The sequence below is a fragment of the Sphingomonas sp. genome, assembly GCF_035944535.1.
GTDB lineage: Bacteria > Pseudomonadota > Alphaproteobacteria > Sphingomonadales > Sphingomonadaceae > Sphingomonas_B.
Genome location: NZ_DASZBC010000003.1, coordinates 281,412 through 334,098 on the forward strand (window position 1 = coordinate 281,412; position 52,687 = coordinate 334,098).

Sequence of the window (52,687 nt, forward strand, 5' to 3'; positions counted from 1 at the left end):
TCGCCGTGTTCGCAAACCAGAGGTGATTGGCGTTGAGCGTGAATCGCGTTGTCGGCGTGATGTCGAAGTCCGCGCCCGCGCCCAGCAGCACGGTGCCGGGATTGTTGAAGTTGGACTGGCCCTGCTCCTTGGACGAGCGGAGCGTGTTCAATATGCCGTTGCGACCGTTGATCGAGACGGCGCGGCCGCCGCCTGCGAACGGAATGGTCTGACGAATCCAGTAGCTGGTGTCGGCGCCGGCGAAGATCGGGTTCTCGAAGATGGCGTCGAAGCCCGCTTCGGTATTGTTGTACGGGTCCTTGTCGCCGCTGGCGTAGAGCGCTGCGCCGCGGAGGCGGACCCAGTCGAAGTCGATTGAGGGTTCGGCGGCGAAGAAATAGCTCGCGATCTTGGCCGACCGCGACGTGAAGAAGCTGTTCCGGTCCTCGCCGAACGCGCCATAGGCGGAGACGGTCAGATTGACCCGGCCGAAATGCCCGTCGCCATTATAGCCAACATAAACAACGTCATACTCGCGTCCTCGGAGGTCGCCGAGCAGGGCCGGGCGGACCGGAAAGCCGTTATCGTCGACCTCGATCCGGTTCTGCTCCCGGTTCATATTGTAGACGACCGTGCCCTGGCTGGTGAAGCTCGGCACCGGGAAGTCCTGCACATAGACGTTGGCCGCGAAGACCCAATCGTCGCGCGGGCGCTGGACGACCGAGTTCAGGCCCGAGTTGGTGTCTTTCTCCAGCCGCCAGAAGGCCGCCAGATTATACTGAATGCGGTTATTGTCGCGGCTGCCGAACAGCCGCACGCCCAGTTGCAGGTCGTTGAACAGAAAGCCGCGAAAATCGGTCTGGAACGGCTGGATGCCGATCCGGATCGAGTCGAAATCGAACCGGTCCGAGGTGTTGCGCAGGTGCTTGTCGAAGAACAGCTCCTGCACGCCCAGGAAATGATCAAGGCGCCGCTTGCCCTTGGACGGCTCGACGAACAGCACGCGCCGTTCGGGCACCGTCACATAGTTGATGTTGTAAGCGAGGCTGACCCGATATTCGACATCGGGCGGCTTGAAGGCGGTATAGCCCTTGGTCAGCGACGCGCCGAAGATGAAGGTCTGCGACAGCACGTTCGAATAAGGCTTGCCGAACACGTCGTTGCTGTCCGGCCGCGTCGTCGTCTGGTTGCCGACCGGGATGGGGAAGCTGCGCGGCTCGACCACGGTGTCTGAGGCCGCGTTGATCGAGAAGAACCAGTCCTTGCCCTTAAGTCCCAGGAATTTGGGGGTGCGGCACTTGGGCAGCCCCTCGCGTGCGCGCCGCTCCTGCTCCTCCTCGGTCGGGATGCAGAGCGGGCGGTCGCCCTTATACGTGTTCTGGTTATAGGGATCGAGAAACCGCTCCTTGACCAGCCCGAGCGACTGGATCAGCCGCCAACGGTCGGGGATGGGGAACTCGCTCGTCGGAAAGGCTTCCGGCGGCGGCGCGCGCACGGCGCCCGGATTGTCCTGCTCAACCTTGTCCGGCAAGTCGCGCTGAGTGACGCCGGGACGCCGGCGGCCGTCGATCAGGCCGGAATCCGGTTCTTCCAACTGCTCTTCACCGTTCGGCTCCGGACTGGATCCGGAGCTGTCGAAGCCCTGCTTTTCTTCCTCGGTCATCGCCCCGGGCGGCGGCGGAGAAGAGGAAGGGAGGGCTTCGACAGGCTCAGCCCGAACGGCACTCTGTGTATCCTGCCCGGCAAGCGCCAGGGCGAAAAGAGAGGCGGACCAGAACATCATATTCCCTGGCACACATTCTGGTCGGGGGTGTCGAGGAACGGCGCGAACGGGCAGTTCACGTAACGCAGCCGCACTTCGCGGCCGCCGAGCTGCACCACGACACGGTCCGACCGGCGCTCCTGCGGCGCATGGCCGATGCCGCCAACACGCTTGCTGGCATTAGCGAGGCCCAGGAAGCTGATCATATCGTCCTGGTCGATCCCATCACCGGAGATTCCGATGGCACCAACCAACTGCGTACCGCGGTAGATCGGCACCGCGCCCGGGAAGATCTGCAGGCCATTCGCCAGCCGGTTCAGGTTCGGCAGGCTGTCGAGCAGCTTGGTGCAACGCGGCGGCGTGTCGATCGGTGCGTTGAGCGTCAGATAGGCGAGATGTTCGCGCACATTGTCGATGATCAGAGCGGACTGAAGACCGGTCGAGAATGGGTTGAACTGCTGAACCGGGCGGCCGAGCGGGCCATTAGGTCGTCCGACCTCGCCGTCGGGGAAATAGGGTCGTGCGAGCAGGCCCAGGCCGCGGTTCGAATAGGCGACATTGCCGGTCAGCGCCGCTGGATCGCCAAGGAAGTCGCGGGTGCGCTGGACAAAGGCGGGCACTTCGGCGCTGAGCGTTGTCGAGAGCTGCTGGGCCGCAACGGCGTTGGACAGGAAGGCGACGCTGCGCGCTTTCTGTAGCGACACATCGATGCCGAAGATGGGAGCGTCAGGCGAGCGGACGATGCCGAGCACCGAGCCGAACGTATCGGTGACGCTGATCGAAACCTGGATGCGGCTGTCGAGCGGGCGGCGAATCTGCGCGCGGCCGCGGCTCATGATCGTGAACGCCTCTTCCAGCACAGCGCGCACTTCGGTGGCAGTGAGCGGCTGGGCGATGGCGCTGCCGTCGGTGCCGCCGCGGATCGGATAGCGGTTCGTGCCGGAGCCGTCGGTCAGGATGAAAGCGTCGGGGTTATTGAACTCGGCTGCCGTCGCGCGCCGGATCCCCGATGCTTCACTGCCGTAAGCGACGCCGGCGCGAAGCGACAGGTCGACATAGTCGCGCACAGGCGCAAGCGAGCCCGCCGATCCGAGCAGCGTGGAGAAAGCGGGCGCGTTCGCGGGATTGCTCCGAAGCTGCGATGGGACCGCGTCGCTATAGCGAAGCGAGGTGCCGTCCACATTGATGCGGTTGGCTCGAATATCCTCGGGCGCCTCAAAGCCGAAGGTGGCGGCGAGTGCGATATATTCCTCGTCCAGTCCTTCGAAATCGGTGATGTCCGGATCGAAGTCATAGACGCCGTCGGCCATCACGCCGACGCCGCCGACCAGAACACCATTCTTGTAGAGCGGGAAGCCGCCGGCATCCGCGGCAAGCCCGAGCGGCGAGCGCTTCGGCCCGATCAGCGCACGCGGGCCGCCATTGGCAATGAAGCGAGTGTTCAGGTCCGAACAGGGCAGCTGGCTGAACTGCACGCCGAACAAGGGGCCGCTTTCCAGGCCGGCAGTGTTGGGTCCGGGCGGGAAATGCTCCTGGACGATCTGGCTCGCCGTGCGGCTGGAAAAGGCATTTCCGCCGGAGGAGAGATAGGCGCCGGTGATCGCCTTGGCGATTGCGCCGCCTTCTGCCGGAACGACCAGCCCTTGGACGTCGATCTTCTCGCCGTTGGGCGCCGAGGCGACCGTCAGATTCTGCGGCGATCCGTTCATCCGGAAAATACCGAGCACATTGCCGACCCGGTCCACGACCGCGATCACCGCCGGACGGTTGCTCGCCTGCGCCTCCGCGATGCCTTGCGCCATGATCCGCTGCACATCGGCAATAGTGAGCGATTCCTGGGCAGGCGCCGTGAAGACCGATGTGGGCGTCGGGCTCGGCGTGGGTGTGGCGGCCGGGGAAGGGCTGTTGCCTCCGCCCCCGCAAGAGGCGAGCAGCAGAGACGCGGCTGCCAGAGCCGCAACCGTTCGATGCGCGGCCATGCCGCAGGTCGAAAACAATACGCTTTTACGCATTACCTGAGGGTCCGGATCGTACGGGCCGCGCCGCCAAGGGCGCGGCGGAATTCAAGGGGCTTGTAGCTGTTCGGTTCGCGCACGGCGGCATAGGCGCGGTTGATCTCTGCCCGGATGGCACCCGCGGCATTGCCGTTCACGCCGCCGCCATTGACCAGCGCGTTCAGCAGCGTGTCCATCGCCATCACCGCCTGCACGCTGCCTTCATAATCGGTAAAGCGCGGGCTGATCGCTTCGCTTGCGATCGAGTCGATAATCGCGAACGTCTCGGTCCGGCCGAAACTGCGGCGGGAGAAGGCTTCGGCGAGCGCGCCCGCCGTCTCGCGGAGCCGGGCGGCAGCGGCCACGGCGCTGCCACGATCGCGGGCGAGCGCCGCATGGAAGGCGCGGGCGTCCGCTTCGAACCGTCGGCCGAGCTCCGGTGCCACGACGCGCGCCGCCGCCGAGAGCATGATCATATTCTCGTCGTTGAAGGCCGGCATGCCGTCCGGGATCGGCCGCCCGGGGTTGGGCACGCCCGTCGGACGTGCGCTCGGCTCGTCAGAAATGCGGCGGTGGCACGTATGGCAATCGAAGAAGTAGAATTCTGGGAAAATGCCTTCCTGACCGATGCGCGGCGTCGAAAAGAGCGACAGCGCTCGCTCCAGCGCCATGGCCTGGCCGGTCGCCCACATCCGCACATTGTCGGTGCGGCCCTTGCGCGCGGCATAGTCGGCATCTTCATTGTGATGCTGCTGCAGCGTCGAGAACAGGTCCATCTCGAACACGATGCGCGGGTGGCCCGCGGCCATGATGCGATGATTAACGAACTGTCCCGGATCGGCGCTGCCGAAATGGCAGTCGAGGCAGACGCTTGCCCGCACCTTCGGGTTTTCCAGCGGCACCATGCCTTGCGCAACGTTGCGCGCATGGCTCGCGCCGACCGTATAGTGTGACTGCAGCCAGTTCTGTGCGCCGCCATGGCAGGCCTCGCAGCCAATTGCGTCGCTCTTCTGGAAGCGGGGGCCGCGGTTCGGCGCCGGATCGGCGTGGCAGCCGAGACACATCGGCGCCTGGGTCGCGTCGCCGATGCCCAGCCTGGCGGCGATCGCCTGGCCCCGAGCAGTGCCGATCAAGCGAAGTGCGCGGCTATGCGTACCGCCAGCGGTCGATTCTTCCTGCCACAGCTTGATCTCGTCCTGGCGCACGACCTTGCCGTCGCCTTCCTGCCGGCCATGACAGGTCGAGCCGGAGCAGCTGGCCACGCCCAGATGCGCGGCGGCATCGGTCCGCGCCGACTGTGCTGTGGACGGCGAAGCACCGAATGCGATCATCAGCGCGATCGCGGCAAGCCCCAGGCACAGGCATAAGGCCAGACCGGCAGCGGCACGGGCGCGCAGGCTCGCAAAAACCCCACTCATATTCGCGCTGGCCCCCCATCGACCTGATCCGGCGTACGCGACCCGCCTTGTCTTGTTTCGGGCCGTTATGCTGGCATGCGGGGCGGCTGGCAAGCGGAAGAGCGCGGAAATACGTGGATATTGCGCGCAAATCGGTCATGGTCGAAGAAGAGACGGAGAGGGGGAGTCTACATGGAAGGCGACACCGGTTCGGGCCTCGCCTGGGCGATGGGGCATCTGCAATATCTGCTGCTGGTCGCGGCGATGCTGCCCGCGCGGCTGGTGCGAGTGCGGATCGGCGTGATCGCCTCGGCCATCGCCGGCATCCTGGCGACCGGGCTTTTCAGCTTCGAACCGGCGTTGCTGTTCTGGAACGTGGCGCTGCTGCTGGTTAACCTGGTGCTGCTCCTCCAGTTCATGCGCAGCAACGCCGCCGTGCGCTTCACGCCGGACGAAGAGCCGATGCTGAAGGCGCTGCTGAACGAACTGCCGCGCGCTCGAGCGCGGCACTTCCTCGATCAGGGACTGTGGCTCACCGGCAAGGCGGGCGAGACGCTGATCAGGCAGGGCGAGCCCGTCACCCATCTCTTCTACATCGCCGAAGGCGAGGCGGAAGTGACGAGTGGCGGCAAGGCAGTAGGCCGGGTTGGGCCGGGCGATCTGGTTGGTGAAGTAACGGTGCTCTCAGGCGACACGGCGAGTGCCACCGTCACGCTGCAGACTGCCGCCCGCATGTGGTGCGCGCCGGCACAGACGCTCCGCCTCTATCTCGATGCGCACCACGACGTGCGCCACGCGGTGGAAATGAGCTTCGCCACCGCGCTGCGCCACAAGCTTCAGGAGATGAACAAGGCCGTGGCGGAGGCGGGCGGGCTTCGCTAACGCGCGCGCCGCTGGTTCAGCACCTCATAGGCCATCACCGCCGTCGCCACCGCGGCGTTGAGGCTGTCGGCCTTGCCGCGCATCGGCATCTTCACCAGCAGATCGCATTCCCGCTCATAGGCTTGCGGCAGGCCCTGCGCTTCGTTGCCGACCAGGATGAAGGTCGGAGGCTGGTAGCGCGGCGCCTGATAGTCGGTGTCGGTGCGCAGGCTGGTTCCAACCAGCTGCCCCGGGCCGCTGCGCAGCCAGGCGACGAACTCCTCCCAGCGGGTCGCGGCGATCGCCTGGGTAAAGAGCGCGCCCATGCTGGCCCGTACCGCCTCGACCGAGAAAGGGTCGACGCAATCATCGACCAGGATCAGCCCGCCGCCGCCGATCGCGTCCGATGTGCGCAGTATCGTGCCCAGATTGCCCGGGTCCCGTAGCGCCTGGGCGACGATCCAGATGTCGGCACTCGTGCGGTCGATACCGCCCAACGGCGTCAACCGGTCCCGATAGGCTGCGACCAGCGTTTGGGCGTTCTCCTTGCCCGAAAGCTTGGACAGAATGTCCGGCGTCGTCTCGATCACCTCGCCGCCGGCCGCCTCGGTGTCGGCGATCAGCGCCTGCGCGAGCGGGTGACCGCCCCCTTCCGGCGCGAAGAACAGAAACTCCGGCAGCGCACCGGCCTCGCGCGCTTCGGTCAGGATGCGCAGTCCCTCCGCCAGGAACAGGCCCTCGCGCTTGCGGTGCTTCTTCTCCCGCAAGCTGCGCATCCGCTTGACGAGCTCGTTCGAAAAACCGGTAATCTGGCGCAGGGCCTTATTCCTCGCCGAACTTGTTCTCGACCAGCACCGCCAGCTGCTTGACCGCTTCCTCGGCACCGTCGCCCGAGGCGGTGATCTCGATCTCATCGCCCATCGCGGCACCCAGCATCATCAGACCCATGATCGACGTGCCGGTGACGCTCGCCCCGTCTTTGCGCACCTCGACCTTGGCGGGAAGGCCGCTTGCCAGCGTGACGAATTTGGCGCTGGCACGCGCGTGCAGGCCGCGCTTGTTGGTGATCTGGACGGTGCGGGAGACCTGGCTCATGCGGCCTCGCCAAGCACTTCCGATGCGACCGAGATATACTTTCGGCCAGCTTCCCGAGCAGCAGCGACGGCGTCCTTCACGTTCATCGTGCGGCGCGCGCCTTCAAGGCGGATCAGCATTGGCAGGTTGATGCCCGCGATCACCTCGACCTTGCCCGGCTGCATCAGCGAGATGGCGAGGTTGGAGGGGGTGCCGCCGAACAGGTCGGTCAGCACGATGACTCCGCGGCCGCCCTCGACGGAGCGGATCGCCTTGGAGATGTCCGCGCGGCGCATTTCCATATCGTCGTCGGGACCGATGCAGATCGCTTCCACCGCCGATTGCGGTCCCACGACATGCTCCATCGCCACGACGAATTCGGCGGCGAGCCGTCCATGGGTCACCAGCACAAGTCCGATCATTTCGTCATATTGTCCTTCAGCGAGCCCTTGGGCTCTTCCACCGCATCCCGGGGCAGGGAGGCGAGGTCGCGATGCGCGACCGTGGGCGAAAATCCCGCGCCGCGCAACCGGCCAGCGACACGTTCGGCGACATGCACGGACCGGTGTCTCCCTCCGGTACAGCCGAAGGCCACGGTCACATAGGCCTTACCCTCGGCTTCGTAGCGAGGAAGCAGGGTCAAGAGCAGCTGCTCCATCTGTCCGATTGCCGGCTCATAGGCGGGGTCTTCAGCGATATAGTCACCGACCGGCTGGTCGAGGCCGGTCATCGGCTTCAGTACTCGGTCCCAGTGCGGATTGCGTAGGAAGCGAAGATCGAACACCAGATCGGCATTGCGCGGAAGCCCACGCGAGAAACCGAAAGAGATGACCGACAGCACCATCTCGCGGCCATGTTCCTGCGGGAAACGCGCCCGAATTTCGTGCTGCAGTCCGGCGCGGCTGAGATCGGTGGTGTCGACCAGATGATCGGCCGCCTGACGCAGTGATGCGAGCAACTCGCGCTCCTCTGCGATGCCGTCGCTGGCCGGGCGATCGAGCGCCAGCGGATGCGGGCGGCGGGTCTCGTCATAGCGACGCTCCAGCTCGGCGCCGGCGCAGTCGAGAAACAGGACGGACACGTCGAACATGGCTCGCTGCCGCAGCTTCGCCAGCCGCTTGACCAGAGCATCGGCATCGAAACCCCGAGTGCGGGAGTCGATGCCGATTGCGAGCGGCCGGTGATCGCGTGAGCCGGCCTGCGGCGGCGTGTCGAGTAGCCGGTCGAGCAATGTCAGCGGCAGATTATCGACGACCTCCCAGCCTATATCCTCGAGCGTGTCGAGGGCGGTCGACTTACCGGCCCCAGACATGCCGGTGACGAGCAGCAGCCGCTCGGGATCGGTGCGGTCGCTCATCGGTGCAATCCCCAGCGTTCGAGCGCGAGTTCGACCTTGATCGGCGCCGAAGGCTCGCGCGGGTCGACGATGGCGCACGGCAGGGTCTGCCCGCAAAGCTCCCGATTGCCGGCCTCGGGCATGCGGGGCGGGGCTCCCAGCGCGATCAGGAGCGCGAGCGGCACGTCCGACTGGTGAGCCATGGACACGATGCCGATCCCGCGCACTTCGATCTTGCCGGCGATCCGCTCGGGCGCCGCCGCGCGCAAGACGCTTCCGCTGACGGATAGTGCGACTTGATCGTCGCTGACCAGCACCGCGCCGCGGTCGATCAAGCGCAGGGCGAGGTCGGACTTGCCAGCCCCCGATTCACCGGTGATCAACACCGCCCGACCGCCGATCGCAACGCAGGTCGCGTGAACCAGCATGCTCATTGCTCGTCCAGTCCCGGCAAGCGGAGAATGAAGGCGGCGCCCGTCGGCCGTTCGTCGCGGGTCTCGACCTCCAGCTTTCCGTCGTGGCCGTCAGCGATTGCTCGGGCGATGGCGAGGCCAAGCCCCGAATGCCCGCCGGAGCGATCGCCTTCCGGACGCACGCTCGTAAAGCGGCGGAAAATCGAGTCGCGCAGTTCGGCCGGGACGCCGGGACCCTGATCCTCGACCTTGACGATCACTTCGTCGCCGGTGCGGGTCGCCGTCAGCTGCACCAGCCCCTGATCAGGCGAAAAGGAGATGGCGTTGTCGAGCAGGTTCTCGATGATGCGCATCAGCCGGAACTCGTCGCCGCGAACGACGGCGGTACCGATGCGGGGGCGGGCGAATGCGACCTGCACGCCGCGCGGATTGGGGCCGCGCAGCTCCCGCGCCTTCAGCATCGACTCGATCACCTGACCCAGATCGATCCGTTGCAACCGCGCCCGTGAGAGTTCGGCATCGAGGCGGGAGGCCTCGGCGATGTCGGTGATGAGCCGGTCCAGCCGCCGGACATCGTCCTGTATGATCTCCAGCAATTGAGCGCGCTGCTGTTCATCCTGAACCTTGGGCATCGCGTCGATCGCCGAGCGCAGCGAGGCGAGGGGGTTCTTCAGCTCGTGCGTCACGTCGGCGGCGAAAGCGTCCGTGGCGTCGATGCGCTGGCGCAGCGCCTGACTCATATCGGCGAGCGCCTGGGCAAGCGAGCCGATCTCATCCCTGCGGCCATGCAGGCGCGGTACGGTCACTTCGCGCGCGCGGCCAAGCCGCACCCGCACAGCCGCGCGGGCGAGTTTGCGCAGCGGCTTCACGATGGTGCGGGCGAGGAACATCGACAGCCACACCGACAGAATGGTCACCCCCAGCAGCATCAGTGCGAGCCGCAGCCGTTCCGCGCGCACGATCCGAGTGACGTCCCGCGCATTGGTCGTCATCAGCAGCGCGCCGCCCCCCATCGGCGCCGCCGCAGTGATCATGAAGGTGCGGTCCGGCGCGAAGCTGTCATCCGCAATTCCCTTGCGCTCGGCGAGGGCTGTCCGAATCTCGGGCCAGGCCGTGGCGTGGTCCGGCACCGGCTCTATGTAGTTCCGCGGCCGCTTGGCGCGGGTGACGAAGTCGACCACGCGATCGAGGAAGCGGGCGACCTGACGCTGCCAGGCCTCCTCGTCAGGGTCGCGCAGCGTGTAATTGGGTGCAGCGATCCGCCAGGTGTCGAGCTGCAGCCGGCCATCGGGCCCATAGACGCGCAGCCGGCTCCTGGTGCGCTCGGCCATCCGCGCCAGCAGCGACGGCACCTGTGCCGGCGGCGCGGACTCCAGCGCGTCATGGATCAGGCCGAGCTCTCTGACGGCACGGTCCGCGCGAAAGTCGATCAGCCGCGCGCGATAGCTCTGCAGATAGAAGAAGGCGCCCGCCAACAGCGCCAGCGCGAAGACGTTGACCGCCAGTATGCGGGTCGTGAGCGAGACCCGCCCCGACCAGCGCAAAGGCGGATCGATCGCCTCAGGACTCGGCGAGTCGATATCCGGCGCCATACAGGGTCTCGATGCCGTCGAACTGCGGGTCGGTTTGGCGGAACTTGCGCCGCAGACGCTTGATATGGCTGTCGATGGTGCGGTCATCGACATAGACGTCGTCCTGATAGGCGGCGTCCATCAGCTGGTTACGCGATTTGACCACTCCCGGCCGCTGGGCAAGCGACTCCAGGATCAGGAACTCGGTGACGGTCAGCGTCACGTCCTTGCCCTTCCAGGTCACTTTGTGCCGGGCCGGGTCCATCCGCAGCTCGCCGCGCACCAGCGGTTCTGCGGCGGGCTCGGCATTGGCGGATAGCGGTTTGCTGAGAAGTTCGACCCGCCGCAGGATCGCTTTGATGCGGGCGATCAGCAACCGCTGAGAGAAGGGCTTGGCGATATAATCGTCGGCTCCGAGCGCGAGTCCCAATGCCTCGTCCAGCTCGTCATTCTTGGAGGTCAGGAAGATGACGGGCAGAGCGCTTTTCTCGCGCAGCCGGCGCAGCAGTTCGAGCCCGTCCATCCGCGGCATCTTGATGTCGCACACGGCAATATCGGGCGGATTGTCGAGCAGAGCCTTCAGCGCCGCCTCGCCGTCCGAATAGAGGCGCGTGACGAACCCCTCCGACTGAAGGGCGATGGACAGCGATGTCAGGATGTTCCGGTCGTCGTCGACCAGGGCGATCGTGGCGGCCATCAGGGCTGGCTAGTCGAACCCGCCTGGTCGGGCAATGACGTGGGTTGCCGGACGACGAGCGCGCCGTCCTCGATACCGATGACGCGGAGGCAGGTGCCGGCGGGCGCATCGGGGCCGCGGACATTCCATTCGCTGTCGCCGACCCGCGCCCGGCCGCGGCCGTTCACGATCGGGCTGGTCAGCTCGACCGTCTCGCCGACCAGCCGCGCAGCGCGGTCGTTGAGCAGGGGATCAGCCGAGGGCACCGGCCGCGAAACATACCACTTCCGCCCGGCCCAGGTCGCAATCAGCGCCAGCCCTGCGAAGATCGTGAACTGCAAGGCGACCGGCGGTCCCGCGACGAGGGTCACCAGCGCCGTGATTGCCGCCGCCGCCGCGATCCAGATCAGGAACACGCCCGGCACCAGAATTTCTGCCGCGCCGAGTACGACTGCAACGATCATCCAATACCAGTAAGCGTCGACATCGAGGCTCATTTGGGCTGCTCGCCGCGGTTCAGTGCATCGCGCGCCAGTTCGCCGATGCCGCCGAGCGTGCCGATCAACTGAGTGGCCTCGACCGGGAAGAGGATGGTCTTGGCATTGGGTGAGGTCGCGAAGTTGCTGATCGCCTCTACATATTTCTGCGCAACGAAGTAGTTGATCGCCTGAGTGCTGCCGGTCTCGATTGCCTGGCTGACAGCGCGGGTCGCGTTCGCTTCCGCCTCGGCTGAGCGCTCGCGGGCCTCTGCGTCGCGGAAAGCGGCTTCCTTGCGGCCCTCCGCCTCTAGAATCTGGGCCTGCTTGGCACCCTCCGCGCGCAGAATTTCAGACGCGCGCATGCCTTCGGACTCCAGGATGGCGGCGCGCTTCTCGCGCTCCGCCTTCATCTGCCGCGCCATCGCGTTTGAGATATCCGCAGGGGGGCGGATGTCCTTGATCTCGACTCGGGTGATCTTGACGCCCCAGGGGCTGGTCGCGTGATCGACGACCGCAAGCAGCCGCGCGTTAATCTCGTCGCGCTTGGACAGCAGCTCGTCCAGATCCATCGAGCCCATCACGGTGCGCAGGTTGGTCGTGGTGAGCTGCATGATGGCGATGTAGAGGTCCGACACTTCGTATGCGGCCTTGGCCGGGTCCAGCACCTGGAAGAACACGACGCCGTCGACCGCGACCATCGCATTGTCCTTGGTGATGATCTCCTGGCCCGGAATGTCGAGCACCTGCTCCATCATGTTCACCTTGCGGCCGACGCGGTAGAAGAAGGCCGGATAGAAGTTGAAGCCGGGCTTCGCGACCGTCACGAACCTGCCGAAATATTCGATCGTATATTCATAACCTTGTCGGACGACCTTCACGCTCGCTGCAAGGTAGATGATGACGAGGACAAGGATGAAGAAAGTGGCTGTCTCGGCCATGCGGCGCTCCCCCCAGAGATGATCCGGTTATGCGGCTAGCGCGGCGTGCAAGCAATGATTACATGGCCCGCCAATCTTCGACTCAAGGGCATTGGCGCGCATGGACATCGAACTCGGTCTCACTTTCGACGATGTCCTGCTGAAACCTGCCGAATCCGAAGTCCTGCCGAGCCAGGCCGACACCCGCACCCGCCTAACCCGCGACATCTCATTAAACATCCCGATCCTGTCCTCGGCGATGGATACGGTCACCGAGGCCGAGATGGCGATCGTGATGGCGCAGCTGGGCGGCATCGGCGTGCTCCACCGCAACTTGTCTGTCGAGGAACAGGCGGCGGCGGTGCGGCAGGTGAAAAGGTTTGAAAGCGGGATGGTCGTCAATCCGATCACCATCGCCCCGACCGCGACGCTCGCCGAAGCACAGGCGCTGATGGCCGAGAACCGGATCTCCGGAATTCCCGTCGTCGAGAGTTCGGGCCGATTGGTCGGCATCCTGACCAATCGCGACGTTCGGTTTGCAGGTAACCCGAACCAGCCCGTCTCTGAGCTGATGACCAGCGAGGATCTGGCAACGGTCCCCTCGGACGTGAGCCAGGCCGAGGCCCGCCGGATCCTCCACCAGCGGCGTATCGAGAAGCTGCTGGTCGTCGACAAGGATTATCGCTGCGTCGGCCTGATCACCGTCAAGGATATCGAAAAGGCGGTGCTCCACCCGAACGCGACCAAGGACGCATCGGGGCGGCTGCGCGTCGCGGGCGCGACTACGGTGGGCGACAAGGGCTTCGAACGCACCGAGGCGCTGCTCGATGCAGAGTGCGACCTGATCGTGATCGACACCGCGCACGGCCATTCGAAGATGGTGGCGGAGTCCGTGGCTCGCGTGCGCAAGATCTCCAACTCGGTGCAGATCGTGGCCGGCAATGTGGCAACGGGCGAGGCCACGCGCGCCTTGATCGACGCCGGTGCCGATGCTGTGAAGGTCGGCATCGGCCCTGGTTCCATCTGCACCACCCGCGTCGTCGCAGGGGTTGGTGTGCCGCAGCTGACCGCGATCATGGACTCGGCGCGAGAAGCGTCCAAGTCGGGCGTGCCGGTGATCGCCGATGGCGGGCTGCGCACCTCGGGCGACATCGCCAAGGCGATCGCCGCGGGCGCTTCGTGCGTAATGGTCGGCTCTCTGCTCGCCGGCACCGAGGAAGCACCCGGTGAGACCTTCCTCTATCAGGGGCGGGCGTACAAATCCTACCGCGGCATGGGCTCGGTCGGCGCGATGGCGCGCGGGTCGGCCGACCGCTATTTTCAACAGGATATCAAGGACCAGCTGAAGCTTGTTCCTGAAGGCATTGAAGGCCAGGTGCCCTATAAGGGTCCGGCCAAGGACGTGATCCACCAGCTGGTCGGCGGCGTGAAGGCGGCGATGGGCTATACCGGCGCGCGCAGCATCGAAGAGCTGCAGCAGCGCGCCCGCTTCGTCCGCATCACCAATGCGGGCCTGCGCGAAAGCCATGTCCACGACGTGACCATCACCCGGGAAGCGCCAAACTATCCGACGCGTTAAGCTTGCCGCATATGGTTGTTCCTGATATGTTCCGACGATCAGCGGAGGATGCGATGATCGGCTATGTGACCTTGGGAACAAACGACCTGGAGCGTGGCGCCCCCTTCTACGACGCCATAGCGGCGGAGCTTGGTACGAAGCGCATGATGGAGTGGCCGAACGCGATCGCCTGGGGCACGCCCGGTGGATTGGCCGGCCTCGGCCTGACCAAGCCTTTCGACGGCAATGTGGCGACCGTCGGCAATGGCGTGATGGTGGCGCTGGAGGCCAAGTCGCGCGAGCAGGTGGGCCGCATCCACGCGTTGGCGCTCGAGCAGGGAGGGACGTGCGCGGGACCTCCGGGCGAACGTGGATCCGGCTTTTACGCTGCCTATTTCCGCGATCTGGACGGCAACAAGCTGAACGCGTTTGTGATGGAAACGCCGTCCGCTTAGCCTTAGGCGGGCTCATGACTCCCCCGGCCCGCGTTCAGTCTGCGATCGAGCTGCTCGACTTGATCATCGCCGCCGCGCGCGATGCCGGGCCGGCGGCGGACAGGGTCATTGCGAGCTACTTCAAAACGCGGCGCTATGCCGGCTCGAAGGACCGGCGCGCTGTGCGCGAGCTTGTCTATGGTGCGATCCGGCGTACGGGCGAGCGGCCGGAGAGCGGCCGAGCGGCGATTCTGGGATTGGCCGAGGAGCAGCCGGAGCTTCAAGCTCTGTTCGATGGCTCTTCGCATGGGCCTGAACCGCGGTCCGCCGACGAACCCGTCGCCCCGGCCTCAATCGTCCCAGGATGGCTCGCGCCGAAGCTTGCGCATGTCGATGCGACAGCCCTGCTGGGTAGAGCGCCGCTCGACTTGCGAGTGAACCTGCTCAAGGCGACACGCGAGGAAGTTTTGCCGCAACTTCCTGGCGCCGAGCCTGGCCGCGTTACGCCATATGGCTTGCGGCTAGCGAACCACATCGCCGTCGAGCAGCATCCGCTGTGGCAAGAAGGCAAAATCGAGGTTCAGGACGAAGGGAGCCAGTTGATCGCGCTTGCTTGCCGCGCATTGCCTGGCGAAGTCGTTATTGACCTCTGCGCCGGCGCAGGTGGGAAGACGCTCGCTCTTGCCGCGGACATGCACGGCGAGGGCCGGCTGATCGCATGCGACGCCGACCGCTCTCGCCTGTCGCGGCTCCCCGACCGGGCCGCAAGAGCCGGTGCCTTCAATATTGAAACGCGGCTGCTCAATCCCAATCGGGAACTGGAAGCGCTGGATGATTTGGCCGAGGCCACCGATGCGGTGCTGATCGACGCGCCCTGTTCGGGCACAGGCACCTGGCGGCGCAACCCGGAGGCGCGTTGGCGGCTGACGCCGGAGCGGCTGGGGCGCCTGACGGTGCTGCAGGCGCGATTGATCGAGGTCGGCGCCCGGCTTGTGCGCCCTGGCGGCAGGCTTATCTACGCCGTGTGCTCGCTTCTGGACGAAGAAGGCGCGGAGCAGGCGGCCAGCTTCCTTGGCGCTCATCCAGGCTGGCGTTCGCAACGCCCCTTCGAGAGCGCGGGAACCGGACGCGGTGCCGGGGTCTTGCTCTCTCCGGGCCAGGACGGCACCGATGGGTTTTTCGTCGCGCGTTTCGAGCGGCCATGTTAGGACGCCGCCCGACGAAGTTGGAGAGGTCTATGCGTTTGGTTCCCGTTGCCCTTGCCGCCGCGCTTGGTGTGGCCGCGCTTTCCACCGCCGTGCAGGGGCAGAAGCCGGATGCACAGATCGATGCGCGCTCCGTGGCTTTGGCAGACCAGGCACGCACCGCGCGAGCGGCGGGCAATCTCGACCAGGCAACCGATTTGCTGGAAAGCGCGCTGGTCGTCGATCCGAAGAACCGCAAGGCGTTTCTCGAGTTGGCCGAGATCGCCAAAGCACAGGGGCTGCCAGGCAAGGCGATCCGCTTTTATCGCGAAGCCCTGGAGCTGGAGCCGAACGATGTCGCGGCGCTCGCCGGCCAAGGCGATGCTTTGGTTCAGAAGGGCGCGATCGTGAAGGCGCGGGAGAATTTGGCCAAGGTCCAGCGCCTCTGCGCGAACAACTGCCCCGAACAGGCCCGGCTTGCGGCGCTGATCGCGAAGGGGCCGCCGCCGGCCGTGCTCTCCGCCCAGGCCACGACCAAGGTTCCGGCACCGGGCGCCGAAGACCAGACCCGCAAGCCGCAATAAGAACCGCGCACCCATGGCGACCCGTGCCGGCCCGGCCTTGCTGAGCAACGGCCGTTCGGAGACTGGCGGCAGCATGACCGTGTTGGTCGCCGTCGGTGCGGCTGCACTGGCCACGGGACTGCTCGTTTTTCTGCTGCTGGGTCACTGGCTGGTCGCCGCAGGCTTCGTGGCAGGGGCGGTTGCTGTCGGCGTTGCGCTCAGCGTCATGCTCCGCCGCCAGGCGCCGGCGGCCGCTTTTGCCCGCAGCGCCCATGACTGGTCGCTGATCCGTGCCGCCATCGACGATGACTCGATGGCCATGGCGGTGACAAACCGGCGTGGTGGATTGGTCTGTGCCAATGATTGTTACGCTCGTTGGTTCGACGGCTATGCCGCGCCGGCCGAACTGCCGCTGGGCGATGCCTCTGCCGGCCGGCTGCGTGAGGCCGAACAGAATGCTTGGCGGGATGGCGCGGCGCGGATCGACGGGTTGCGGCGGGATGCCGGCACGCTCGCCGCCGAACTGACCCGGGTCGGGGCCGAGGAAGACCATCTGCTCTGGCGCTTCCGCCCGGTCGCGAGCATGAACCTGCTCAGCGAAGCACGGCGCATGATCGGCTCGGAGGCAGGCGAGCGGCTGGGCGAAGCGGGCATCATGGGCGTGCTGATCGCCGCTGACGGCCGGATCGGCGGCGCCAACCGCGCCTTCGCTCTCCGCGCGACCGGTTCTGCGGATGCGGCGATCGGCGGCCGCGACCTCGGCACGCTCCTCACCATCGACAAGCGCGGACTGATCCGCTTCGAGCGCGAAGGGCCGACCGGCGGGCCGGTGAGGCTCTTGCAGGTGCCGCTGGATCCGAATGACCGCAATGGCGCGACGCTCATCTTCCTGATCGACGATGACGGCGCGCCGCGGCTGGGCGAGGGGAGCGCCTCCAGCCACATCCAGACCCTGCTTTCGATGCTGCCGCTGGGCTTTGCGCTTGCGGACCGCGACGGGCGCTTCCTGTTCCTGAACGACGCCTTCGCGCGCGTCGCCGGCATCGATCCGGGATCGAAGCCTGTCTACCCCAGCGACCTGGTCGTGCGCGAAGACAAGGCGGCAGTGGCGGATACGGTGCGCCGTTTCGCCTCTGGTCCGCCCATGTCGGGCGACATCGCCATCCGGCTGCAGTCTCGCCCAGACGATCCGGTGGCGCTGTCGATCGCCGGCGCGCGAGGGCTCGGCGAGGCGGCCGTGCTGCTCTCCTTGAAAGACAATGCCGAGGAGTCGCGGCTGAAGCGGCAGGTGGCGCAGGCGACCAAGATGCAGGCAGTCGGCCAGCTCGCCGGCGGCGTCGCGCACGACTTCAACAACATATTGACCGCGATCATCGGCCATTGCGACCTGATGCTGATGCGCCACACGCCAGGCGACAGCGACTATGACGATATCCAGCAGATCCGCGCCAACTCGAATCGCGCGGCGAGCCTGACGCGGCAGCTGCTCGCTTTCTCACGCCAGCAGACTTTACGGCCACAGGTGCTGCAGCTGCCCGATGTCGTCTCGGACGTGTTCAATTTGCTCAAACGACTGCTCGGCGAAACGGTGACGCTGAACGTCAAGCATGGCCGCAATCTTGGTTCGGTGCGCGCCGACCCCGGCCAGCTGGAGCAGGTGATCGTCAATCTGGCCGTGAATGCGCGCGATGCGATGCCGGAAGGCGGCGTGCTGACGCTGCAGACTTACGCCGTCTCCGCCGCCGATGTGCGCCGGATGAAGAGCGAGATCATGCCGATCGTCGACTATACGGCGATCAGCATAACCGACACGGGCACCGGCATCCCGCCCGACGTGCTGCCCAAGATCTTCGAGCCCTTCTTCACCACCAAGGAAGTCGGCAAGGGAACGGGCCTCGGCCTCTCCACCGTCTACGGTATCGTCAAACAGTCGAACGGCTTCATCTTCGCCGATTCGGTGCTGGGGCAGGGGACGAGCTTCGTCATCTACCTGCCCGTACACAAGGCAGAGCCGGTGGCCGAACCTGCCACGCCCCAGCCCAAGGAGCGGCCCGCCGAACTGTGGGGCAGCGGGACCATATTGCTCGTCGAAGACGAAGCGATGGTGCGCGCCGTGGCCGAGCGTGCCCTCACGCGCCAAGGTTATAAGGTCGTCACTGCCGGCAATGGCGAGGAAGCCCTGGAGTGTTTGGAAGCAGGCGAGAGCTTCGACCTGCTGATCTCCGACGTGGTCATGCCGACGATGGACGGGCCGACATTGGTGCGCCACGCCCGGGCTAAATACCCGGAACTGCCGATCCTCTTCATGTCCGGTTACGCCGAGGAGCAGTTGCGCAAATCGATCGATATCGAGAATGTCGCTTTTCTGCCTAAACCCTTCTCTGTCCAGCAACTTGCCGAAGCCGCGCGGGCGGCACTGGCAGCCAAGTGATTTTCTTTTGCGTTGAACCTTTTGGTTCAGTATCGGGCGCGCAATGACCGAGGCTCCCGCCATCCTGATCGTCGAGGACGAACCGCTCATCTCGATGATGCTCGAGGATTTCCTCGACGCACTCGGCTATCGTCTCGCCGGCTGTGTGGATCGCGTCGATGATGCGCTAGATCATGTCGCGCGCGGCGGCTTCTCGGCGGCGTTGCTTGATGTGAATCTGCGTGACGGCGAGACGTCCTGGCCGGTTGCCGATGCGCTCAGCGACCGTGGTCAGCCGTCGTGCTGGCAACGGGCGGCGGCAATGACGCGGTGCCCGAACGGCATGCGAATGTGCCCGTGCTCAGCAAGCCTTACACGCTCGACGGCGTGCGCGACGCCTTCACCGCGCTCCTGAACAAATAAGTTGTTCTCCTCTTGTTCTAGCGGAACGGATGCGGTACGAAGCATGCGTTGAACGCGGTTCGCGTTTTCGCTTAGGGAGGCTTGGACATGGCAGCGCAGCTGAAGGTCGTCGAATCCGACAAGTTGGGGAATATGGACAGGCAAAAGGCTCTCGAAGCGGCGCTGGCGCAGATTGATCGCGCGTTCGGCAAGGGCTCGGCGATGAAGCTGGGCTCGAAGGAAGCGATGCAGGTAGAGGCGATCTCGACCGGGTCGCTGGGACTGGACATTGCATTGGGTGTCGGCGGCTTGCCGCGCGGCCGCGTGATCGAAGTCTATGGCCCTGAGTCGTCGGGCAAGACGACGCTTGCCCTGCACGTGATCGCCGAAGCGCAGCGCAATGGCGGCACCGCGGCCTTCGTGGATGCCGAGCATGCGCTCGATCCGGTTTATGCCAAGAAGCTGGGCGTCGACATCGACGAACTGATCGTGTCGCAGCCGGACACGGGAGAGCAGGCGCTGGAGATCACCGACACGCTCGTGCGGTCGAATGCGATCGACGTGCTGGTGGTCGACTCCGTGGCCGCCCTGGTGCCGCGCGCGGAGATCGAGGGTGAGATGGGTGACAGCCATGTCGGCCTACAGGCGCGGCTGATGTCGCAGTCGCTGCGCAAGCTCACCGGATCGATCAGCCGCTCGCGCTGCATGGTGATCTTCATCAACCAGCTGCGCATGAAGATCGGCGTGATGTACGGGAATCCGGAGACCACGACCGGCGGCAATGCGCTGAAGTTCTACGCGTCCGTCCGTCTCGACATCCGCCGCACGGGGCAGATCAAGGATCGGGACGATATCGTCGGCAACACCACCCGGGTGAAGGTCGTCAAGAACAAGGTCGCGCCGCCGTTCAAGCAGGTCGAGTTCGACATCATGTATGGCGAGGGTATCTCCAAGATCGGCGAGATACTGGACCTCGGCGTCAAGGCCGGGCTGGTCGAGAAGTCCGGCGCCTGGTTCAGCTATGACTCGGTGCGGATCGGCCAGGGCCGCGAGAACGCGAAGACCTATCTGCGTGAGAACCCCGAAATGGCGGCGCGCCTCGAAAAGGCGATCCGCGGCAAGACCGACGATGTCGCCGAAGCCCTGATGGTCAGCCCCGGCGCCGAGGACCTGGACGATATGTAGAGGGGGAGGGGACTTTCCCTCTGAACGTCACCCCGGCCTTGGGCCGGGGGCCCGCGTTTGTTGTTCTCACAACGATCACAAAGATCACGAAGAGGTCCGGTGCTCCTCCTTTGTGCCCTTCGTATCCTTTGTGAGAACATTCCTGTTCTGAGTGCCTATCGCTTCGTCGCTCTCTTCTCCCGGTCGTAACGCTGCGCTAACGTCCGGCGATGGACAGTAGTGAATGGTCCGGCCGTGTCGGTGACGTCTGGGCCGAAGAGTGGCGCCGCACCGATCGCAGTTTCGTGCCCGTCGATGCCGCGTTGGTGGATGCGGCTGTCGCACGTGTCTCGACGCTGGAGGCGCCTCGCATCGTCGACGTGGGCTGCGGCGCAGGGACGACCAGTCTCTCGCTCGCTGCGCGCCTGCCGGCCGCCAACATCGTCGGCGTGGACCTGTCGCAGGCTCTGATCGCCGTTGCCCGCTCCCGCGTTCCGCCGGACGGCCCAGTGTGCTTCGAGCAAGGGGATGCCTCGACCTGGGCAGGGCAGACGGGCGTCGATCTGCTTGTCTCCCGGCACGGCGTCATGTTCTTCGCCGATCCGGTCGGCGCCTTCTCGCACCTGCGCAGCCTTGTGCGTTCGGGAGGAGGCATCGTCTTCTCCTGCTTCCGCTCCCCGGCGCTGAACGTCTGGGCCTCGGGCCTGGCCCATCTGATGCCCAAAGCATCAGGCGACCCGCACGCTCCCGGGCCGTTCGCCTTCGCCGATCGGGACCATGTCGCGCGCATCCTGAACCGCGCCGGCTGGCGTGACGCAGAGGCACAGGCGCTCGATGTCGATTATGTCGCCGGCAGCGGCGCTGACCCGGTCACCGACGCCATCGACTATTTCCGCCGCATCGGCCCCGTCGCCCGCGCCCTCAGGGACTTGGACGAATCCGGCCGCAGCCGGCTCGAACAGGGCCTGGCCGATCTGGTCCGTCAGCACCGCGATGGCGACCGGGTCAGCTTTCCCGCCGCCATCTGGATCTGGAGCGCCACCGCATGACCATTATCGTTCATCATCTCGAAAACAGCCGCTCGCAGCGCATCCTCTGGATGCTGGAGGAACTGGACCTGCCCTATGAAGTGAAGCGCTACGAGCGGAACAAGAAGACGATGCTTGCCCCGCCCGAGCTCCGCCAAGTGCACCCGCTCGGCAAGTCCCCGGTGATCCAGGACGGCGACACGGTCGTCGCGGAGACCGGCGCCATCATCGAATATCTGGTCGAGAAGGCTGACGGCCGGCTCGGCCCGCCGCCGCACCGTGACGCCATCCTGCGTTATCGCTTCTTCCTCCATTATGCCGAGGGTTCGCTGATGCCGCCGCTGCTGGTGAAGCTGGTGCTGAGCCGCGTGCCCATTTTCGGCAAGCGCGCGCAGACGCGCATCCAGCCTATGATCGACGTGCATCTCGATTATCTGGAGCGCGAGCTGTCCGGCCGCGACTGGTTCGTCGGCGACGAACTCACCGCCGCCGACATCATGCTGAGCTTCCCGCTCGAAGCTGCCCGCCAGCGCGCCGGGCTCGGCGCCTCTCGCCCTAACCTGACAGCCTGGCTCGACCGCATTCACGCGCGCCCCGCCTATGACCGAGCGCTGGAGCGGGGCGGACCCTATGCCTATGCCTGAGGCTTGCCCAGGCTGACCTCGTCCGACCGGTTCTCGCGGAAGTTATCGACATCCACCGCCGGCCCATGCTCCGAAGGCGCATGCGGCGGCTCGATATCGGCGGGCTCGACAGGGTCGAGGTCGCCCTCCCATTTGGCGACGACGGCGCTCGCCACCGCATTGCCGACGACGTTGGTCGCCGAACGGCCCATGTCGAGGAAGTGATCGACAGCCAGGATCAGCAACAGCCCGGCCTCGGGGATGTTGAACTGGGCGAGCGTCGCCGTGATCACCACCAGGCTGGCGCGCGGCACGCCGGCCACGCCCTTGGACGTGATCATCAGCGTCAGCAGCATCAGCACCTGCTGCCCGAGGGTCAGGTCGATGCCATAGGCCTGCGCGATGAAGATCGTCGCGAAGGTCATGTACATCATCGAGCCATCGAGATTGAACGAATAGCCGAGCGGCAGGACGAAGCTGGCGATGCGCGGCGGCACGCCGAACCGGTCGAGCGCCTCCAGGGTACGGGGATAGGCCGCCTCGGACGACGCCGTCGAGAAAGCGAGCACGATCGGGTCGCGGATATAGCGCACCAGGAGCCCCGTCCGGCCGCCGATGAACAGGAAACAGGCGCCGATCAGCAGCAGCCAGAGCGCGATGAGCCCGAGATAGAAGGTGCCCATGAAATAGCCATAGGTGCCAAGGATCGACAGGCCGCGCTGCGCAATCGTGGCGGTGACCGCCGCGAACACGGCGACGGGCGCGAACCGCATCACATAGTCGGTGATCTGCAGCATCACCTTGACCAGCGATTCCGTCGCGCGAACGAGCGGCTTGGCCGGCTCGCCGACCGCGGTGATGGCGACGCCCACGAACAACGAAAAGACGACGATCTGCAATATGTCGTTCGACGCCATCGCGCCGATCATCGACTCGGGGAAGATGTGCGCCACGAACTTGGCGAAATCGAAGGCGGAGCGGTCCACGCCAGCGCTCGCGTCCGCAGGCGGCAGCGGCAGGTTCAGGCCCACTCCCGGCTGGAACACGGTGACGAGCAGCAGGCCGAGGCTCAGGGAGATCAGGCTCGCGGTCACGAACCAGCCGACCGCCTTGGCGCCGACCCGGCCCAGCGCCGCCGTGTCGCCCATATGCGCGATGCCTACCACCAGGGTCGAAAACACCAGCGGCGCGATGATCATCTTGATCAGGTGCAGAAAGATCGTCGTCAGGATCGAGAAATAGCCGGCGATCGTCTTCAGCCGCTCCGGATCGCCGATCGAGGCGTTCAGCGCCCAGCCCACGAAGATGCCGAGCACTAGTCCGGCAAGGATGTAATAGGTCAGGCGTTTGGCCACGTTCAGCTTCCTCTTCCCCGCCGCAACAAGGCGATATCGGCTGAACCGTCAAGCGGGGCGTGGGCGGGCGACTTATCGTTGTCATCGATTGGTGCTTCCCGTTACGACGAGAAGGGCATCAAAGGGGGGCGTTGCAGGGTTGGTCGTGCGTTCCGCTTGCCGCAGCTTTGCTTATTACCGCGGTGCCGGTTTCGGCGCAGCTGGCCCCCGAAGCCGAGCGTGAAGGCGACATCATCGTCTATGGCCGGGCGCTGCCGCAAATCGGGATCGCGATCAGCGGGTCGCAAGGCGTGGTCGGCTATCGAGACTTCGAGGATAAGCCGCTAAGTCGTGTGGGCGAGCTGGTCGAGAATGTTCCGGCGATGATTGCGACTCAGCATCGCCACCTCCAGCCGCCTTGCAGCACCCATTGCCGAGGCAACGATCGGCAGCTTCGGCCATTATCGGGGCCTGGTCGCCGGGAGCAGCGAAGTCGGTGACGGCGACCTGCTGCTGGCGCTGGAAGGCACGCATTCAAACGGACCGTGGCAACTGGACGAGAATCTCCGGAAGCTGAACGGTTTTGCCAAGCTGTCCGGTGCAAACTGGAGCATAGGCCTGACCGGCTACCATGCCCGCTGGAGCGCCACCGATCAGGTGCCTCAACGCGCCATTGACGCTGGGCTGATCGACCGGTTCGGCAATGTCGACCCCGATCTGGGCGGTCGCACCACGCGCTTCGGCCTGACCGGTCAGGCGAAGATCGGCGGCACAGAGCTGCGCCTGTTCGCGGTCCGCTATCTTTTCCGGCTCACCTCCAACTTCACTTATTTTCTTGGCGACCCGGCAAATGGCGACCAGTTTCAGCCGCGGGATCGGCGCACCGTTTTCGGCGGGTCACTCCGGCACACTGTGCCGGTCGCTGTCGCAGACCGGCCGATCAGCCTGAGCTTCGGCGCCGATGCGCGATGGGATCACATCGATACGATCGGGCTCTACCCCTCCGTCGCCGGACGCAGGACCGGCGTGGTCCGCGAGGACGGCGTCGATGAATATAGCGGCGCGCTTTTACTGGAGGGAAGCGCTGCGCTCACTGATCGCCTGCGGCTGACGCTCGGGGCCCGTGGCGACCTATATGGCTATACAGTCGACGCCGCAGCAATCCCCTCAACTCCGGCAGGGGCACTGACGCGATCCTCAGTCCGAAAGCGGCGCTGGCCTGGAGAGCCGGCGACGGCGTCGAGTTGTACGCAAATTTTGGGGAAAGCTTCCATTCGAACGACGTACGCGGTGCGTCGATTCGCGTTGACCCTCTGACCGGCGAAACCGTGGATCGCGTCCAGGTCTTGGTTAAGGCACGCGGCTCGGAGCTTGGCGCGCGGATCGAGCGGCCGAACTTTACGGCGTTTCTGGTCGGCTACCATCTTTCTTTGGGATCCGAGCTGGTCTTTGTCGGCGATGGCGGCGCGACCGATCCGCATGATGCCACGCGGCGTATCGGAGCAGAAGCGACCTTGTTCTGGCGGCCGCTATCCTGGCTTGCCCTGGATGCTGCCGGAGGGATCACCCGCGCACGTTTCCGCAATCTTCCAGCGGGGCAGAGACGCATCCCCAACTCCGTATCCCGTGTGATGTCCGGCGGCGCCGAAGCCACCTTGGGGAGTGGCATGTCGACGGCGCTCCGCATCCGCCACTTTGCCGCGGCGCCGCTGATCGAGGATGGCAGCGCCCGCTCGCGACCAACGACGCTCTTCAATCTCGGCGCTTATTGGCGGCGCGGGCCTGCGAAGATTGGGCTCGACGTGTTGAACCTATTAAACGCGAAAGAGGCCGACATCACCTATTTCTACGCTTCACGATTGCCGGGAGAACCGGCAGAGGGCGTGGAGGATTATCATCTTCATCTTGTCGAACCACGCCAGGTGCGCGCCTCGCTGAGGCTGAGCCTCTAGAGAAACTCTAGAACCGCTTCTCGAGTCTCGACACCTGGACTCGCTGGCAGCTACGGTTCGGACATGAACCGTCGTGAGCTCCTCATGTCAGCCGGCCTGGTCGGTCTTTCGGCCTTGTTCCCGAACCCCGCTTTGGCTGCCGAGATCGACACGTCCGACCTGCAGCCAATCACCCGCGACGTGGTACCGATCGGGCGGGAGGAGCGGGCACGAAGGGTCGCGAGGGCGCAGGAGCTGATGCGGCGGCACGGCATTGGCGCAGTGCTGATCGAGCCCGGCTCCTCGCTCGTCTATTTCACCGGCGTGCGCTGGAGCCGCAGCGAGCGGCTGACCGCGGCGGTGCTGCCGGTCACCGGCGAACCGCTGATCGTCACGCCCTATTTTGAGAAGCCGTCAGTCGAGGAGTCGCTCGGCATTCCAGCCGAGATCCGCGTCTGGCAGGAAGATGAGAGCCCAGTCGCGCTGATCGCTGCCTGCCTAAAGGAGCGGCGGCTCGACCGAGGCACCATCGGCATCGAGGAGACGGTGCGCTTCTTCGCAAGCGACGGCCTCGCACGGGCCGTTCCGGGCGCCCGCATTGTCTCCGCCAACCCGGTCGTGCGCGGGTCACGCATGATCAAGACGCCGGCCGAGATCGCGCTGATGCAGAAGGCGGCGGACGTGACGGTCGCTGCCTATCGCTGGACGGTGCCGCGCATCCGCGAGGGCATGACGCCGGCGGAGATCGGCGCGCTGATGAACGCGGCCACGACGAAACTCGGCGGCAGGCCGGAGTTCGCGCTCGTTCTGCTCGGAGAAGCGGCGGCCTATCCCCATGGCACCGGCAAGCCGCAGCGGGTGCGCGAAGGCGAAGTCGTGCTGATGGACTGCGGCTGCACCGTCGAAGGCTATCAGTCGGATATCAGCCGCACCTTCGTGCCCGGCCGCGCACCCGACGAGGTCCGCAGAGTGTGGGAGCTGATGCGCGAAGGCCAGAATGTCGCCATGCGCACCGCCCGGATCGGCATGCCCGCCGGCGCGGTCGACGATGCCGTGCGTGCCTTCTACGAGCGCCAGGGCTTCGGCCCCCGCTACAAGCTGCCCGGTCTGTCGCACCGCACCGGCCACGGCATCGGTATGGACGGACATGAGCCCGTCAACCTGGTCCATGGCGAGACGACCCCGCTGGCGCCCGGCATGTGCTTCTCGAACGAACCCGGCATCTACCTGCCGGGCAAGTTCGGTGTACGGCTGGAGGATTGCTTTCACATGACGCCGGCGGGCCCGCGCTGGTTCTCCGAACCGCCGCCGAGCCTCGACCGGCCCGTCTGACGGCCGACAGCACATATCAGGAAAGTGGAGGCCCGACCGGGAATCGAACCCGGGTGCAAGGATTTGCAGTCCTCTGCGTCACCACTCCGCCATCGGGCCAAGTGACTGGACTTTGCCGGAAAAATCGCGCCGGTCCGAGTGGCCCGACACGCTTTCCGCAGCTGCGTCCGCGGTCGCGTGCGGCCTTAGAGGCCGGTTTCCGTCTTGGCAATGCCAGCCTTAGCGACAACAAGGCCACGAGCGTTGGCGAGGAGCGTCGGTGACGATCGAAACCATCTCCAGCTGGCGCAGCCATGGCGCAGCGTCGGGAGAGCTTGACGCTCCTGTTACTAAAATCAGCACTTCGAAACGGTTCAACTAACGTTACTGTGAACTTGTTGCGCCTAGCTGCCTTGAGGGGCAGAAAGCATCCACGCTCTCCTTACCATGTACCAAAGGTAAGCTATTGCAGATACACCAAACACGACAGCGAAGAATGTGCGAACTTCTTGGTATGCAACAGCAATTCCGAACGAGCAACCAATAATCGCACCAAGAACTAACTCTACTGCCGAAACTCTCCAAAACTCTTTAGTTAATCTTCTTTCCATCGTGAATAGAAATATTGTTGCGTTGACCCAGAATAGAGTTTTCGACGCAAATGGCGCCGCCACAGTTACAAATATTAGGCTAGCTGCATCGGTCATTTCAAGACCTCACAAGCACTAGCCTCAGCCGCCTTAGACGAAAGTATTTTTAATCCCAACTGAGACACCTTAGAGAACCCTTGCGTGGCGCCGAGGACGCCTAAACCAACTTTCACTCCAACCGCGGCGCCGCCGCCGGTAAACGACCCTATGCCGGACGCAATCGCGCCCCCCACGTCGCCATCAATCAGCTTCAAAGTCGTCCCGAGCACCCCTGCACCGGCACTAACGACCCTGGCTCAGGCTGCAAGGCTCCCCTACCTCGGTCGTCACCCTAACCAGTCGCGAGCGCAGCGGCCGCAACCCAATCTCGCGGTGAAGCGCGGCGCCCAGCGCCGATCCGTCACAGAGGCCCTCGCGATTCATGAGGCCACGGCGCCGCCACGCGGCCATCCACCGTCCCGGCGAAAGCCCTTCGAGCAGGCCCGGGCGCCGGGCGAGGCGGTCCGAGGTCGCGAGCCACTGCTCGAGTTCAGCGTCCTCCATTAGACGTGCGACCTCGAGGGCGTCAGTCGGGGCGTCGTCCGCCGGAAGGGCCAGCATCGCGCGCTCGAGTTCCGCCAGCTCGACCGGAGCCGCCGTCGAACCAGGCTCGCGCCCGGCGGCGCCCGCGAAGCGATCAAGCCAGCGCGCGAGGCGCTCCCGCTGCACGACGTCCAGGCCGAGCAGGGTCCTGCCGTGCGCGGTTGCCCATGCGCGATATGGCTCGGGATCCTCAATCGCCAGCGCGTCGGGCGTCCGCTCCAGGACCTCTCCCCGCGACGCCTCGGCGGCGTGGAATGCGCGCAGGTCGCCTCCAAACGTCTTGGCGCTCCCGTCGTCAGTACCGAAGGCCCGCGTCTCCGCAAGTGGGCTGCCTTCCCAGCGCGCTGGCAGCCAGAGCCGCGCCGTAGGCGCGCAGATCTCCTGCAGCACCGCCAGTCTGCCGGGATCGAGCGCCGGCCAGCGTGTGGCGGAGCGAAGGCAGGGCGGGCCCACCCGAGCGAAGTCACGGGCACGGATATGGTGTTTCCCGTGTTCGTGCCCGACCATGCGGAAGGCGCAAGGCTGCCCGTGATCTGGTATCTTTCGGGGCCTGACCTGCACGTACGCGAACGTCACCGAAACGGACGAGCATCGCGCCGCCTGTGCGGAGTTGGGGCTGATCTTCGTCGCGCCAGACATGAGCCCGCGGGGGTGATGGCGTGGCCACGGCGGGCGTGTAGCCGATCTGCTCGTGGACCAGGGGGAGCCGGACAAATTTCTGGCCGAGCAGCTTCGCCCCGAGCTGCTGAAGGCCGTGTGCGATAGGGCCGGCATTCCGCTCACCCTTCGGATGCAGCCTGGCTACGACCATAGCTATTACTTTATCTCCAGCTTCATGGCCGATCATCTGCGCTGGCATGCGGAGCGGCTGACGAGGTGAACGGGGCCGACCTGGACGCGCGTCGAACGCCATGCGGCACGCGAGGGATCACTGCTGTCGATCCTGCACGGCGTCCAGGCTGCCCAATGCTGGTCACCGTGTCCGCGCCCATGTCGTTTTCGCTCGAATGTGCTGCTGGAGCCGGGCTTGAACTGATCTCGCTCGCCCACTCAGATTCTTTCCTCCTATCAGGCTAGCCTGTCCGCCCGCGAACAGACCCTGTTCGTTTTCGGACGCTTGCCGCTGCTCCGGCCTGCGCTTCGCAGAGGGGCAGAGCGCTGGCACGGGCTTTGCTGAAGAAGGGGCATGTCGCGCTTGGCGTCCCTTTCTCCTGCCGATAAGACGCAGCTGGTGTGCAAGTGTATTGCGCAACTAAGACAGTTATGCGAAGAGGCAGCCCGATGACCGAGCAGAATTTCGAAGCGATGCGCCGCGCGATGGTCGAAAGCCAGCTGCGCACGACCGGGGTGAACGATCCTCGCGTGATCGCCGTGATGGCTGCCGTCCCGCGGGAACGCTTCGTGCCTGAGGAGTGGCGCACGCTCGCTTATATGGATCGCCCGGTGCCGGTCGGGGGCGGCCGTGAGCTCAACATGCCGGAAGCGACCGGCCTGTTGCTCACCCACGCGGCCGTGACTCGGCTGGACCGGGTGCTGCTTGTCGGCGCTGCCACCGGCTATACGGCTGCCCTGCTGGCGGAACTTGCCGGCGAGGTGGTGGCGCTTGAAGAAAACGCCGCTCTCGCCGCTGAAGCAGTCCACATCGCCAATGTCGAATGGGTGCAGGGTCCGCTCAGCCAAGGCTGGGCAGCGGGTGCGCCTTATGACCTGATCTTCATTGACGGCGCCGTCGAGCAGCTGCCGGACGCGCTTCTCGCGCAGCTGAAGGAAGGCGGCCGCCTTGCCGCAGCCATTCACGAGAAGGGCGCCACCCGTCTCGGCATCGGCCGCAAGTCCGGCAACGGCTTTGGCATGGATCTCTTCGCCGATTGCGAGGCGGTGCGGCTGCCCGGCTTTGAACGGCCCAAAAGCTTCGTCTTTTAACCAGAGAGTGAACCCAAGAGCATGCGCCTGACTGTTTCCGTCCTGATCACCTCCGTGGCCGCGCTGGCGCTTGCCGGGCCGTCGGCAGCGGAGACGCTACAAGGCGCGCTCGCCAAGGCCTATAACGCCAACCCGACCCTCACCGGCGCCCGTGCCCAACAGCGCGCGACCGACGAGACGGTCGTCATTCAGCGCGCGCAGGGATTGCCCAGCCTTCAGGCGAACAGCACCTTCGCGGAAAACGTGCTCATCCCGCCGGGACAGGTCACGACTGTCGGACGCACTCTTCAGAACCAGCTTCAGCTGAACGTCCCCATCTATCAGGGCGGCTTGGTGAAAAACAATGTGCGTGCCGCCAACCAGCGCGTGCTCGCCGGGCAAGAGACGCTGCGCGCGACGGAGAGCAGCGTCTTCAGCCAGGTCGTCGCCGCATATAACGACGTCATCCGCGACCAAGCGATCGTGGAGCTGAACCGCGCCAATGTGCGTCAGCTGGACGTCAATCTGACTGCAACGCGCGACCGGTTCGAGGTCGGCGATCTGACCCGCACCGACGTTGCCCAGTCCGAAGCGAGGCTGCAGCTCGCGCGCGGCGATCTGCGCACGGCGGAGTCGAACCTGATCGCAAGCCGGGAGCGCTATGTGGCGCTGGTCGGCGACATCCCCAATGATCTGGCGCCGCCTCCGCCCTTGCCGAACCTGCCGGGAACGCCGGAGCAGGCGATCGCTGTGGCCGTGCGCGAGAATCCCGATCTCCAGGCCGCTGCCCGCAATCGTCAGGCAGCCCGTTTCGACGTGTTTGCGGCCGACGCGTCGCGTCTGCCCCGGCTGTCTGGATATGCGCAGGGCGCGAGCAACAACTTTCTCGGCTCGGTTCAGTCCTCCATTCCCGGGCTGAACCTGCCGAACCAGCAGACATCGGCCTCGCTGGGCTTGCAGGCATCGTTCCCGCTCTACCAGGGCGGCGGGCCTTCGGCGCAGGTGCGTCAGGCTCAGGCAAGACAAAGCCAAGCGTTCGAGCGTGAGATCGAAGTCGAAAGGTCGGTTGTGCAGCAGGTGCGCGCAGCCTTTGCCAGCTGGCGCGCGAGCCAGGATGTCATCCGCTCGGCCGAGGCCGCCGTATCCGCCAACCGGCTGTCGCTCGAAGGCGTCCGCGCCGAGAACAGCGTCGGCAATCGCACGATCATCGAGATCCTGAACGCGGAGCAGGAACTGCTCAATGCCCAGGTCCAGCTCGTAACCGCCCGACGCAACGCCTATGTCGCGGCCTTCACCCTGCTTGCCGCAATGGGCCAGGCCGAAGCGCGCGACCTCAATCTCGACGGCGTCGCGCTCTACGATCCGACGCGCAATTACCGGCGCGTGAAGAGCATCTTCGTCGATTGGGACAGCGATCCGACGCCGCGTCCGGTCGCGACGCGCACCGTTGACACGCCCGCGCTCAATCCGGAGAACATCGTCGGCCCGAAATAGCCGAACGGGGTTTGAGCGTGTCCAAAGAGCCGTCGATGGAGGAGATTCTATCTTCCATCAAACGCATCATCGCCGAAGAAGGGGAGGCGCCGTCCTCCCGTGCCGTGCGCGCGGAGCCCGAGGAAGAGCCGGAGGTGCTGGAGCTGACGCAAAGCTTTGCCGAGCCGGAGACGATGCAGCCGGTCGAGACCACGCCAGAGCCGATCAGCGCAGAGGAAGCCCCCGCGATCGCCACCGCGCCCGTTGCGCCGCCTGCGCGGCCGTTCGTCACGCCTGCCGCACCGTCGCCCGCGTCTCCGGCCGAAACCCTGATCTCGCCCCAGGCAGCAGACGCGACCCGCCAGGCGCTGGCGTCGCTTTCTCACCTGATCGTGAAACCCGAAGACCCCGCCGCCGACAACACGCTCGAAGGCCTGGTCCGCGAGATGCTGCGGCCGATGCTGAAGGAGTGGCTCGACGCGAACCTGCCGGGCATCGTGCAAGCGACGGTCGACCGCGAGGTCGCCCGCATCAGCGGCCGCACGCTTTAGCACTCCCGTCATCCCGAACTTGATTCGGGATAAGGCATTCGTCACTCGTGCACCGGCGCTATCCGCCGAACCTCCCGCAACACCACCCTTATCCCGAAACAAGTTCGGGATGACGATCTTGGGGGAACTTGGCGTCGCGCGCATCCCTCGTCTAAGGCCCCGCGCATGAGCGAGTTGCCGAAGACCTTCGACCCGAGCGCGATCGAGGCGCGCTGGTATCCCTATTGGGAGCAGAACAGCCTGTTCCGCCCCGAACGGCCGGACGCCGAGCCCTTTACCATCGTCATCCCGCCGCCCAATGTCACCGGCTCGCTGCACATCGGCCACGCGCTCGACAACACGCTACAGGACATCCTCATCCGCCATGCGCGGCTAAAGGGCAGGGATGCTCTTTGGGTCGTCGGCACCGACCATGCCGGCATCGCCACGCAGATGGTCGTGGAGCGCAACCTCAACAGCCAGGGCGTCAAGCGCACCGACATGCCGCGGGAGGCGTTCGTCGAGCATGTCTGGGAGTGGAAGGCGCAGTCGGGCGGCCAGATCACCCGTCAGCTCCGCCGCCTCGGCGCCTCCTGCGACTGGGCGAACGAGCGCTTCACCATGGACGAGGGCTTCAGCCGCGCCGTGCTGAAGGTTTTCGTCGAGCTCTACCGCCAGGGCCTGCTCTACCGCGACAAGCGCCTGGTCAATTGGGACCCGAAGCTCGGCACGGCTATATCGGACCTGGAGGTGGAGACCAAGGAAGTGCAGGGCCAGTTCTGGCACTTCCGCTATCCGTTGGCGGACGGCTCCGGCCGCATCTCGGTTGCGACCACCCGGCCAGAGACCATGCTCGCCGACATGGCCGTGGCGGTGAACCCGGACGACGAGCGCTACAAGCACCTGATCGGCGCCCAGGTGCGGCTGCCGATTACCGGCCGGCTAGTGCCGATCGTCGCCGACGAACATGCCGATCCGGAACTCGGCTCCGGCGCCGTCAAGATCACGCCCGGGCATGATTTCAACGACTTCGAGGTCGGTGTTCGAGCCGGGTTCAAAGCCGGCGAGATGCTCAACATGCTCGACGCCCAAGCGCGGGTCGTGCAGACGCAGGATGGGTTGGTGCCTGAGGCGCTGCTCGGGCTCGATCGTCTCGACGCGCGCAAGCAGGTGGTGGCGCTGATCGAAGCGGAAGGGCTGCTGGAGAAGGTCGAGGATCGCACCATTCAAACGCCGTTCGGCGACCGCTCCGGCGTGGTGATCGAGCCGTGGCTGACCGACCAATGGTATGTCGACGCGAAGACGCTGGCAGGTCCGGCGATCGAGGCGGTGCGTTCGGGCACGATCAAGGTCGTGCCGGAAAGCTGGACCAAGACCTATTACAACTGGATGGAGAATATCCAGCCCTGGTGCGTCTCGCGCCAGCTCTGGTGGGGGCACCGCATCCCGGCCTGGTATGCCGAGGATGGCCGGGTTTTCGTCGCTGAGACCGAGGAGGAGGCACAGCGAGAGGCCGGCAACGTCCCGCTCCGCCGGGACGAGGACGTGCTCGACACCTGGTTCAGCTCCGCGCTGTGGCCATTCGGGACATTGGGTTGGCCGGAAGCAACGGGGGCACTCACCCGCCACTACCCCAATGACGTTCTGATCTCCGGCTTCGACATCCTGTTCTTCTGGGATGCGCGGATGATCATGCAGGGTTTGCACTTCATGAAGGAAGTGCCGTTCAAGACCCTGTATCTACACGGACTTGTCCGTGCTGCCGACGGCTCAAAAATGTCCAAGTCCAAGGGCAATACGGTCGATCCGCTTGGCCTGATCGACAAGTACGGCGCGGACGCGTTGCGCTTCACGCTGGCCGCGATGGAAAGCCAGGGCCGCGACGTGAAGCTCGATGAGCGCCGCGTCGAGGGCTATCGCAATTTCGCGACCAAGTTGTGGAACGCGACCCGCTTCGCCCAGTCGAACGGCATCGGCGCGTCTTACTCGCTGGAGCCGCCTGCCGCCACGCTGCCGGTCAACCGCTGGATCGTCGGCGAGACGATCCGGACCGTGCAAAAGCTCGACCTCGCGCTCGCCGACCTGCGCTACGACGAGGCGGCGAACACCATCTATCAGTTTGTCTGGAGCCAGTTCTGCGATTGGTATCTGGAGCTGATCAAGCCGGTGCTTGCCCTTGGCGAGCCGCTCCCCGGCGGAGGCCGGGGCCCAGGCAGCGCCGAAGCTGGACCCCGGCCTGCGCCGGGGAGCGTGGACGAGACGAGGCAGGTCGCCGGCTGGGTGCTCGACCAGATCCTCGTCATGCTCCACCCGTTCATGCCCTTCATCACCGAAGAGCTGTGGCATGCGCTGGGCGAGCGGCCGTACGACCTGATCGTCGCCAAATGGCCGATCGCGGATGCTCGCGCGATTGATCCGGAGGCGGCGAAGGAGATTGACTGGCTGATCCGTCTGGTGAGCGAGGTCCGCACGGCCCGCACGGAGCTGAACGTCCCGCCCGGTGCCCGCGTGCCTTTCTCCGTCGCGGATGCGAGCGGCGAAACGGAGCGGCGACTGGCTGCCCATGCCGCAGCCATTGCGCGCCTCGCCCGCATCGAGCCGAGTGCCACGCCGGGCGGACAGGCCCAGATCATTGTCGATGAAGCGACCTATGCGCTTCAGCTCGGCGACGTGATTGACCTCGAAGCCGAGCGGGCGCGCCTCGCCAAGGCGATTGCGGCGGCGGAGAAGGAGCGAGACTCGCTCGCGGGGCGCCTAGGCAACCCGAGCTTCGTCGAACGTGCCAAGCTCGAAGCTGTCGAAAAGGCGCGCGCCGACCATGCCGACAAGGCGGCGGAAGCGGAGCGGCTGACAGCGGCATTGAAGCGTTTGGGCTGATCGTGGCCCCCGACGCGTTCTGAGCGGAATGGCCGCCTCTCAGCAAAGACGAGACCTGACGCAGGGACCGATCGGCAGCGCCTTGCTGATGTTCGCGTTGCCGACGCTTGGCTCCAGCGTGCTCCAGTCGCTGAACGGTTCGATCAATACCTTCTGGGTCGGGCACTTCCTGGGCGAGGAGGCGCTGGCCGCCACGTCCAATGCCAACATGATCATGTTTTTGATGAACGCCTTCGTTTTCGGCTTCGGCATGGCCGCGACGGTGCTGATCGGGCAGAGCTATGGCCGTCGCGACATCGACGCCGTGCGCCGGACGATCGGGACGGCCGTCGGCGCCTTCGTGCCGATGACGATCCTCATCGCCGTTCTGGGATGGGTCTTTGCGCCGCACATCCTCGACCTGCTCAGCACGCCCCCGGGTGCGTGGCAGCTGGCGCTCGACTATCTGCGGGTGATCTTCATCGCCATTCCGCTGTCGCTGATTATCGTCCTGCTAATGATGGGGCTGCGCGGCGTCGGCGATTCGATGACGCCACTCTATTTCATGATCGTAGCGGTGGTGCTGGACAGCGGCTTGAACCCGGTCTTCATCGTCGGACTGGGGCCGTTCCCGGCGATGGGCATTGCCGGCGCGGCAATGGCGACAGTAATCGCCAATCTTGTCGGCCTGATCGCGATGGTCGCCTTCATCTATATGCGCGACTTGCCGCTGCGGCTGCGCGGGGCCGAGTTGCGCTATCTGCGTCCGGAGTCCGCCATGCTGCGGACGATCACGGCAAAGGGCTTTCCGATGGGCCTGCAGATGATCGTCATCTCGGTCGCCGCCCTGGTGATGATCGGCCTCGTCAATGAGGAAGGCGTGGACACGGCTGCGGCGTTCGGCGTGGCCCAGCAGCTCTGGACCTATGTGCAGATGCCGGCGATGGCGCTCGGCGCGGCAGTGAGCGCGATGGCGGCGCAAAATATCGGCGCCGGCAGATGGGACCGTGTGTCGCGCATCATGCGCTCGGGTCTGACCTTAAACGTGGTGATGACCGGCGGGCTGGTGATCGCGCTGATCCTGCTCGACCGGCCAGCTCTCGCCATATTCCTCGACCCCGACAGCCCCGCCACGGCGATCGCGCGGCATATCCAGATGATCGCGACCTGGAACTTCGTGCTGTTCGGCATGACGATGGTCTTTTTCGGCATCGTCCGGGCGAATGGGGCGGTGTTCGCGCCGCTGATCATCCTGTTCGTCGCGATGTTCCCGGTGCGGCTGACCTTCATCGCTCTGGCTCGACCCGCGCTCGGCGCGGATGCGCTGTGGCTGAGCTTCCCGCTCGCTTCCATCGTCACCGTCGTGCTTGCAGGGCTCTACTATCGCTTCGGAGGCTGGCGCGAGGCGAGGATGACGGTACCGCCCAGCAAGGAGGAATGCGTCGAGGAGGCGCTCGGCACCTCCGAACCGGCCGGACGCCTCAATCCGGCGGCGTAGAGCGCGGCGCGGCCACTTCGATAATTCCGGGGGCAACATGAGCGGTGACCGGGGTATGGGCGAGCACTTCGCCATCGATCGAGATCGGCAGCGGCGGATCGGTGGAAATGCGCAGTTCCACCCCGTGAAACTCGCGCACGTTCCGCTCGCGACCCTTGAGCTTTAGGATGCTAGCGGCCCAGCTCCACAGCAGGCGGTGGCGAGCGTCGCCGAGCACAGCCTGCACGATGATCTCTCCGCTATCGACTTCGGCGTCCTCGACCAGCTCGGTGCCGCCATGATAGCGTCCGTTGGCGATGCGCACTTCCACCGCATCCACCGTCTCGTTGCCGACGGTCAGCTTGAACGGGCGGAAGCGGGTGAACTGCCATGCCGCCCAGCCGAAATAGCCGACGCGGCCAAGCCAGCGCTTCAGATTGTGCGGCACTGTCTCGGCGATCAGAGGCGACATGCCGATGGCGGCGCAATTGGCGAAATAATCCTTGTCGATCATGCCGAGATCGATCCGCCGCCGCTCGCCGGTGGCGATCACCTCGACGGCGCCTTCCAGGTCGAGCGGAATGCCCAGCGTGCGCGCGAAGCTGTTGGCGGTGCCGAGCGGAAGCAGCGCGAACACCGTTTCGTGCGGCACGAAATCGTCGACGGTGGAGGAAAGCGTGCCGTCGCCGCCGCCGACGATGATCATCGGTGGATCACTTTCCAGCAGCCGCTGGATGGTCGGACGCAGCTGTGCCGGATCGCGCACACCCTCAGTGGCGATCAGTTCGATGCCGTTCTGGATCAGCAGCGCCTGGGCACGTTGATAAAGGTCGCGGCCTTTGCGCGACTTGGCGTTGACGACCAAGGCTGCGCGCTTGGGAAGTGGTTTCACTGGCGTCCTAACGCGGCTTCAGGCTAGTCGGGCCCCATGCATAGCGCCGCTTATCCCGCGCTGCGACTCCGTCGCACCCGCTCCTCAGCCTGGAGCCGCGCCCTCCACGCCGAAACCGTCCTGACGCCTGCCGACCTGATCTGGCCGCTCTTCATTGTCGAAGGGGAGGGGGTCGAGCAGCCAATCCCGACCATGCCCGGCGTGTCGCGCTGGTCGGTCGACCGCATCGTCGAACGCGCGCGCGATGCTGCCTCGCTAGGCATTCCCTGCCTCGCCCTGTTCCCCAACACGCCCGAGGGGCTGCGCACCGACGATGGGGGCGAAGCGCTCAATCCCGACAATCTGATGTGCCGGGCCATTCGGGCCATCAAGGACGCGGTGCCGCAGATCGGCGTGCTGACCGATGTGGCGCTCGATCCTTACACCGCGCACGGCCATGACGGGCTGGTCGACGAGCGCGGCTATGTGCTGAACGATGCGACCAAGGATGTGCTCGTCCGTCAGGCGCTGAATCAGGCTAGTGCCGGCGCCGACATTATCGCGCCGTCCGACATGATGGACGGGCGCGTGGCCGCCATCCGTGAGGGCCTCGAAGCCGATGGCCATGTCAACGTGCAGATCATGGCCTATGCCGCAAAATACGCCTCGGCCTTTTACGGCCCGTTCCGCGACGCAGTCGGCTCCCGCGGGCGGCTGCAGGGCGACAAGAAGACTTATCAGATGGACCCCGGCAATGCCGAGGAAGCGCTGCGCGAAGTCGAGATGGACCTGGCCGAGGGCGCCGACACGGTGATGGTGAAGCCGGGTTTGCCCTATCTCGATATCATTCGACGCGTGAAGGAACGATTCGAAGTGCCGGTTTTTGCTTATGCCGTGTCCGGCGAATATGCGATGATCGAGGCCGCCGCCGCCGCGGGCGCCGGCGACCGCGACGCGCTGGTGCTGGAGAGCCTCACAGCGCTCAAGCGCGCCGGCTGTTCGGGTGTGCTGACCTATCACGCCCCACTGGCCGCACGGCTGCTCGGCCGCTGATGGCCACCGCTGCGGCGAGCTTGGTCGAGGATCAGGCACAGGAAGGTCGGCGGGATCTCGGGCCGCTGTTTATCGGCACCATCTTCGTCGGCTCGTTCCTGCTGTTCCTGGTGCAGCCGATGATCGCCCGCATGGCATTGCCCCGGCTGGGCGGCGCGCCGGCGGTGTGGAACAGCGCGATGCTGGTCTATCAGGCGCTGCTGCTTGGCGGCTATGCCTATGCCCATGCGTTGTCGCGGCTGAACGTCCGCAACCAATCCTTCGTCCATCTGCTGCTGCTCGCTTCGGCGGCGCTGCTGCTGCCGATCGGCTTGATCGGCCAGGTGCCGCCGCCGAACGCCTCGCCGGCCCTCTGGGTGCTGTGGCTGCTGCTGGTCTCTATCGGGCCGCTCTTCCTTGCCGTTTCGGCGCAGGCGCCGATGATCCAGCGCTGGTATGCTGCGGCGAGCGGGGGCAGGGACCCTTATCCGCTCTACGCCGCGTCCAATCTCGGCAGCTTCACCGGCCTGCTGAGCTATCCCCTGCTGGTCGAGCCGCGGCTCAGCCTGGGCCAGCAGAGTACGCTCTGGACAATTGGTTACGTTATCCTTTTCGTCCTGACGCTCGCCTGCGCGGCGGTGCTGCCCCGCGCCGGAGTCGATACGTCGGACGCTGGCTACACGGCAGAGCGGCGTCCTGCCCTCGGGCGGCGGCTCTGGTGGGTGGTGCTGGCGGCGGTCCCGTCGGGGCTGATGCTGTCGACGACCACCTACCTGACCACCGACATCGTTGCCATGCCGATGCTGTGGGTGATCCCGCTCGGCCTCTATCTGCTGAGCTTCACCTTGGCGTTCGGCGAGGAGCGCGGCGCGGTGGTGTCGCTCTGTCGCCTTTCGCCCCTGATTGTCCTGGCATTCGGCGGCATGGCGATCCGGCACGCGCCCGGCCAGCCCTTCTTCATGGCGATGGTGGAGCTGCTGCTGCTCTTCACCATCGCCGTGACGCTCCATGCCGAAATGTACCGGACCCGACCGGCGCCGATCCATCTCACTAGCTTCTACCTCTGCATGTCGATCGGCGGAGCGCTGGGCGGCGTCTTCTCGGGCCTGCTCGCGCCCGTCCTGTTCGACTGGACCTATGAGCATCCGCTGCTGATCCTCGCCGCCGCCGCGCTGCTGCCGCAGCATTATCTATTCGGCTGGATCGAGCGGCTATGGTCGAGCAGGTCGCGCGCGATGGTCCTGACGGCCGCCATGCTGGTCCTGACCATTGCCCTGGTCACCATCACCCTGGAGCAGCCCTGGCGCTGGATGTGGGGCCGCTCGACATGGATCGGCGCCGGTGCCATCGGCGTGCTCACCTTCTTCTGCATCGGCAGGCGCTTGCCTTTTCTGATCGGCGTCGCGGGCATGATGCTGGTCTTTGGCGGCTATGACTCGCTGCGGCTATCGCTGACGCCCGAGGCGCGCTCGCGCAGCTATTTCGGCGTTTATACCATCCGGGACGAAGATGACGTCCGCACGCTTGCCCATGGCACCACCTCGCACGGCATCCAGATCCTGACCAAGGGTCGCGAGCGGGAGCTGACCAGCTATTACAGCGCTTTCTCCGGCGTGGGTCAGGCGCTGTTCAAGCTGCCCGCGGTCGCTGGACCCGATGCGCGGGTTGGCTCGGTCGGCTTGGGCACCGGAACGCTCGCCTGCTACACGCGGCCAGGCCAGAGCTGGCGCATCTACGAGATCGACCCGACCGTCATTCAGATCGCCCGTTATTCCGGCAAGTTCACCTACCTGTCGCGGTGCAACCCGCAGGCGCAGATCGTGCTCGGCGACGCCCGCCTCAGCCTGCAGCGGGAGCCGAGCCAAAGCCTCGATTTCCTCTCGCTCGACGCTTTCTCCTCTGATGCGGTGCCGATGCACCTGCTCACGCGCGAGGCGTTCCGTATCTATGGCCGGGTGCTGGCGCCCAAGGGCATGCTGCTGGTTCACATTTCCAACCGTTTCCTGCAGCTGGAGCCGGTGGTCGCCGCCGCCGCGCGGGAGGGTGGCTGGCATGCCGCGCGCTATGACGACACGATCCCGGCCAACTCGGAATATTACGACTATATCAACAGCTCGAGCTGGGTGCTGATGACCCGCGATCCCTCGGTGCTGCGGCGCATCACCAGCGATCCTCCGCCATCCGGCAAATGGCGCCCCTTGCGCGAAGATTCTGACTTTGCCGGCTGGTCCGACGATTATGGCAGCATCCTGCCGCTGCTGAAGGTGCTGCGTTGAGATCGCGACGGCAAACGCTATAGCCGGGCCATGAGCTACACGCGTCTTTTCATCCAGGTGAAATGCGAGCCCGGTTTCGCGGACGAGGTCGGGGCGCAGATCGTCGATCAGATCGACGAAGTGCTGGAAGTTTATTCGACCACCGGCAACTACGACCTGCTGGTCAAGGCCAAGCTGGCCGACGTGCAGAAGATGGCGCCGATCGTGCAGGGCAAGCTGCACAAGATCGGGCACATTCGCGAGACGAACACCTTTCTAAGCTTCAGCGTCTTCGGCCGCGACATCGGCGAGTTCGTTTCCTGAGCGAAACCGGCGCGGCCGCACCCCCAGCCGATTCCCACCTGCCGCTCAGCCACGCGCTGTTGGCCCTGGCCGTGGTCGCGGTCTGGGGCACCAACTTCGTCGTGATCAAGGTCGCGCTCGATGCGCTGCCGCCGATGACCTTCGCGACGCTCCGCTACATCTTCGCATTGCTGCCGGCCGTGCTGTTCATCCGGCGCCCGCAAGTGCCGTGGCGAAGCCTGGCGCTTTACGGCGTGGCGATCGGCTTCGGCCAGTTCGGGCTGTTGTTCATCGCGATGGACGGGCTGATCTCGCCAGGCCTCGCTTCGCTCGTTGTCCAGATGCAGATCTTCTTCACCATCGGCCTGTCCGTTTGGTTTACGGGCGAACGGCTGAACGCTTTCAGCTGGGCGGCCTCGCCCTGGCGACCGGCGGGCTGGGAGTGATCCTGGCTCATACCGACGCGACGACCACGCCGCTTGGGCTCGCGCTGGTGCTGGCCGCAGCGCTGAGCTGGGGCATCGGCAATCACGTCGCAAAGGTCAGCGGCACGCGCGACATGCTCGGCTTCGTCGTCTGGGCGAGCCTCTTTTCGATCCCGCCGCTGCTGATCGGAGCCCTGATCGCCGATGGACCAGAGCGGATCGCCGCGAGCGTCTCTGCAGCCGGCTGGCAAACCTGGGCGGCCGTGCTCTGGCAGTCCGTCGGCAACACGCTGTTCGGCTATTCGGCCTGGGGCTGGCTGCTGTCGCGCCATCCCGCCTCGACCGTTTCCCCTCTTTCGATGCTGGTACCAGTATTCGGGATGACGGCTTCAGCACTGCTGCTGGCGGAACCGCTCCAGGACTGGAAACTACTGGCCGGCGCGCTGGTGATGGGCGGCCTCGCGCTGAACCTGCTCTGGCCGCAGCTTCGCCGCTTGCGGGGAACCGCCGCATAAGGCACTCTCCACGCGAAGGGACGCGGGGACGATGAAGCATTACCGGGTGAACAAGCTCACCAAGCCGGGCGGGCAAGTCGTGAAGAAGAAAGACATTCTCGCGAACAACGAACAGCAGGCGCTCGCCACGGCCGAGCAGGACGACGACTGCCCCGTGTGTGACGTGTGGCAGGGCGGCAAAAAGGTCGGCTCCATCACCTGAGCCGTGAAGCGGGCGCTGAGGCCCGCCTGCCGCTACTGATCCAGGAAGCTCCGCATTTTCCGGCTGCGACTCGGATGCTTCAGTTTGCGCAGCGCCTTTGCCTCGATCTGACGGATGCGTTCGCGGGTCACGCTGAACTGCTGGCCGACTTCCTCGAGCGTGTGGTCGGTGTTCATGCCGATGCCGAAGCGCATGCGCAGTACGCGCTCCTCACGCGGCGTGAGCGAAGCGAGAACACGGGTGACCGTTTCCTTCAGGTTCGCCTGAATGGCGGCGTCCACCGGGATGACCGCGTTCTTGTCCTCGATGAAGTCGCCGAGGTGCGAGTCCTCCTCGTCGCCGATCGGCGTCTCGAGAGAAATCGGCTCCTTGGCGATCTTCATCACCTTGCGCACCTTCTCCAGAGGCATGGAGAGGCGCTCGGCCATTTCCTCAGGCGTCGGCTCGCGGCCCTGCTCGTGGAGGAACTGGCGGGAGGTGCGGACCAGCTTGTTGATCGTCTCGATCATATGGACCGGAATGCGGATCGTCCGCGCCTGGTCGGCGATCGAGCGGGTGATCGCCTGCCTGATCCACCAAGTGGCGTAAGTGCTGAACTTATAGCCGCGGCGATATTCAAACTTATCGACGGCTTTCATCAGGCCGATATTGCCTTCCTGGATCAGGTCCAGAAACTGCAGGCCGCGGTTGGTGTATTTCTTGGCAATCGAGATCACGAGGCGGAGATTGGCCTCGACCATCTCCTTCTTCGCGATCCGCGCCTCGCGCTCGCCCTTTTGCACCATGTTCACGATGCGCCGGAACTCAGGCAGCGCCATGCCGGTCGCCTGGGCGATTTCGGCAATCTCGGAGCGAATCCGTTCGACCGCGTCTGCTTCGTTGGCCGAGAAAGCGGCCCATTTCTTGTCGACGCCCTTGACCGTCTCCAGCCAGCCCTCGTCGAGCTCGCGGTTCACATAGCGGTCGAGAAAATCCTTGCGCGGAACCTTGTGGCGCTCGGCCAGGCGCAGCATCTGACCGCCGAGCGCAGTCAGGCGGCGATTATAGCTGTAGAGCTGATCGACGAGATATTCGATCTTGGCATTGTGGAACTGCACGCTCTCGACCTCAGCGGTGAGGTCTTCGCGCAGCTTCTGATACTTCTTCTCGTCGGCCGGGGAGAAGGGGGCCCCGCCGCCCATCGCGTCGAGACGCGCGGCCTGCAGCTTCGAAAACTTTTTGAACAGCGCCGTGATGCTGGCAAATTTCTCCAGCGCGGCCGGCTTCAGCTGCTCTTCCATCTGCGCGAGCGAGAGAGTGTTGTCCTCCTCTTCATCGTCGCTGGGACGCGGCGCGCGCCGTTCGGTCATCGACTCTTCGTCTTCGTCGACGGCCTGGGCTTCCTCGACCTCTTCCTCTTCCTTGAAGGAAGGGCCGGCAGTCTTTTCAGAAATCTCACCGTCACCGCCTTCTTCCTCGTCGGTGAGGTTTTCGGGCGCCGGATCCTTGTTCAGCATGGCATCGAGATCGAGGATCTCGCGCAGCTGCATCGTGCCTTCGTTCAAGGCGTTCGACCAGCCAATAATCGCGTTGAACGTGATTGGGCTTTCGCACAGCCCCAGAATCATCGTGTCGCGGCCGGCCTCGATCCGCTTGGCGATCGCGATCTCGCCCTCGCGGCTGAGCAGCTCGACGGCGCCCATCTCACGCAGATACATGCGCACCGGATCGTCGGTGCGGTCGACCGTCTCTTTCTTCTTCTCGATCGCCGGCGAGGAGAAGCCGTCGCCACCTTCGGCCGCGACATCGGTGTCGTCGTCCTCGGGCTCCTTGTCCACCTCGCCGTCCTCGCCCGCCTCGTCATTCTCGACGATGTTGACGCCCATGTCGTTGAGCGCGGACATGATGTCCTCGATCTGCTCGGATGACATCTGATCCTGCGGCAGCGCCTCGTTCAGCTCGTCATAGGTGATCACGCCGCGCTTCTTGGCGCGGGCGATCAGCTTTTTGATCGAGGCTTCGTTGAGGTCGATCAGCGGGGCATCGCCGCCCTCGGGCTTTTCGACCTGTTCTTCCATCTGCTTCGCCATTCAACCGCCCGAACGTAAATCAGTTTGCGCCTTCGTCGTCCTGCATCAGATTTGCAAGCCGCCGATCGATATCCACCCGCATTTCCAAGAGCCGTTGCTGCTCCTCGTAAGTCGTCTCGTCGAACGACTCCTTAAGCCGCGCCGTGGCCGCGGCGAGCGCCGCATCGAGTTCCGGCCGCTCGACCATCACCTGGATGGCCTCCGCCAACTCGGCCCGGGCACGATCCGGCTCCGCATCCTTCCGCGTGAAGGAGAAGGGAAGGCTGTCGGCCCGCAACAGGTCTCTGGCGAGCCCGTCGAACTCGCTTGCGCGCAATATGGTGGCGAGTCGCTCGGTATCAAGCGCCTGCTCGTGCAGCGCCAGATCGACGAGCGAGTCGATCAGCCGTGCGACCAGCGGATCGGCCAACTGCAGCGCGTGCAGCGCCTCTGCGTGGCGGGCCAGCATATCAGGGAAACGAAGCAGCCCGGTGACCACGCCTTTGACGAGCACCCGGTCGATGCCGGTTGCGCCAACCATCTTGGTCTCCGCCTGTGCCGAAGCGGGCGGAGGCGGCTGCCAGCGCGCACCGGGTCGATAAGCCGCGCGGAATCCTGGCTGAAAGGGTCGGCGAGAAACGTTTTTCCGCTGGAGGAAGTTCGTCTCGAAACGCTCGCGGAACTCGGCCTGATATTGCTGGCGGACGTGCGGGTCGCCGATCGCGGAAGCCAGCTCGTTCAGCCGCTTGCGCAGCCCTGCCTTCTGCTCTGGTGTGGCGAGCGGCTCCGCGGCGACTTCGTGGTTCCAAAGCCGGTCGACCAGAGGCTCTGCGGCCAGCGCCTCTAACGCCGCCGCGCCCCCGGAGCGGACGAGATCGTCCGGATCCTGCCCCTCCGGGAGGGTCAGGAAGGCGAGCGATCGACCGGGGGCAAGGCCCGGCAGGGCGCGCGTCGCAGCCCGAAATGCCGCTTTTTGTCCCGCCGCATCGCCATCGAAGCAGAGCAGGGGGGCGTCGACTTGGCGCCACAGCCGCTCGATCTGGTGTTCGGTCAGAGCGGTTCCGAGCGGGGCCACAGCCTCATCAATGCCCGCCTCAGCGAGCGCGATCACATCGAGATAGCCCTCGACCACGATCATGCGGCCAGCCTTACGAGCAGCGGGAGCGGCACGGTCGAGATTGTAGAGAGTGCGGCCCTTGTCGAAGAGCGGCGTGTCGGGGGAGTTCAGATATTTCGGCTCGCCCTGGCCGATGATCCGGCCACCGAAGGCGATGATGCGCCCGCGCGGGTCCCGGATCGGGATCATCAGCCGGTCGCGGAAGCGGTCATAAGGCTCCTTGCCCTCGACTTCGATCAGCAGCCCCGCCTCGACCAGCATGGCGTCGCCGAAGGTGGCGAGGGCGCGGCGAAGCCCGTTCTTGCCGTCGGGCGCGTAGCCCAGGCCGAACGCCTTCCGCGTCGCCTCCTTGATGCCGCGCTTCTCGACATAAGCGCGGGCAGCCGCGCCGGAGAGACCTGCATATTGCTCCTCGAACCAGGCAGCGGCCGCAGCCATGACATCGTGCAGCGACTTGGCCCGCTCCGCCCGCGCCGCCTCCCGCGCATCGGGCGCCGGCAGCTCCAGATTGGCGGCCTGGGCCAGCTCCTTCACCGCTTCCATGAACGGCAGCCCGCGCTGGTCCGTCATCCACCTTATCGCATCGCCATGGGCCCCGCAGCCGAAGCAATGGTAGAAGCCCTTCTCGTCATTGACGTAGAAACTGGGCGTCTTCTCATTGTGGAACGGACAGCAGGCAGCGAACTCGCGGCCCTTTCTGGTGAGTTTCAGCGTCTTGGAGACGAGCGCCGACAGCAAAGTGCGCGCGCGGAGTTCGTCAAGAAAGGCGGGGGAGAGGGTCATGCGTCTGAGCCGCGCCCTTCGACTTCGCTCAGGACGAGCGGAGTTGCTTGGCTGTAACCCTTGTCGCTCGTCCCGAGCGAAGTCGAGGGGCGCTCGTGGGGAGACCGGGCGTAATGACCCACCAACGACCAGTCACCCGCAATCAGAGCTTCTTTTTTGGCACGCGACCAGTTCTTGATCCGCCGCTCGAATGCAAACGCATCATCGCGGCTATCGCACGCAGCGCACCAGACCAGTTCGACTGGCCTGCGCCGCCTGGTCCAGTCGGTAGCAAGCCCCTGTTGATGTTCCCACAACCGCTTGTCGAGATTGTCGGTATGCCCAGCATAGTAGGAGTCGTCCGAGCACCGGAGCATATAGACCCAATAGTGCTGCATTGACTCCGTGCCAGCGCCCCTCGACTTCGCTCGGGACGAGCGATTCTGTTGAGCTGCAAACCTAAACGTTCGTCCCGAGCGAAGTCGAGGGGCGTGGCTCCGAGCCCCTAAGAGAGCGCCGCCTTCACCGCTGCACTCGCCTTGCTCATGTCGAGCTTGCCGGCATGCCGCGTCTTCAGTTCGGCCATGACGCGGCCCATGTCTTTCACGCTGGAGGCCCCGATCTCAACCTTGATGGCTTCGATTGCCGCGGCCGTCTCCGCCTCGTCCATCATCCGTGGCAGGAAGCGTTCGATCACCGCCACTTCCGCCGCTTCCGCTGCGGCGAGCTCCGGCCGGTTGCCCTGTTCGTAGAGCGCGATCGATTCGCGGCGCTGCTTGACCATCTTCTGCAGCACTTCGCTAACCAGCACATCGTCGTCGTCCGGCGCCTTTCCGGTGCGCAGCTCGATGTCGCGGTTCTTGATGGCGGCCTGGATCAGGCGGATGGTGGCAGTGGTCTCCTTGTCGCCGCCCTTCATGGCGGTGACGAGGGCGGTCTTGATGTCGTCTCGAATCATTTCCGCCGTCTAGCAGGTTGACCGGGCGCGTCACCTTCCCTAGCTGCGGAGCCTTAGCGACATTGCTGCCAAACCATCTGAAGGAGCCTGCCAGACATGGCCGACGCCACCCTCACGCGCGCACCTGAAGGAGCCACGGGGGTATTGGTCCTGGCGTCCGGCGATGTGATCTGGGGCCGCGGCTTCGGCGCGGAAGGCGAGGCGGTGGGCGAGGTGTGCTTCCACACCGCCATCACCGGCTATCAGGAGATCATGACCGATCCGTCCTTCGAAGGGCAGATCATCACCTTCACCTTTCCGCATATCGGCAATGTCGGCGCGAACCATGAGGACGTGGAGGCGAACCACGCCCATGCGCTCGGCTGCATCGTCCGCGAGGATGTGACCGCGCCCTCCAACTTCCGTGCGGCTGAGGGGTTCGACGCCTGGCTGAAGGCGCGCGGCAAGATCGGGCTTGCGGGCGTGGACACGCGCGCTTTGACGCGCCGGATTCGGGTCGGCGGCGCGCCCAATGGGGTGATCGCGCATTCGGCCTCGGGCTCGTTCGATGTGGAGGCGCTGCTTGAAAAGGCGCGGGCGTGGCCGGGGCTGGAGGGGATGGACCTTGCTAAGCAGGTGTCGTGCGAGGCGCATCATCTTTGGGAAGGCGGAGTTTGGAAACTGGGGTTTGGGTATGAGGGTGCGGAGAAGCGCCCCTCGACTTCGCTCGGGACGAGCGGAGATTCATCCGGAGAGGGCTCGCTCGTCCCGAGCGAAGTCGAGGGGCGTAGCTTCAAGCCCCATATCGTCGCCATCGACTACGGCTCCAAGCACAACATTTTCCGCAACCTGGTGAAGGCCGGCGCCAAGGTCACCGTCCTCCCCGCCACCGCGACCTTCGACGAGGTCATGGCGCATCAGCCCGACGGCTTCTTCCTGTCGAACGGTCCGGGCGACCCGGCCGCGACCGCTGAATATGCCGTGCCCGTGATCCGGCAGATGCTGGAGACGGGCAAGCCGCTGTTCGGCATCTGCCTCGGCCACCAGCTGCTCGCGCTCGCAATCGGAGCGAAGACGACCAAGATGTTCCAGGGCCATCGCGGCGCCAACCATCCGGTCAAAAGGCTGGCGGACGGCCGCGTCGAGATCACCAGCATGAACCACGGCTTCGCGGTCGAACGCGACAGCCTGCCCCCGAACGCTCGCGAGACGCACGTTTCCCTGTTCGACAACTCCAACTGCGGCCTCGAACTCACCGACTGCCCCGCCTTCAGCGTCCAGCACCACCCTGAGGCGAGCCCCGGGCCCATGGACAGCATGTATCTGTTCGAGAAGTTCGTTGGGCAGCTGCGGGCATGAAGCGTGCTTTTGCGATCCTCGCGTTCTCGCCAGTCGCTTGCGCCGCCCAAGCGCCGTCGGATGAGGAGTTGCAAAGAGCCTGCCAAGTTCCTGCAGTCGAGGTCCGCAAGGCGCTGAAGTTGGCTGAGACTAAGCCGGTGAATGAGCCGGTGAAAGTCGGCCGCTGTCACATAGAAAAAGGCGACGATGGACGGGTTCGGCTCGGCTTCATCGGCGAACTGCCTTCCGAGAGCAAGTAATGCCCAAACGCACCGACATTTCCTCCATCCTCATCATCGGCGCGGGTCCGATCGTGATCGGGCAGGCAGCGGAGTTCGATTACTCCGGCACGCAGGCGGCCAAGGCGCTGAAGGCGGAGGGGTATCGGATCGTGCTGGTCAACTCCAATCCGGCGTCGATCATGACCGATCCGGAGTTTGCGGACGCAACCTATATCGAGCCGATCACGCCCGAGATCGTCGCCAAGATCATCGAGAAGGAGCGGCCCGACGCGATCCTGCCGACGATGGGCGGGCAGACCGCGCTGAACACCGCGCTCGCTCTGTTCCACGACGGCACGCTCGACAAGTTCGGCGTCACCATGATCGGCGCCGATGCCGAGGCGATCGATAAGGCCGAGGACCGGCAGAAATTCCGCGTCGCGATGGACAAGATCGGGCTCGAGTCCGCGCGCTCGGCCATCGCGCATTCGGTTGAGGAGGCGCTGGCGGGGCTGGAAAAGACCGGGCTGCCGGCGATCATCCGGCCGAGCTTCACGCTGGGCGGCACCGGCGGCGGGATCGCCTATAACCGCGACGAATTTCTTGAGATCGTGAAGAAGGGTCTCGATGCCTCACCCACCAACGAGGTGCTGATCGAGGAATCGCTGCTCGGTTGGAAAGAATATGAGATGGAGGTCGTCCGGGACCGGAACGACAATGCCATTATCGTCTGCTCGATCGAGAATGTGGACCCGATGGGGGTGCACACCGGCGACTCGATCACCGTCGCGCCGGCGCTGACGCTGACCGACAAGGAATATCAGATCATGCGCAACGCCAGCATCGCTGTCTTGCGCGAAATCGGTGTGGAAACAGGCGGTTCGAACGTTCAGTTCGCAGTCAATCCTAAGGACGGGCGGCTGATCGTCATCGAGATGAACCCGCGTGTGTCGCGATCCTCGGCGCTCGCCTCCAAGGCGACTGGGTTTCCGATCGCCAAGGTCGCGGCGCGGCTGGCGGTCGGCTACACGCTGGACGAAATCCAGAACGACATCACCGGCGTCACCCCGGCCAGCTTCGAGCCGACGATCGACTATGTCGTCACCAAAATCCCCCGCTTTGCCTTCGAAAAGTTCAAGGGATCGGACCCGCATCTCTCGACCATGATGAAGTCGGTCGGCGAGGTGATGGCGATCGGCCGCAACATTCATGAGAGCCTGCAAAAGGCGCTGCGGGGGCTGGAGACCGGCCTAGCCGGCCTGAACGAAGTCGAGAATCTCGCCGGCGCGCCCAAGGACGAGATCCTGGCTGCGCTTGCCAAGCCGACGCCGGACCGGCTGCTGGTCGCCGCGCAGGCGCTGCGCGAAGGGCTGAGCGTCGCGGAAGTCCATGCCGTTGCCAAATACGATCCCTGGTTCCTGGAGCGGCTGGCGGAGATCGTCGCGGCAGAGGAACAGGTGAAGCGCGAAGGGCTGCCACGCGAGGCGGCCGAGATGCGCCGCCTTAAGGCAATGGGCTTTTCCGACCGGCGGCTCGCCTGGCTGGCGCTGCAGTCCGCGCACTTGCAGCCGGGCACGCGGCGTGCGTTCGGCCGCAGCTCCGGCCTGATCGGGGAAGCGGTCAAGGCGATGACCGGCGGCACGACCGAAGACGATGTGCGCGCGCTGCGCCACAAGCTCGGGGTGCGGCCGGTGTTCAAGCGCATCGACACCTGCGCGGCGGAGTTCGAGGCGAAGACGCCCTACATGTACTCGACTTACGAAGCACCAAGCTTCGGCGAGCCAGAGGACGAGTCCGCGCCCACAAGCCGGCGCAAGGTCGTCATCCTGGGCGGCGGGCCAAACCGGATCGGGCAGGGGATCGAGTTCGACTATTGCTGCGTCCATGCCTGTTTTGCGCTGCGCGAGGCGGGCTTCGAGACGATTATGATCAACTGCAATCCGGAGACGGTTTCGACCGACTACGACACGTCGGACCGGCTCTATTTCGAGCCGCTGACTGCGGAGGACGTGCTCGAGATCCTGCATGTCGAGCAGAGCCGCGGCGAGCTGGTCGGCGTGATCGTGCAGTTCGGCGGTCAGACCCCGCTGAAGCTCGCCCAGGCGCTGGCGGACGCCGGCATTCCGATCCTCGGCACCAGCCCCGACGCGATCGACCTGGCGGAGGACCGCGAACGCTTTGCCAAGCTGGTCAACAAGCTAAAGCTCAAGCAGCCCGAAAACGGCATCGCCCGCAGCCGCGACGAGGCGATCGCGGTCGCTAACCGCATCGGCTATCCGGTGCTGATCCGGCCCAGCTATGTGCTTGGCGGCCGGGCGATGGAGATCGTTGACGGTCCGCAGCAGCTCGACGCCTATATCGCGACTGCGGTGCAGGTCTCGGGCGACTCGCCGGTGCTGATCGACCGCTATCTGCGCGACGCAATCGAGGTGGACGTGGACGCGCTCGCCGACGGCGAGCAGGTCGTCGTCACCGGCGTGATGCAGCATATCGAGGAAGCGGGCGTGCATTCGGGCGACAGCGCCTGTTCGCTGCCGCCTTATTCGCTCTCCACCGAGATCGTGGCCGAGATCGAGCGCCAGACGGAGGCGCTCGCCCGCGCGCTGAAGGTCGTCGGGCTGATGAACGTCCAGTTCGCGGTAAAGGATGGTCAGGTCTATCTGATCGAGGTCAATCCGCGCGCGAGCCGCACTGTGCCGTTCGTCGCCAAGGCAGTCGGCACGCCCATCGCGAAGATGGCGGCTTTGGTGATGGCGGGCGAGAAGATCGCCAATCTGCCGCCGGTCAATCGAACTCCCAAGCATATCGCGGTCAAGGAAGCGGTGTTCCCCTTCGCCAAATTCCCCGGCATCGATCCGATTCTCTCTCCTGAGATGAAGAGCACCGGCGAAGTGATGGGAATCGATGACGATTTTCCTACCGCCTTCGCCAAGGCGCAGATCGGCGCCGGGACCAAGCTGCCGTCATCCGGTTGCCTGTTCGTCTCGGTGAAGGACGGCGACAAGGCCGCGATCGTCCAGCCGGTGCGGGAACTGATCGGCCTCGGCTATCGCGTGATCGCGACGGGCGGCACGGCGCGCTTTCTCCAAAGCCAGGGGCTGGATGTCGAGCAGGTCAACAAGGTCGCGGAAGGGCGGCCGCACATCGTCGACAAGATCAAGGACGGCGAAATCGCGCTGATCTTCAATACGACGGAAGGCTGGCAGAGCCTCAAGGACTCGCAGTCGATCCGTGCCTCGGCCCTCAACGCAAAGGTTCCCTACTTCACCACGGCGGCGGCGAGTGCGGCCGCGGTGCAGGCAATAAAGGCCTTGCGCGAACGCCCTCTTGCGGTGCGCTCGCTCCAATCCTACTATTCGGCCCCGCACGCCTGACCTCCCGACATCGCGATCGAGTGGGAGGCGGTCCAGACAATGGGCCGCCGGGCGAAGCAGTTTTGACGAAGAGGACATGATGGCAACCGTCGACAAGATGCCGATGCTGCAAGAGGGCTATGAGAAGCTCCAGGCGGACCTGAAGCGTCTGAAAGAGGAACGGCCGCAGATCGTCGACGCGATCGAGGAAGCGCGCGCCCATGGCGACCTCTCCGAAAACGCCGAATATCATGCCGCGAAGGAGCGTCAGGGCCAGATCGAGGCGTCGATTGCGCAGCTGGAAGATCGGCTAAGCCGCGCCCAGATCATCGATCCCAAGGATTTGTCCGGCGACAAGATCGTGTTCGGCGCGACCGTCACCTTGCTAGACGATGAAGACAAGCCGGTCCGCTACCAGATCGTGGGCGAGACCGAGGCGGACGCCAAGGTGGGGCGGATCAGCTTCAACTCGCCCCTCGGCCGCGCGCTGATCGGGCGCAAGAAGGGCGATGAGGTCGAAGTGACGGTGCCGTCGGGCGACCGCTACTATCTCGTCGACAAGATCGAGTTCGTTTGAGTGATCGCCTGTTCCCCGGCGCAGGCCGGGGCCCAGCGCCTGGTCATGGTTCCCGGGCTTCGCCGGGGAACGACCTATGGTTGAACTCCCTCCCGGTAAGGTGACGCAGAGCATCGTGATCGCCACGATCGCGGCGTTTCTGCTGGTTGCGATCGCCGGTTGGGGAGCAAGCGCGAGCCTTTATGGCGGCTTCATTCCCGCGCGGGTGAGCGGATTGCTGCAGGTGCCGGGCGCATTGCCGGTATGGTTGACGCCGCTTTCTGCGACCTTGCTGCATGCAGGGCTGATGCACATCGCCTTCAACATGCTGATGTTCCTGTACATCGGCCGCTTCACCGAAAATGTGATCGGCGGAGCAGCGAGCGCCGTGCTCTACGTTGCAGGCGCCTATGCCGCCGCCCTGCTTCACTGGGCGATCGATCCGCTGCAGACGGTGCCGATGGTGGGTGCGAGCGGCGCGATCTCCGCGACTTTCGGCGCTTATGCCGTGTTCTACGGTCGCGACCGGACCCGAGGCGTCGGACCGCTTTCCGGCTATGCCGTGCGGATTATCTGGCTCGCTTCGGCCTGGATCTTCGTCCAGTCGCTGATCGGGATTGCGGCGTTCGGCGGCGGCCAAGTCGCGATCTTCGCGCACATCGGCGGCTTCATCATCGGGCTCGCTCTGGCCCGGCCGCTCCTGCTCTGGCGCTATCGAAAGGCGTAACCGGCCCGACCTCTCCCGTTCGCTTCGAGCGAAGTCGAGAAGCGTATCTCGACTTCGCTCGATACGAACGGATGAAAGTTACTGAGTTGGCAGTTCCGGCTCCAGCAGCCGGTGCAGGTGCACCACGACATACTTCATCTCGGCATCGTCCACG

At 65.2% G+C, this 52,687-nt stretch carries 47 protein-coding genes, 1 tRNA gene and 2 pseudogenes (1 of these 50 running past the window's edge); 29 read left to right on the plus strand and 21 right to left on the minus strand.

Features of this window, described 5'->3' with window-relative positions:
* From VGT77_RS03240 to VGT77_RS03250, 3 genes are all read right to left on the minus strand, one after another.
* Positions 1 to 1,642, minus strand: partial view of a hypothetical protein gene (locus tag VGT77_RS03240; protein ID WP_327459512.1) — the 5' portion only. It extends 218 nt beyond the left edge of the window; 1,642 of the gene's 1,860 nt are visible here — the first part of the coding sequence; its start codon is at positions 1,640 to 1,642; its stop codon lies beyond the left edge, outside the window.
* A gap of 116 nt (positions 1,643 to 1,758) precedes the next feature.
* Positions 1,759 to 3,753 (minus strand): heme-binding protein, encoded by a 1,995-nt coding sequence (locus tag VGT77_RS03245; protein ID WP_327459514.1) that lies wholly within the window; start codon positions 3,751 to 3,753, stop codon positions 1,759 to 1,761.
* Positions 3,753 to 5,153 carry a multiheme c-type cytochrome gene (locus VGT77_RS03250; protein WP_414713352.1) on the minus strand — a complete coding sequence of 467 codons (1,401 nt, stop codon included), beginning with the start codon at positions 5,151 to 5,153 and terminating at the stop codon, positions 3,753 to 3,755. The genes VGT77_RS03245 and VGT77_RS03250 overlap by 1 nt, the downstream gene beginning before the upstream one ends.
* A 171-nt stretch (positions 5,154 to 5,324) precedes the next feature.
* On the opposite strand from VGT77_RS03250, the gene VGT77_RS03255 reads away from it, so the two are divergent.
* Positions 5,325 to 6,014, plus strand: coding sequence for a cyclic nucleotide-binding domain-containing protein (locus VGT77_RS03255; protein ID WP_327459516.1), 690 nt, complete (start codon positions 5,325 to 5,327; stop codon positions 6,012 to 6,014).
* Here VGT77_RS03255 and VGT77_RS03260 read toward each other — a convergent pair.
* Genes VGT77_RS03260 through VGT77_RS03300 form a run of 9 tightly spaced genes read right to left on the minus strand, consistent with a single transcriptional unit; the run spans position 6,011 to position 12,480 of the window.
* A complete protein-coding gene (locus tag VGT77_RS03260; protein ID WP_327459518.1) occupies positions 6,011 to 6,769 on the minus strand; it encodes an RNA methyltransferase in 759 nt (252 codons plus the stop codon). The genes VGT77_RS03255 and VGT77_RS03260 overlap by 4 nt on opposite strands.
* A gap of 46 nt (positions 6,770 to 6,815) precedes the next feature.
* Positions 6,816 to 7,088: an HPr family phosphocarrier protein gene (locus VGT77_RS03265; protein WP_327459519.1), complete on the minus strand. Its 273-nt coding sequence runs from the start codon at positions 7,086 to 7,088 to the stop codon at positions 6,816 to 6,818.
* Positions 7,085 to 7,489, minus strand: a complete 405-nt coding sequence (locus VGT77_RS03270) for a PTS sugar transporter subunit IIA (RefSeq protein WP_327459521.1) — start codon at positions 7,487 to 7,489, stop codon at positions 7,085 to 7,087. Before VGT77_RS03270 ends, VGT77_RS03265 begins: the two co-directional genes overlap by 4 nt.
* Entirely contained in the window at positions 7,486 to 8,424 is a 939-nt protein-coding gene (gene rapZ, locus VGT77_RS03275) for an RNase adapter RapZ (protein WP_327459523.1), read from the minus strand. The genes VGT77_RS03270 and rapZ overlap by 4 nt, the downstream gene beginning before the upstream one ends.
* On the minus strand, positions 8,421 to 8,837 hold the full coding sequence (locus VGT77_RS03280; protein ID WP_327459525.1) for an HPr kinase/phosphatase C-terminal domain-containing protein: 417 nt from the start codon (positions 8,835 to 8,837) through the stop codon (positions 8,421 to 8,423). Before VGT77_RS03280 ends, rapZ begins: the two co-directional genes overlap by 4 nt.
* Positions 8,834 to 10,408, minus strand: a complete 1,575-nt coding sequence (locus VGT77_RS03285) for a sensor histidine kinase (RefSeq protein ID WP_327459526.1) — start codon at positions 10,406 to 10,408, stop codon at positions 8,834 to 8,836. The genes VGT77_RS03280 and VGT77_RS03285 overlap by 4 nt, the downstream gene beginning before the upstream one ends.
* Positions 10,377 to 11,084, minus strand: a complete 708-nt coding sequence (locus VGT77_RS03290; RefSeq protein ID WP_327459527.1) for a response regulator transcription factor — start codon at positions 11,082 to 11,084, stop codon at positions 10,377 to 10,379. The genes VGT77_RS03285 and VGT77_RS03290 overlap by 32 nt, the downstream gene beginning before the upstream one ends.
* The gene (locus VGT77_RS03295; protein WP_327459529.1) at positions 11,084 to 11,560 is read right to left on the minus strand and encodes an NfeD family protein; all 477 of its coding nucleotides are present in this window, start codon (positions 11,558 to 11,560) and stop codon (positions 11,084 to 11,086) included. Before VGT77_RS03295 ends, VGT77_RS03290 begins: the two co-directional genes overlap by 1 nt.
* Complete coding sequence (locus tag VGT77_RS03300; protein WP_327459531.1) at positions 11,557 to 12,480, minus strand: SPFH domain-containing protein; 924 nt, start codon at positions 12,478 to 12,480, stop codon at positions 11,557 to 11,559. Before VGT77_RS03300 ends, VGT77_RS03295 begins: the two co-directional genes overlap by 4 nt.
* A gap of 100 nt (positions 12,481 to 12,580) precedes the next feature.
* On the opposite strand from VGT77_RS03300, the gene guaB reads away from it, so the two are divergent.
* From guaB to VGT77_RS03345, 9 genes are all read left to right on the plus strand, one after another.
* Complete coding sequence (gene guaB, locus VGT77_RS03305; RefSeq protein ID WP_327459532.1) at positions 12,581 to 14,038, plus strand: IMP dehydrogenase; 1,458 nt, start codon at positions 12,581 to 12,583, stop codon at positions 14,036 to 14,038.
* Between the two features lie 53 nt (positions 14,039 to 14,091).
* Positions 14,092 to 14,472 carry a VOC family protein gene (locus VGT77_RS03310; protein ID WP_327459611.1) on the plus strand — a complete coding sequence of 127 codons (381 nt, stop codon included), beginning with the start codon at positions 14,092 to 14,094 and terminating at the stop codon, positions 14,470 to 14,472.
* 14 nt (positions 14,473 to 14,486) lie between these two features.
* Entirely contained in the window at positions 14,487 to 15,659 is a 1,173-nt protein-coding gene (locus tag VGT77_RS03315; RefSeq protein ID WP_327459534.1) for an RsmB/NOP family class I SAM-dependent RNA methyltransferase, read from the plus strand.
* Positions 15,660 to 15,688: 29 nt separating this feature from the next.
* A complete protein-coding gene (locus VGT77_RS03320) occupies positions 15,689 to 16,219 on the plus strand; it encodes a tetratricopeptide repeat protein (protein ID WP_327459537.1) in 531 nt (176 codons plus the stop codon).
* A 13-nt stretch (positions 16,220 to 16,232) separates the two neighbouring features.
* Entirely contained in the window at positions 16,233 to 18,629 is a 2,397-nt protein-coding gene (locus VGT77_RS03325; protein WP_327459539.1) for a hybrid sensor histidine kinase/response regulator, read from the plus strand.
* Positions 18,630 to 18,672: 43 nt separating this feature from the next.
* Positions 18,673 to 19,023 (plus strand): hypothetical protein, encoded by a 351-nt coding sequence (locus VGT77_RS03330; RefSeq protein ID WP_327459541.1) that lies wholly within the window; start codon positions 18,673 to 18,675, stop codon positions 19,021 to 19,023.
* Positions 19,024 to 19,118: 95 nt separating this feature from the next.
* A complete protein-coding gene (gene recA, locus VGT77_RS03335) occupies positions 19,119 to 20,195 on the plus strand; it encodes a recombinase RecA (protein ID WP_327459543.1) in 1,077 nt (358 codons plus the stop codon).
* 209 nt (positions 20,196 to 20,404) lie between these two features.
* Positions 20,405 to 21,223: a class I SAM-dependent methyltransferase gene (locus VGT77_RS03340; protein WP_327459545.1), complete on the plus strand. Its 819-nt coding sequence runs from the start codon at positions 20,405 to 20,407 to the stop codon at positions 21,221 to 21,223.
* Entirely contained in the window at positions 21,220 to 21,846 is a 627-nt protein-coding gene (locus tag VGT77_RS03345; RefSeq protein WP_327459547.1) for a glutathione S-transferase, read from the plus strand. Before VGT77_RS03340 ends, VGT77_RS03345 begins: the two co-directional genes overlap by 4 nt.
* Here VGT77_RS03345 and VGT77_RS03350 read toward each other — a convergent pair.
* Positions 21,837 to 23,180 carry a dicarboxylate/amino acid:cation symporter gene (locus VGT77_RS03350; RefSeq protein ID WP_327459549.1) on the minus strand — a complete coding sequence of 448 codons (1,344 nt, stop codon included), beginning with the start codon at positions 23,178 to 23,180 and terminating at the stop codon, positions 21,837 to 21,839. The genes VGT77_RS03345 and VGT77_RS03350 overlap by 10 nt on opposite strands.
* A gap of 366 nt (positions 23,181 to 23,546) precedes the next feature.
* Between VGT77_RS03350 and VGT77_RS03355 the strand changes: the two genes are divergently transcribed.
* From VGT77_RS03355 to VGT77_RS03365, 3 genes are all read left to right on the plus strand, one after another.
* On the plus strand, positions 23,547 to 24,476 hold the full coding sequence (locus VGT77_RS03355) for a hypothetical protein (protein WP_327459551.1): 930 nt from the start codon (positions 23,547 to 23,549) through the stop codon (positions 24,474 to 24,476).
* A complete protein-coding gene (locus VGT77_RS03360; RefSeq protein WP_327459613.1) occupies positions 24,374 to 25,111 on the plus strand; it encodes a TonB-dependent receptor in 738 nt (245 codons plus the stop codon). The genes VGT77_RS03355 and VGT77_RS03360 overlap by 103 nt, the downstream gene beginning before the upstream one ends.
* 63 nt (positions 25,112 to 25,174) lie before the next feature.
* Positions 25,175 to 26,422, plus strand: a complete 1,248-nt coding sequence (locus VGT77_RS03365; protein ID WP_327459553.1) for a Xaa-Pro peptidase family protein — start codon at positions 25,175 to 25,177, stop codon at positions 26,420 to 26,422.
* Positions 26,423 to 26,447: 25 nt separating this feature from the next.
* On the opposite strand, the gene VGT77_RS03370 is transcribed toward VGT77_RS03365, so the two are convergent.
* Positions 26,448 to 26,521 (minus strand) — tRNA-Cys (locus tag VGT77_RS03370).
* 812 nt (positions 26,522 to 27,333) lie between these two features.
* Complete coding sequence (locus VGT77_RS03375) at positions 27,334 to 28,140, minus strand: hypothetical protein (protein ID WP_327459619.1); 807 nt, start codon at positions 28,138 to 28,140, stop codon at positions 27,334 to 27,336.
* On the opposite strand from VGT77_RS03375, the pseudogene VGT77_RS03380 reads away from it, so the two are divergent.
* The 6 genes and pseudogenes from VGT77_RS03380 (at position 28,039) to VGT77_RS03405 (ending at position 35,892) form a co-directional block, all read left to right on the plus strand.
* Positions 28,039 to 28,513: pseudogene (locus VGT77_RS03380) on the plus strand (alpha/beta hydrolase-fold protein). The gene VGT77_RS03375 and the pseudogene VGT77_RS03380 overlap by 102 nt on opposite strands.
* A 401-nt stretch (positions 28,514 to 28,914) precedes the next feature.
* On the plus strand, positions 28,915 to 29,556 hold the full coding sequence (locus VGT77_RS03385) for a protein-L-isoaspartate O-methyltransferase (RefSeq protein WP_327459554.1): 642 nt from the start codon (positions 28,915 to 28,917) through the stop codon (positions 29,554 to 29,556).
* A 21-nt stretch (positions 29,557 to 29,577) separates the two neighbouring features.
* Positions 29,578 to 31,029, plus strand: coding sequence for a TolC family outer membrane protein (locus VGT77_RS03390; RefSeq protein WP_327459556.1), 1,452 nt, complete (start codon positions 29,578 to 29,580; stop codon positions 31,027 to 31,029).
* A gap of 35 nt (positions 31,030 to 31,064) precedes the next feature.
* The gene (locus VGT77_RS03395; protein ID WP_327459558.1) at positions 31,065 to 31,559 is read left to right on the plus strand and encodes a DUF2497 domain-containing protein; all 495 of its coding nucleotides are present in this window, start codon (positions 31,065 to 31,067) and stop codon (positions 31,557 to 31,559) included.
* Between the two features lie 165 nt (positions 31,560 to 31,724).
* Positions 31,725 to 34,415: a valine--tRNA ligase gene (locus tag VGT77_RS03400; protein ID WP_327459560.1), complete on the plus strand. Its 2,691-nt coding sequence runs from the start codon at positions 31,725 to 31,727 to the stop codon at positions 34,413 to 34,415.
* Positions 34,416 to 34,443: 28 nt separating this feature from the next.
* Positions 34,444 to 35,892: an MATE family efflux transporter gene (locus VGT77_RS03405; protein ID WP_327459561.1), complete on the plus strand. Its 1,449-nt coding sequence runs from the start codon at positions 34,444 to 34,446 to the stop codon at positions 35,890 to 35,892.
* Here the strand turns inward: VGT77_RS03405 and VGT77_RS03410 are convergent.
* Positions 35,876 to 36,763, minus strand: coding sequence for a diacylglycerol/lipid kinase family protein (locus tag VGT77_RS03410; protein ID WP_327459563.1), 888 nt, complete (start codon positions 36,761 to 36,763; stop codon positions 35,876 to 35,878). The two genes, VGT77_RS03405 and VGT77_RS03410, sit on opposite strands and share 17 nt — an antisense overlap.
* Before the next feature lie 36 nt (positions 36,764 to 36,799).
* Between VGT77_RS03410 and hemB the strand changes: the two genes are divergently transcribed.
* The 6 genes from hemB to VGT77_RS03440 are packed head-to-tail and all read left to right on the plus strand — an operon-like array spanning position 36,800 to position 41,474.
* Positions 36,800 to 37,795, plus strand: a complete 996-nt coding sequence (gene hemB, locus VGT77_RS03415; RefSeq protein WP_327459565.1) for a porphobilinogen synthase — start codon at positions 36,800 to 36,802, stop codon at positions 37,793 to 37,795.
* Positions 37,795 to 40,050, plus strand: a complete 2,256-nt coding sequence (locus VGT77_RS03420) for a fused MFS/spermidine synthase (RefSeq protein ID WP_327459567.1) — start codon at positions 37,795 to 37,797, stop codon at positions 40,048 to 40,050. The genes hemB and VGT77_RS03420 overlap by 1 nt, the downstream gene beginning before the upstream one ends.
* A gap of 30 nt (positions 40,051 to 40,080) precedes the next feature.
* A complete protein-coding gene (locus tag VGT77_RS03425) occupies positions 40,081 to 40,353 on the plus strand; it encodes an Lrp/AsnC ligand binding domain-containing protein (protein ID WP_327459569.1) in 273 nt (90 codons plus the stop codon).
* A gap of 59 nt (positions 40,354 to 40,412) precedes the next feature.
* Entirely contained in the window at positions 40,413 to 40,778 is a 366-nt protein-coding gene (locus tag VGT77_RS03430; protein ID WP_327459571.1) for an EamA family transporter, read from the plus strand.
* Entirely contained in the window at positions 40,775 to 41,272 is a 498-nt protein-coding gene (locus VGT77_RS03435) for an EamA family transporter (protein WP_327459573.1), read from the plus strand. Before VGT77_RS03430 ends, VGT77_RS03435 begins: the two co-directional genes overlap by 4 nt.
* Positions 41,273 to 41,303: 31 nt before the next feature.
* Positions 41,304 to 41,474, plus strand: coding sequence for a hypothetical protein (locus tag VGT77_RS03440; RefSeq protein ID WP_327459575.1), 171 nt, complete (start codon positions 41,304 to 41,306; stop codon positions 41,472 to 41,474).
* A 32-nt stretch (positions 41,475 to 41,506) separates the two neighbouring features.
* Here VGT77_RS03440 and rpoD read toward each other — a convergent pair whose 3' ends face one another.
* From rpoD to VGT77_RS03460, 4 genes are all read right to left on the minus strand, one after another.
* Positions 41,507 to 43,543 carry an RNA polymerase sigma factor RpoD gene (gene rpoD / locus VGT77_RS03445; protein ID WP_327459577.1) on the minus strand — a complete coding sequence of 679 codons (2,037 nt, stop codon included), beginning with the start codon at positions 43,541 to 43,543 and terminating at the stop codon, positions 41,507 to 41,509.
* 19 nt (positions 43,544 to 43,562) lie between these two features.
* Positions 43,563 to 45,422, minus strand: coding sequence for a DNA primase (gene dnaG, locus VGT77_RS03450; RefSeq protein WP_327459579.1), 1,860 nt, complete (start codon positions 45,420 to 45,422; stop codon positions 43,563 to 43,565).
* Positions 45,419 to 45,799 carry a GIY-YIG nuclease family protein gene (locus VGT77_RS03455; protein WP_327459581.1) on the minus strand — a complete coding sequence of 127 codons (381 nt, stop codon included), beginning with the start codon at positions 45,797 to 45,799 and terminating at the stop codon, positions 45,419 to 45,421. The genes dnaG and VGT77_RS03455 overlap by 4 nt, the downstream gene beginning before the upstream one ends.
* A gap of 107 nt (positions 45,800 to 45,906) precedes the next feature.
* On the minus strand, positions 45,907 to 46,359 hold the full coding sequence (locus tag VGT77_RS03460; protein WP_327459583.1) for a GatB/YqeY domain-containing protein: 453 nt from the start codon (positions 46,357 to 46,359) through the stop codon (positions 45,907 to 45,909).
* A 96-nt stretch (positions 46,360 to 46,455) separates the two neighbouring features.
* Between VGT77_RS03460 and carA the strand changes: the two genes are divergently transcribed.
* The 4 genes from carA to VGT77_RS03480 all read left to right on the plus strand — a co-directional run bounded on the left by carA (position 46,456) and on the right by VGT77_RS03480 (position 52,533).
* Entirely contained in the window at positions 46,456 to 47,697 is a 1,242-nt protein-coding gene (carA, locus tag VGT77_RS03465; RefSeq protein WP_327459585.1) for a glutamine-hydrolyzing carbamoyl-phosphate synthase small subunit, read from the plus strand.
* 238 nt (positions 47,698 to 47,935) lie between these two features.
* Positions 47,936 to 51,271 (plus strand): carbamoyl-phosphate synthase large subunit, encoded by a 3,336-nt coding sequence (carB, locus tag VGT77_RS03470; RefSeq protein WP_327459586.1) that lies wholly within the window; start codon positions 47,936 to 47,938, stop codon positions 51,269 to 51,271.
* 79 nt (positions 51,272 to 51,350) lie between these two features.
* Positions 51,351 to 51,827: a transcription elongation factor GreA gene (gene greA / locus VGT77_RS03475; protein ID WP_327459615.1), complete on the plus strand. Its 477-nt coding sequence runs from the start codon at positions 51,351 to 51,353 to the stop codon at positions 51,825 to 51,827.
* A 76-nt stretch (positions 51,828 to 51,903) separates the two neighbouring features.
* Positions 51,904 to 52,533: a rhomboid family intramembrane serine protease gene (locus tag VGT77_RS03480; RefSeq protein ID WP_327459588.1), complete on the plus strand. Its 630-nt coding sequence runs from the start codon at positions 51,904 to 51,906 to the stop codon at positions 52,531 to 52,533.
* Positions 52,534 to 52,611: 78 nt separating this feature from the next.
* Here VGT77_RS03480 and VGT77_RS03485 read toward each other — a convergent pair.
* Positions 52,612 to 52,687 (minus strand): annotated as a pseudogene (locus tag VGT77_RS03485) (DUF4170 domain-containing protein); the annotation flags it as partial.

What these genes read in the sequence shown, in the direction of transcription:
- VGT77_RS03245 (WP_327459514.1), bottom strand. Translation starts at nt 3,753, where the DNA reads ATGCGTAAAAGCGTATTGTTTTCGACCTGCGGCATGGCCGCGCATCGA.
- VGT77_RS03250 (WP_414713352.1), bottom strand. Translation starts at nt 5,153, where the DNA reads ATGAGTGGGGTTTTTGCGAGCCTGCGCGCCCGTGCCGCTGCCGGTCTG.
- VGT77_RS03255 (WP_327459516.1), top strand. Translation starts at nt 5,325, where the DNA reads ATGGAAGGCGACACCGGTTCGGGCCTCGCCTGGGCGATGGGGCATCTG.
- VGT77_RS03260 (WP_327459518.1), bottom strand. Translation starts at nt 6,769, where the DNA reads ATGCGCAGCTTGCGGGAGAAGAAGCACCGCAAGCGCGAGGGCCTGTTC.
- VGT77_RS03265 (WP_327459519.1), bottom strand. Translation starts at nt 7,088, where the DNA reads ATGAGCCAGGTCTCCCGCACCGTCCAGATCACCAACAAGCGCGGCCTG.
- VGT77_RS03270 (WP_327459521.1), bottom strand. Translation starts at nt 7,489, where the DNA reads ATGATCGGACTTGTGCTGGTGACCCATGGACGGCTCGCCGCCGAATTC.
- rapZ (WP_327459523.1), bottom strand. Translation starts at nt 8,424, where the DNA reads ATGAGCGACCGCACCGATCCCGAGCGGCTGCTGCTCGTCACCGGCATG.
- VGT77_RS03280 (WP_327459525.1), bottom strand. Translation starts at nt 8,837, where the DNA reads ATGAGCATGCTGGTTCACGCGACCTGCGTTGCGATCGGCGGTCGGGCG.
- VGT77_RS03285 (WP_327459526.1), bottom strand. Translation starts at nt 10,408, where the DNA reads ATGGCGCCGGATATCGACTCGCCGAGTCCTGAGGCGATCGATCCGCCT.
- VGT77_RS03290 (WP_327459527.1), bottom strand. Translation starts at nt 11,084, where the DNA reads ATGGCCGCCACGATCGCCCTGGTCGACGACGACCGGAACATCCTGACA.
- VGT77_RS03295 (WP_327459529.1), bottom strand. Translation starts at nt 11,560, where the DNA reads ATGAGCCTCGATGTCGACGCTTACTGGTATTGGATGATCGTTGCAGTC.
- VGT77_RS03300 (WP_327459531.1), bottom strand. Translation starts at nt 12,480, where the DNA reads ATGGCCGAGACAGCCACTTTCTTCATCCTTGTCCTCGTCATCATCTAC.
- guaB (WP_327459532.1), top strand. Translation starts at nt 12,581, where the DNA reads ATGGACATCGAACTCGGTCTCACTTTCGACGATGTCCTGCTGAAACCT.
- VGT77_RS03310 (WP_327459611.1), top strand. Translation starts at nt 14,092, where the DNA reads ATGATCGGCTATGTGACCTTGGGAACAAACGACCTGGAGCGTGGCGCC.
- VGT77_RS03315 (WP_327459534.1), top strand. Translation starts at nt 14,487, where the DNA reads ATGACTCCCCCGGCCCGCGTTCAGTCTGCGATCGAGCTGCTCGACTTG.
- VGT77_RS03320 (WP_327459537.1), top strand. Translation starts at nt 15,689, where the DNA reads ATGCGTTTGGTTCCCGTTGCCCTTGCCGCCGCGCTTGGTGTGGCCGCG.
- VGT77_RS03325 (WP_327459539.1), top strand. Translation starts at nt 16,233, where the DNA reads ATGGCGACCCGTGCCGGCCCGGCCTTGCTGAGCAACGGCCGTTCGGAG.
- VGT77_RS03330 (WP_327459541.1), top strand. Translation starts at nt 18,673, where the DNA reads ATGACCGAGGCTCCCGCCATCCTGATCGTCGAGGACGAACCGCTCATC.
- recA (WP_327459543.1), top strand. Translation starts at nt 19,119, where the DNA reads ATGGCAGCGCAGCTGAAGGTCGTCGAATCCGACAAGTTGGGGAATATG.
- VGT77_RS03340 (WP_327459545.1), top strand. Translation starts at nt 20,405, where the DNA reads ATGGACAGTAGTGAATGGTCCGGCCGTGTCGGTGACGTCTGGGCCGAA.
- VGT77_RS03345 (WP_327459547.1), top strand. Translation starts at nt 21,220, where the DNA reads ATGACCATTATCGTTCATCATCTCGAAAACAGCCGCTCGCAGCGCATC.
- VGT77_RS03365 (WP_327459553.1), top strand. Translation starts at nt 25,175, where the DNA reads ATGAACCGTCGTGAGCTCCTCATGTCAGCCGGCCTGGTCGGTCTTTCG.
- VGT77_RS03375 (WP_327459619.1), bottom strand. Translation starts at nt 28,140, where the DNA reads ATGGTCGGGCACGAACACGGGAAACACCATATCCGTGCCCGTGACTTC.
- VGT77_RS03385 (WP_327459554.1), top strand. Translation starts at nt 28,915, where the DNA reads ATGACCGAGCAGAATTTCGAAGCGATGCGCCGCGCGATGGTCGAAAGC.
- VGT77_RS03390 (WP_327459556.1), top strand. Translation starts at nt 29,578, where the DNA reads ATGCGCCTGACTGTTTCCGTCCTGATCACCTCCGTGGCCGCGCTGGCG.
- VGT77_RS03395 (WP_327459558.1), top strand. Translation starts at nt 31,065, where the DNA reads ATGGAGGAGATTCTATCTTCCATCAAACGCATCATCGCCGAAGAAGGG.
- VGT77_RS03400 (WP_327459560.1), top strand. Translation starts at nt 31,725, where the DNA reads ATGAGCGAGTTGCCGAAGACCTTCGACCCGAGCGCGATCGAGGCGCGC.
- VGT77_RS03405 (WP_327459561.1), top strand. Translation starts at nt 34,444, where the DNA reads ATGGCCGCCTCTCAGCAAAGACGAGACCTGACGCAGGGACCGATCGGC.
- hemB (WP_327459565.1), top strand. Translation starts at nt 36,800, where the DNA reads ATGCATAGCGCCGCTTATCCCGCGCTGCGACTCCGTCGCACCCGCTCC.
- VGT77_RS03420 (WP_327459567.1), top strand. Translation starts at nt 37,795, where the DNA reads ATGGCCACCGCTGCGGCGAGCTTGGTCGAGGATCAGGCACAGGAAGGT.
- VGT77_RS03425 (WP_327459569.1), top strand. Translation starts at nt 40,081, where the DNA reads ATGAGCTACACGCGTCTTTTCATCCAGGTGAAATGCGAGCCCGGTTTC.
- VGT77_RS03440 (WP_327459575.1), top strand. Translation starts at nt 41,304, where the DNA reads ATGAAGCATTACCGGGTGAACAAGCTCACCAAGCCGGGCGGGCAAGTC.
- rpoD (WP_327459577.1), bottom strand. Translation starts at nt 43,543, where the DNA reads ATGGCGAAGCAGATGGAAGAACAGGTCGAAAAGCCCGAGGGCGGCGAT.
- dnaG (WP_327459579.1), bottom strand. Translation starts at nt 45,422, where the DNA reads ATGACCCTCTCCCCCGCCTTTCTTGACGAACTCCGCGCGCGCACTTTG.
- VGT77_RS03455 (WP_327459581.1), bottom strand. Translation starts at nt 45,799, where the DNA reads ATGCAGCACTATTGGGTCTATATGCTCCGGTGCTCGGACGACTCCTAC.
- VGT77_RS03460 (WP_327459583.1), bottom strand. Translation starts at nt 46,359, where the DNA reads ATGATTCGAGACGACATCAAGACCGCCCTCGTCACCGCCATGAAGGGC.
- carA (WP_327459585.1), top strand. Translation starts at nt 46,456, where the DNA reads ATGGCCGACGCCACCCTCACGCGCGCACCTGAAGGAGCCACGGGGGTA.
- carB (WP_327459586.1), top strand. Translation starts at nt 47,936, where the DNA reads ATGCCCAAACGCACCGACATTTCCTCCATCCTCATCATCGGCGCGGGT.
- greA (WP_327459615.1), top strand. Translation starts at nt 51,351, where the DNA reads ATGGCAACCGTCGACAAGATGCCGATGCTGCAAGAGGGCTATGAGAAG.
- VGT77_RS03480 (WP_327459588.1), top strand. Translation starts at nt 51,904, where the DNA reads ATGGTTGAACTCCCTCCCGGTAAGGTGACGCAGAGCATCGTGATCGCC.